The organism is Paenibacillus sp. J22R160 (assembly GCF_059692135.1).
In genome coordinates this window covers 1-54,994 of sequence record NZ_JCAUAU010000030.1, presented here as the reverse complement: position 1 = coordinate 54,994, position 54,994 = coordinate 1, and the positions used below count along the sequence as shown (strand labels likewise).

At 44.2% G+C, this 54,994-nt stretch carries 72 protein-coding genes, 1 rRNA gene and 1 other annotated feature; of the genes, 70 read left to right on the top strand and 3 right to left on the bottom strand.

Going from position 1 to position 54,994, the window contains the following annotated elements:
• The first annotated feature begins 14 nt into the window (after positions 1-14).
• From radA to pssA, 3 genes are all read left to right on the top strand, one after another.
• A complete protein-coding gene (radA, locus tag AC58UW_RS31480; protein WP_497424453.1) occupies positions 15-1,382 on the top strand; it encodes a DNA repair protein RadA in 1,368 nt (455 codons plus the stop codon).
• A gap of 40 nt (positions 1,383-1,422) precedes the next feature.
• Positions 1,423-2,502, top strand: coding sequence for a DNA integrity scanning diadenylate cyclase DisA (disA, locus tag AC58UW_RS31475; RefSeq protein WP_497424452.1), 1,080 nt, complete (start codon positions 1,423-1,425; stop codon positions 2,500-2,502).
• Positions 2,503-2,588: 86 nt separating this feature from the next.
• Positions 2,589-3,338, top strand: a complete 750-nt coding sequence (pssA, locus tag AC58UW_RS31470; RefSeq protein WP_497424451.1) for a CDP-diacylglycerol--serine O-phosphatidyltransferase — start codon at positions 2,589-2,591, stop codon at positions 3,336-3,338.
• 81 nt (positions 3,339-3,419) lie between these two features.
• Here the strand turns inward: pssA and AC58UW_RS31465 are convergent, their stop codons facing one another.
• Positions 3,420-3,815, bottom strand: a complete 396-nt coding sequence (locus AC58UW_RS31465) for a DUF1573 domain-containing protein (RefSeq protein ID WP_497424458.1) — start codon at positions 3,813-3,815, stop codon at positions 3,420-3,422.
• 156 nt (positions 3,816-3,971) lie between these two features.
• Here AC58UW_RS31465 and AC58UW_RS31460 point away from each other — a divergent pair, with 156 nt between their 5' ends.
• From AC58UW_RS31460 to salA, 63 genes are all read left to right on the top strand, one after another.
• On the top strand, positions 3,972-5,039 hold the full coding sequence (locus AC58UW_RS31460; RefSeq protein ID WP_497424450.1) for a PIN/TRAM domain-containing protein: 1,068 nt from the start codon (positions 3,972-3,974) through the stop codon (positions 5,037-5,039).
• 195 nt (positions 5,040-5,234) lie between these two features.
• Positions 5,235-5,939 (top strand): 2-C-methyl-D-erythritol 4-phosphate cytidylyltransferase, encoded by a 705-nt coding sequence (gene ispD / locus AC58UW_RS31455; protein WP_497424449.1) that lies wholly within the window; start codon positions 5,235-5,237, stop codon positions 5,937-5,939.
• On the top strand, positions 5,936-6,421 hold the full coding sequence (gene ispF, locus AC58UW_RS31450) for a 2-C-methyl-D-erythritol 2,4-cyclodiphosphate synthase (RefSeq protein ID WP_497424448.1): 486 nt from the start codon (positions 5,936-5,938) through the stop codon (positions 6,419-6,421). The genes ispD and ispF overlap by 4 nt, the downstream gene beginning before the upstream one ends.
• 30 nt (positions 6,422-6,451) lie before the next feature.
• Complete coding sequence (gltX, locus tag AC58UW_RS31445) at positions 6,452-7,906, top strand: glutamate--tRNA ligase (protein ID WP_497424447.1); 1,455 nt, start codon at positions 6,452-6,454, stop codon at positions 7,904-7,906.
• A gap of 316 nt (positions 7,907-8,222) precedes the next feature.
• Positions 8,223-8,921 carry a serine O-acetyltransferase gene (gene cysE, locus AC58UW_RS31440; protein WP_497424457.1) on the top strand — a complete coding sequence of 233 codons (699 nt, stop codon included), beginning with the start codon at positions 8,223-8,225 and terminating at the stop codon, positions 8,919-8,921.
• On the top strand, positions 8,902-10,302 hold the full coding sequence (cysS, locus tag AC58UW_RS31435) for a cysteine--tRNA ligase (protein WP_497424446.1): 1,401 nt from the start codon (positions 8,902-8,904) through the stop codon (positions 10,300-10,302). Before cysE ends, cysS begins: the two co-directional genes overlap by 20 nt.
• The gene (locus tag AC58UW_RS31430) at positions 10,299-10,730 is read left to right on the top strand and encodes a Mini-ribonuclease 3 (RefSeq protein WP_497424445.1); all 432 of its coding nucleotides are present in this window, start codon (positions 10,299-10,301) and stop codon (positions 10,728-10,730) included. Before cysS ends, AC58UW_RS31430 begins: the two co-directional genes overlap by 4 nt.
• A 52-nt stretch (positions 10,731-10,782) precedes the next feature.
• On the top strand, positions 10,783-11,523 hold the full coding sequence (rlmB, locus tag AC58UW_RS31425; RefSeq protein WP_497424444.1) for a 23S rRNA (guanosine(2251)-2'-O)-methyltransferase RlmB: 741 nt from the start codon (positions 10,783-10,785) through the stop codon (positions 11,521-11,523).
• Positions 11,524-11,528: 5 nt separating this feature from the next.
• A complete protein-coding gene (locus AC58UW_RS31420) occupies positions 11,529-12,041 on the top strand; it encodes an NYN domain-containing protein (protein ID WP_497424443.1) in 513 nt (170 codons plus the stop codon).
• Positions 12,042-12,159: 118 nt separating this feature from the next.
• Positions 12,160-12,804: an RNA polymerase sporulation sigma factor SigH gene (sigH, locus tag AC58UW_RS31415; RefSeq protein ID WP_028557511.1), complete on the top strand. Its 645-nt coding sequence runs from the start codon at positions 12,160-12,162 to the stop codon at positions 12,802-12,804.
• 232 nt (positions 12,805-13,036) lie between these two features.
• Positions 13,037-13,186 (top strand): 50S ribosomal protein L33, encoded by a 150-nt coding sequence (rpmG, locus tag AC58UW_RS31410; RefSeq protein WP_079418041.1) that lies wholly within the window; start codon positions 13,037-13,039, stop codon positions 13,184-13,186.
• A gap of 19 nt (positions 13,187-13,205) precedes the next feature.
• A complete protein-coding gene (gene secE / locus AC58UW_RS31405; RefSeq protein ID WP_167067728.1) occupies positions 13,206-13,418 on the top strand; it encodes a preprotein translocase subunit SecE in 213 nt (70 codons plus the stop codon).
• Between the two features lie 24 nt (positions 13,419-13,442).
• On the top strand, positions 13,443-13,976 hold the full coding sequence (gene nusG / locus AC58UW_RS31400; protein WP_126144113.1) for a transcription termination/antitermination protein NusG: 534 nt from the start codon (positions 13,443-13,445) through the stop codon (positions 13,974-13,976).
• A gap of 89 nt (positions 13,977-14,065) precedes the next feature.
• On the top strand, positions 14,066-14,491 hold the full coding sequence (gene rplK, locus AC58UW_RS31395; protein WP_028557508.1) for a 50S ribosomal protein L11: 426 nt from the start codon (positions 14,066-14,068) through the stop codon (positions 14,489-14,491).
• Between the two features lie 115 nt (positions 14,492-14,606).
• Positions 14,607-15,299, top strand: coding sequence for a 50S ribosomal protein L1 (rplA, locus tag AC58UW_RS31390; protein ID WP_497424442.1), 693 nt, complete (start codon positions 14,607-14,609; stop codon positions 15,297-15,299).
• Positions 15,300-15,353: 54 nt separating this feature from the next.
• Positions 15,354-15,507: a sequence feature (ribosomal protein L10 leader region), on the top strand.
• A 65-nt stretch (positions 15,508-15,572) separates the two neighbouring features.
• Positions 15,573-16,082, top strand: coding sequence for a 50S ribosomal protein L10 (rplJ, locus tag AC58UW_RS31385; protein ID WP_047683208.1), 510 nt, complete (start codon positions 15,573-15,575; stop codon positions 16,080-16,082).
• Between the two features lie 63 nt (positions 16,083-16,145).
• Positions 16,146-16,511: a 50S ribosomal protein L7/L12 gene (gene rplL / locus AC58UW_RS31380; RefSeq protein ID WP_497424441.1), complete on the top strand. Its 366-nt coding sequence runs from the start codon at positions 16,146-16,148 to the stop codon at positions 16,509-16,511.
• 134 nt (positions 16,512-16,645) lie between these two features.
• A complete protein-coding gene (locus AC58UW_RS31375) occupies positions 16,646-17,242 on the top strand; it encodes a class I SAM-dependent methyltransferase (protein WP_497424440.1) in 597 nt (198 codons plus the stop codon).
• A 379-nt stretch (positions 17,243-17,621) separates the two neighbouring features.
• Entirely contained in the window at positions 17,622-21,161 is a 3,540-nt protein-coding gene (rpoB, locus tag AC58UW_RS31370; RefSeq protein ID WP_497424439.1) for a DNA-directed RNA polymerase subunit beta, read from the top strand.
• A 69-nt stretch (positions 21,162-21,230) separates the two neighbouring features.
• Positions 21,231-24,851, top strand: a complete 3,621-nt coding sequence (rpoC, locus tag AC58UW_RS31365) for a DNA-directed RNA polymerase subunit beta' (protein ID WP_497424438.1) — start codon at positions 21,231-21,233, stop codon at positions 24,849-24,851.
• A 174-nt stretch (positions 24,852-25,025) separates the two neighbouring features.
• Positions 25,026-25,277: a ribosomal L7Ae/L30e/S12e/Gadd45 family protein gene (locus tag AC58UW_RS31360; RefSeq protein WP_145669483.1), complete on the top strand. Its 252-nt coding sequence runs from the start codon at positions 25,026-25,028 to the stop codon at positions 25,275-25,277.
• Positions 25,278-25,438: 161 nt separating this feature from the next.
• A complete protein-coding gene (rpsL, locus tag AC58UW_RS31355; protein WP_028557500.1) occupies positions 25,439-25,858 on the top strand; it encodes a 30S ribosomal protein S12 in 420 nt (139 codons plus the stop codon).
• Between the two features lie 44 nt (positions 25,859-25,902).
• A complete protein-coding gene (gene rpsG, locus AC58UW_RS31350) occupies positions 25,903-26,373 on the top strand; it encodes a 30S ribosomal protein S7 (RefSeq protein ID WP_127457544.1) in 471 nt (156 codons plus the stop codon).
• A gap of 39 nt (positions 26,374-26,412) precedes the next feature.
• Positions 26,413-28,488 (top strand): elongation factor G, encoded by a 2,076-nt coding sequence (gene fusA, locus AC58UW_RS31345; protein WP_497424437.1) that lies wholly within the window; start codon positions 26,413-26,415, stop codon positions 28,486-28,488.
• Between the two features lie 39 nt (positions 28,489-28,527).
• Entirely contained in the window at positions 28,528-29,718 is a 1,191-nt protein-coding gene (gene tuf / locus AC58UW_RS31340) for an elongation factor Tu (RefSeq protein ID WP_145669490.1), read from the top strand.
• Between the two features lie 239 nt (positions 29,719-29,957).
• Entirely contained in the window at positions 29,958-30,266 is a 309-nt protein-coding gene (gene rpsJ, locus AC58UW_RS31335) for a 30S ribosomal protein S10 (RefSeq protein WP_028557496.1), read from the top strand.
• 46 nt (positions 30,267-30,312) lie between these two features.
• Complete coding sequence (rplC, locus tag AC58UW_RS31330; protein WP_029196463.1) at positions 30,313-30,936, top strand: 50S ribosomal protein L3; 624 nt, start codon at positions 30,313-30,315, stop codon at positions 30,934-30,936.
• Positions 30,937-30,952: 16 nt separating this feature from the next.
• On the top strand, positions 30,953-31,579 hold the full coding sequence (gene rplD / locus AC58UW_RS31325; RefSeq protein WP_497424436.1) for a 50S ribosomal protein L4: 627 nt from the start codon (positions 30,953-30,955) through the stop codon (positions 31,577-31,579).
• Positions 31,576-31,866: a 50S ribosomal protein L23 gene (rplW, locus tag AC58UW_RS31320; RefSeq protein ID WP_127457540.1), complete on the top strand. Its 291-nt coding sequence runs from the start codon at positions 31,576-31,578 to the stop codon at positions 31,864-31,866. Before rplD ends, rplW begins: the two co-directional genes overlap by 4 nt.
• 30 nt (positions 31,867-31,896) lie before the next feature.
• On the top strand, positions 31,897-32,727 hold the full coding sequence (gene rplB / locus AC58UW_RS31315) for a 50S ribosomal protein L2 (protein WP_315955991.1): 831 nt from the start codon (positions 31,897-31,899) through the stop codon (positions 32,725-32,727).
• A gap of 48 nt (positions 32,728-32,775) precedes the next feature.
• Complete coding sequence (gene rpsS / locus AC58UW_RS31310; protein WP_029196461.1) at positions 32,776-33,054, top strand: 30S ribosomal protein S19; 279 nt, start codon at positions 32,776-32,778, stop codon at positions 33,052-33,054.
• Between the two features lie 31 nt (positions 33,055-33,085).
• Positions 33,086-33,418, top strand: a complete 333-nt coding sequence (gene rplV / locus AC58UW_RS31305) for a 50S ribosomal protein L22 (RefSeq protein ID WP_145669494.1) — start codon at positions 33,086-33,088, stop codon at positions 33,416-33,418.
• A gap of 13 nt (positions 33,419-33,431) precedes the next feature.
• Positions 33,432-34,094, top strand: a complete 663-nt coding sequence (gene rpsC, locus AC58UW_RS31300) for a 30S ribosomal protein S3 (RefSeq protein WP_167067701.1) — start codon at positions 33,432-33,434, stop codon at positions 34,092-34,094.
• A 3-nt stretch (positions 34,095-34,097) separates the two neighbouring features.
• Positions 34,098-34,532: a 50S ribosomal protein L16 gene (gene rplP, locus AC58UW_RS31295; RefSeq protein WP_157326751.1), complete on the top strand. Its 435-nt coding sequence runs from the start codon at positions 34,098-34,100 to the stop codon at positions 34,530-34,532.
• On the top strand, positions 34,522-34,719 hold the full coding sequence (gene rpmC, locus AC58UW_RS31290; RefSeq protein WP_028557487.1) for a 50S ribosomal protein L29: 198 nt from the start codon (positions 34,522-34,524) through the stop codon (positions 34,717-34,719). Before rplP ends, rpmC begins: the two co-directional genes overlap by 11 nt.
• 27 nt (positions 34,720-34,746) lie before the next feature.
• The gene (gene rpsQ / locus AC58UW_RS31285) at positions 34,747-35,010 is read left to right on the top strand and encodes a 30S ribosomal protein S17 (RefSeq protein ID WP_157326750.1); all 264 of its coding nucleotides are present in this window, start codon (positions 34,747-34,749) and stop codon (positions 35,008-35,010) included.
• A 35-nt stretch (positions 35,011-35,045) separates the two neighbouring features.
• Positions 35,046-35,414, top strand: coding sequence for a 50S ribosomal protein L14 (gene rplN / locus AC58UW_RS31280; protein WP_028557485.1), 369 nt, complete (start codon positions 35,046-35,048; stop codon positions 35,412-35,414).
• A gap of 51 nt (positions 35,415-35,465) precedes the next feature.
• Positions 35,466-35,819 (top strand): 50S ribosomal protein L24, encoded by a 354-nt coding sequence (gene rplX / locus AC58UW_RS31275; protein WP_209856245.1) that lies wholly within the window; start codon positions 35,466-35,468, stop codon positions 35,817-35,819.
• Positions 35,820-35,852: 33 nt separating this feature from the next.
• On the top strand, positions 35,853-36,395 hold the full coding sequence (gene rplE, locus AC58UW_RS31270; RefSeq protein ID WP_157326749.1) for a 50S ribosomal protein L5: 543 nt from the start codon (positions 35,853-35,855) through the stop codon (positions 36,393-36,395).
• A 36-nt stretch (positions 36,396-36,431) separates the two neighbouring features.
• Positions 36,432-36,617, top strand: coding sequence for a type Z 30S ribosomal protein S14 (locus AC58UW_RS31265; protein ID WP_029196455.1), 186 nt, complete (start codon positions 36,432-36,434; stop codon positions 36,615-36,617).
• Between the two features lie 32 nt (positions 36,618-36,649).
• The gene (gene rpsH / locus AC58UW_RS31260; RefSeq protein ID WP_029196454.1) at positions 36,650-37,048 is read left to right on the top strand and encodes a 30S ribosomal protein S8; all 399 of its coding nucleotides are present in this window, start codon (positions 36,650-36,652) and stop codon (positions 37,046-37,048) included.
• A gap of 29 nt (positions 37,049-37,077) precedes the next feature.
• The gene (rplF, locus tag AC58UW_RS31255) at positions 37,078-37,620 is read left to right on the top strand and encodes a 50S ribosomal protein L6 (protein WP_145669501.1); all 543 of its coding nucleotides are present in this window, start codon (positions 37,078-37,080) and stop codon (positions 37,618-37,620) included.
• 100 nt (positions 37,621-37,720) lie between these two features.
• Positions 37,721-38,089, top strand: a complete 369-nt coding sequence (gene rplR, locus AC58UW_RS31250) for a 50S ribosomal protein L18 (protein WP_497424435.1) — start codon at positions 37,721-37,723, stop codon at positions 38,087-38,089.
• A 28-nt stretch (positions 38,090-38,117) separates the two neighbouring features.
• Positions 38,118-38,615: a 30S ribosomal protein S5 gene (gene rpsE, locus AC58UW_RS31245; RefSeq protein WP_056618277.1), complete on the top strand. Its 498-nt coding sequence runs from the start codon at positions 38,118-38,120 to the stop codon at positions 38,613-38,615.
• An 11-nt stretch (positions 38,616-38,626) separates the two neighbouring features.
• The gene (gene rpmD, locus AC58UW_RS31240; protein WP_497424434.1) at positions 38,627-38,815 is read left to right on the top strand and encodes a 50S ribosomal protein L30; all 189 of its coding nucleotides are present in this window, start codon (positions 38,627-38,629) and stop codon (positions 38,813-38,815) included.
• A gap of 36 nt (positions 38,816-38,851) precedes the next feature.
• Complete coding sequence (gene rplO / locus AC58UW_RS31235) at positions 38,852-39,292, top strand: 50S ribosomal protein L15 (RefSeq protein WP_314799750.1); 441 nt, start codon at positions 38,852-38,854, stop codon at positions 39,290-39,292.
• On the top strand, positions 39,292-40,596 hold the full coding sequence (gene secY, locus AC58UW_RS31230) for a preprotein translocase subunit SecY (RefSeq protein WP_497424433.1): 1,305 nt from the start codon (positions 39,292-39,294) through the stop codon (positions 40,594-40,596). The genes rplO and secY overlap by 1 nt, the downstream gene beginning before the upstream one ends.
• An 85-nt stretch (positions 40,597-40,681) precedes the next feature.
• Positions 40,682-41,332, top strand: coding sequence for an adenylate kinase (locus tag AC58UW_RS31225; protein WP_497424432.1), 651 nt, complete (start codon positions 40,682-40,684; stop codon positions 41,330-41,332).
• Entirely contained in the window at positions 41,332-42,084 is a 753-nt protein-coding gene (gene map, locus AC58UW_RS31220; protein WP_497424431.1) for a type I methionyl aminopeptidase, read from the top strand. The genes AC58UW_RS31225 and map overlap by 1 nt, the downstream gene beginning before the upstream one ends.
• A gap of 10 nt (positions 42,085-42,094) precedes the next feature.
• Positions 42,095-42,400, top strand: coding sequence for a hypothetical protein (locus AC58UW_RS31215; protein ID WP_497424430.1), 306 nt, complete (start codon positions 42,095-42,097; stop codon positions 42,398-42,400).
• A gap of 2 nt (positions 42,401-42,402) precedes the next feature.
• The gene (gene infA, locus AC58UW_RS31210; protein WP_009676800.1) at positions 42,403-42,621 is read left to right on the top strand and encodes a translation initiation factor IF-1; all 219 of its coding nucleotides are present in this window, start codon (positions 42,403-42,405) and stop codon (positions 42,619-42,621) included.
• Positions 42,622-42,728: 107 nt separating this feature from the next.
• A complete protein-coding gene (gene rpmJ, locus AC58UW_RS31205) occupies positions 42,729-42,842 on the top strand; it encodes a 50S ribosomal protein L36 (RefSeq protein ID WP_145669517.1) in 114 nt (37 codons plus the stop codon).
• A gap of 19 nt (positions 42,843-42,861) precedes the next feature.
• Complete coding sequence (rpsM, locus tag AC58UW_RS31200; protein WP_145669519.1) at positions 42,862-43,230, top strand: 30S ribosomal protein S13; 369 nt, start codon at positions 42,862-42,864, stop codon at positions 43,228-43,230.
• A gap of 18 nt (positions 43,231-43,248) precedes the next feature.
• The gene (gene rpsK, locus AC58UW_RS31195) at positions 43,249-43,644 is read left to right on the top strand and encodes a 30S ribosomal protein S11 (protein ID WP_028557470.1); all 396 of its coding nucleotides are present in this window, start codon (positions 43,249-43,251) and stop codon (positions 43,642-43,644) included.
• Between the two features lie 126 nt (positions 43,645-43,770).
• Positions 43,771-44,715, top strand: coding sequence for a DNA-directed RNA polymerase subunit alpha (locus AC58UW_RS31190; protein WP_029196443.1), 945 nt, complete (start codon positions 43,771-43,773; stop codon positions 44,713-44,715).
• 24 nt (positions 44,716-44,739) lie between these two features.
• A complete protein-coding gene (rplQ, locus tag AC58UW_RS31185) occupies positions 44,740-45,105 on the top strand; it encodes a 50S ribosomal protein L17 (RefSeq protein WP_163953683.1) in 366 nt (121 codons plus the stop codon).
• Positions 45,106-45,214: 109 nt separating this feature from the next.
• Positions 45,215-45,976 (top strand): tRNA pseudouridine(38-40) synthase TruA, encoded by a 762-nt coding sequence (gene truA / locus AC58UW_RS31180; protein ID WP_497424456.1) that lies wholly within the window; start codon positions 45,215-45,217, stop codon positions 45,974-45,976.
• A 172-nt stretch (positions 45,977-46,148) separates the two neighbouring features.
• A complete protein-coding gene (rplM, locus tag AC58UW_RS31175; protein ID WP_315955985.1) occupies positions 46,149-46,586 on the top strand; it encodes a 50S ribosomal protein L13 in 438 nt (145 codons plus the stop codon).
• A gap of 18 nt (positions 46,587-46,604) precedes the next feature.
• Positions 46,605-46,997, top strand: coding sequence for a 30S ribosomal protein S9 (gene rpsI, locus AC58UW_RS31170; protein ID WP_090826682.1), 393 nt, complete (start codon positions 46,605-46,607; stop codon positions 46,995-46,997).
• Between the two features lie 262 nt (positions 46,998-47,259).
• Positions 47,260-47,952: a phosphoadenylyl-sulfate reductase gene (locus AC58UW_RS31165; protein ID WP_497424429.1), complete on the top strand. Its 693-nt coding sequence runs from the start codon at positions 47,260-47,262 to the stop codon at positions 47,950-47,952.
• 30 nt (positions 47,953-47,982) lie between these two features.
• Positions 47,983-49,155, top strand: a complete 1,173-nt coding sequence (sat, locus tag AC58UW_RS31160; protein ID WP_497424428.1) for a sulfate adenylyltransferase — start codon at positions 47,983-47,985, stop codon at positions 49,153-49,155.
• Between the two features lie 71 nt (positions 49,156-49,226).
• Positions 49,227-49,988 (top strand): N-acetylmuramoyl-L-alanine amidase CwlD, encoded by a 762-nt coding sequence (gene cwlD, locus AC58UW_RS31155; protein WP_497424427.1) that lies wholly within the window; start codon positions 49,227-49,229, stop codon positions 49,986-49,988.
• A 57-nt stretch (positions 49,989-50,045) separates the two neighbouring features.
• Positions 50,046-51,152, top strand: a complete 1,107-nt coding sequence (gene salA, locus AC58UW_RS31150; RefSeq protein WP_497424426.1) for an iron-sulfur carrier protein/transcriptional regulator SalA — start codon at positions 50,046-50,048, stop codon at positions 51,150-51,152.
• 47 nt (positions 51,153-51,199) lie between these two features.
• Here the strand turns inward: salA and gerD are convergent, their stop codons facing one another.
• On the bottom strand, positions 51,200-51,973 hold the full coding sequence (gerD, locus tag AC58UW_RS31145; RefSeq protein ID WP_497424425.1) for a spore germination lipoprotein GerD: 774 nt from the start codon (positions 51,971-51,973) through the stop codon (positions 51,200-51,202).
• Positions 51,974-52,108: 135 nt separating this feature from the next.
• Between gerD and AC58UW_RS31140 the strand changes: the two genes are divergently transcribed.
• Positions 52,109-52,708 carry a KinB-signaling pathway activation protein gene (locus tag AC58UW_RS31140; protein WP_497424424.1) on the top strand — a complete coding sequence of 200 codons (600 nt, stop codon included), beginning with the start codon at positions 52,109-52,111 and terminating at the stop codon, positions 52,706-52,708.
• Positions 52,709-52,730: 22 nt separating this feature from the next.
• On the opposite strand, the gene pdaB is transcribed toward AC58UW_RS31140, so the two are convergent.
• On the bottom strand, positions 52,731-53,513 hold the full coding sequence (gene pdaB / locus AC58UW_RS31135; RefSeq protein WP_497424423.1) for a polysaccharide deacetylase family sporulation protein PdaB: 783 nt from the start codon (positions 53,511-53,513) through the stop codon (positions 52,731-52,733).
• A 113-nt stretch (positions 53,514-53,626) separates the two neighbouring features.
• Here pdaB and AC58UW_RS31130 point away from each other — a divergent pair, with 113 nt between their 5' ends.
• The 3 genes from AC58UW_RS31130 to AC58UW_RS31120 all read left to right on the top strand — a co-directional run.
• Positions 53,627-54,238, top strand: a complete 612-nt coding sequence (locus AC58UW_RS31130) for a stage II sporulation protein M (RefSeq protein WP_497424422.1) — start codon at positions 53,627-53,629, stop codon at positions 54,236-54,238.
• Between the two features lie 156 nt (positions 54,239-54,394).
• Positions 54,395-54,625 (top strand): hypothetical protein, encoded by a 231-nt coding sequence (locus AC58UW_RS31125; RefSeq protein ID WP_090826664.1) that lies wholly within the window; start codon positions 54,395-54,397, stop codon positions 54,623-54,625.
• A 298-nt stretch (positions 54,626-54,923) separates the two neighbouring features.
• Positions 54,924-54,994, top strand: a 16S ribosomal RNA gene (locus AC58UW_RS31120); the annotation flags it as partial.

The window sequence follows — 54,994 nt, the reverse complement described above, 5'->3', positions numbered from 1 at the left end:
GGGTCACTTACGTCATGAGTAAACAGAAAACAAAGTTTTGCTGTCAAGAATGCGGTTATGAATCGCCAAAATGGATGGGCAAATGCCCAGGTTGTCAATCTTGGAATACGATGATGGAAGAAATCGAAACGGTCGTGCGTACAAAGGGTATGAATTCTTCTGCCCCTCGTACGAAAGAAAAACCGACCCCCATCATACATATAGAAAGTAGCCCAGAGCCTAGGGTCGTGACCAGCAATAAGGAATTGAATCGCGTCTTAGGCGGAGGTATTGTGCCTGGATCTTTGATTCTCGTAGGTGGAGATCCGGGAATCGGGAAATCAACGTTACTGCTCCAAACTTCTTTCGAGCTAACGCAAGCACATCAGAAAGTGCTTTATATATCGGGGGAAGAATCGGTTAAACAGACGAAACTTCGTGCGGACCGCTTGAATGCATCATCTCCGCTGCTCTATGTGCTTTGTGAAACGAACTTGGAACTTATTGAGGAAGCCATTCAAGAAATTGAACCGGATTTCTTAGTGATTGACTCCATTCAGACCGTCTACCATCCTGCCATTACATCGGCCCCAGGAACCGTTTCGCAAGTTCGGGAATGCACCGGTCACTTTATGAGAATAGCTAAGGGGAAAGGTATTGCAACGGTCCTTGTCGGCCACGTGACGAAGGAAGGCGCCATTGCGGGACCCAGGATGCTGGAACACATGGTCGATTGTGTCCTTTACTTCGAAGGGGAGCGGCATCATTCCTACCGCGTGCTCCGCGCAGTCAAGAATCGATTCGGGTCGACGAATGAAATCGGGATTTTTGAGATGCAAGAAGCAGGACTTGTCGAAGTAAGCAACCCTTCCGAATTGTTCCTGTCCGAGAGGCCGCTCGGTGTTGCCGGCTCTACCGTGGTTGCCAGTATGGAGGGAACGCGTCCGGTACTGGTAGAGATTCAAGCGTTGGTTTCTTCGACGAATTTCCCGTCTCCCAGAAGGATGGCGACTGGTGTCGATCATAACCGACTTTCTTTGATTATTGCCGTTCTGGAGAAACGCATGGGCATGTTTCTTCAGAATCAGGATGCTTACCTGAACGTCGCTGGTGGAGTCAAGCTTGATGAGCCTGCCGTTGATTTAGCCATTGCGATTAGTATCGCATCCAGCTTCCGGGATCATGCAACGAGACCTTTCGACGTCGTGTTCGGTGAGATCGGGTTGACTGGTGAAGTCCGCGGTGTGTCCCGGATTGATCAACGGGTGAAGGAAGCGGAGAAGTTAGGATTCCGCAGAGTCATTATGCCAGAGAAAAGTTTGAAGGGGTGGACGCATCCGCCCGGTATGGAGATTATTGGGGTCAACACGGTGTCGGAAGCTTTGAAAGCGGCACTGGATTAGCTCTTGAATCATTCAACCTGCAAGCCTTCAGGAGGAAAATATGAGTAAAGATGAGATAAAGCGAGACGTCATGAGCCAATTGCTGCAAATGGTAGCCCCTGGCACATCGTTCCGTGACGGTTTGGAGAATGTTTTACGCGCCAAAACGGGCGGACTTATTGTAGTTGGATATAGCGCGGAAGTAAGAGAAATCGTCGATGGCGGCTTCTCGATCGATTGTGATTTTTCACCCAATTATTTATATGAGCTTGCCAAAATGGATGGAGCGATCATCCTCAGCGAGGATATCAAACGTATTCTTTATGCAAATACGCAATTAATCCCGGATTCTTCGATTTCCTCGTCGGAAACCGGAATCCGCCATCGGACAGCTGAACGTGTTGCGAAGCAAACGAATAAGCTGGTTGTTTCGATTTCCCAACGACGCAATGTTATCACCCTTTATCAAGGCAATTTGCGCTATGCGCTCAAAGATATAGGCGTCATCCTAACGAAGGCCAATCAAGCCATCCAAACTTTGGAGCGGTACAAAGTTGTCTTGGATCAGTCGCTCACGAACCTGAGTGCATCGGAGTTTGAGGAGCTAGTTACGCTGCACGATGTCACTAATGTCATTGCTCGTTTTGAAATGGTGCTGCGCATCAAGACAGAAATCAACCGCTATATTAACGAGTTAGGGAATGAAGGCCGATTAATTAGCATGCAATTGGAAGAACTTGTTGGCAATGCGGAACTTGAAGCGCGCTTGCTCGTAAAAGATTATGTAAGGGAATTATCCGAAGATCGTGTCAAAGAAATGCAGGCTGGCTTGAAGCGATTATCTTCGGATGAATTGCTGGAACCGCACCAAATCATTCGATTACTCGGCTATCCGCATACGAATTCAATTGTTGAAGAGCCAGTTTCCCCGCGTGGATTCAGGGTTCTTGGGAAAATACCGCGGCTTCCCTCGATTATTATTGCGAATCTTGTAGAGAAGTTTGGCTACCTGCCGCACATGATGATGGCAACCATTGAAGAATTGGATGAAGTTGATGGAATCGGAGAAGTGAGGGCGCGAGCGATTAAAGAAGGCCTCAAAAGAATTCAAGAACAAGTGTTCATTGACAGACATATTTAAAGTGGATACAATCATAAAGTATCTATTGTTGAGGTTTTATAAAGTCAAGTTTAGGGCATAGTAAATCCAGAGGTGGACAAAAAAATATGTTAACGAAATCAATTCCCAGTCTTTTTACAGTAGGGAACTTATTCCTAGGTGTTCTGTCGATCATTCTCGCTTTCAGTGGTGAGCATGGTATCGCAGCTGTACTTGTCATTGTTGCCATGTTGCTTGATGGTCTTGATGGCCGTGTAGCAAGGGCATTGAATGCACAAAGTGAATTTGGTAAAGAGCTAGACTCGCTGTCTGACGTAATTTCTTTCGGGGTAGCACCTGCTTTTATCATGTATGTAGTCGCTTTTAATAATCCGAGTGTGATTAGTCCGGCATTTGCTTGGATCGTCACGGCGATCTTCCCGATTTGTGGAGCACTTCGTTTGGCTCGCTTCAATGTTGTTGCTGGTACACCTGGCTATTTCATCGGTTTGCCGATTCCAGCTGCAGGTGGTGTGCTTTGTACATTAGCGTTGTTTGTGAACGAAATTAACGTCTATGTGCTTTTGGTAAGTACAATTATGTTGTCTTACTTGATGGTAAGTACAGTGAAGTACCCGAACTTCAAGAAAGCGGGTATTCCCAAAGCAGCAATTTGGATTACACCGGTTATCGTTGCTGTAGCAGTCTTTATTGCAATTAAATGGCCCGAGTCCATTTCCAAAATGATCTTCGTACCGCTTCTATTGTACGCGCTTTATGGCTTAAAAAAAAACGTTGATGGGTTTTTCATCCGAATCCGCAGAAAGAACAAAAGACGCGGTGTAGAGGATTCAAATTCCGTGAAGTCCGACGTGTAAACAGCAGTTTTCAAAAATAAAAAGCATTTATTTTCTTCTGATCTTGTCAGAGAAAATAAATGCTTTTTTGTTTGTTCATCTTCATGACATGTTGAAGAGTCCTAGTGTTGTGCATTTCTTGGATTCGTTCTCAACGACTTGTTCCAGGTTAACATCAAGAATGTTGCTGAGTGCGGACATATAGAACAAATTCCTGCCCAGTTCACTACTGACAACCTCGATGCATTGTTCACATAGGTGACCGGATACATGAGTGCCCAGCACATTCTTAGCCTCATTCAAAGTCATTTCTGGATGGTACTCTTGCTTCGCTGCGTTGACCTGAATACATCCACATTCTGTAATGGATTTCACTACGGAACGATTAGCAGCTGCGCCTGACTGTTGAAATTTGGATAAGACGTCAAGCAGGCTTCGGTGACGGAGCAACAATTCGGATACTTGATCTTGAAACTGCTTTAAAGTCAAGGAGCTCATTCCATCCACCTCGGGTGTGTTGGTAACTTCCAATTTCATTATAATGGAAGCCCCTTAATATTTCAATTTTACATCTGAAGAAGTGATTAACGATGGATAAATTGGAACATAATTGTAATGAAGCTTTATCAATATGTTGATGCAGGGGGTGAATCTATGATGAGGAAATGGGTACAGTTCATTTTGGCCATCATGGGTGGTAGTTTAGGTTTTGGATGGAGTGAAGCCATCCTTCGAACGACAGGTTTCATGAAAGAGTCAGGAAATGCAATAGCCATCAATAGTTTATGCGCGGTAGTTATGTTCATTCTTTCAGCATGGGTTGCAGGCAAGGGGATGAAACTGCTTGTCAAAGGAGAAAGAAACGTCGCGGACATTCCTGTGTCCGATCTCCTCTCAGGTACATTAGGACTAGTAATTGGACTGCTTATATCGGTATTGGTGTTCCCTGTGCTCGATCAGGTGGAGTGGGCAAGCCCTATTTTACCCTTCGTCGTCTCGGGTGTTCTAGCAGTTATGGGGTTTCGTATCGGTTACAGCAAGAGGGAAGAGCTGGTTCAGATTATTATGATGAGTCGGGTAGTCGCTCCAGAGAAGCAGACACACCGTCCATACGAGGAACATAAGATTCTCGATACAAGTGTTATTATTGACGGGCGTATTGCGGATATTTGCAAAACAGGGTTTATCGAAGGTACTCTCGTTATACCGGAGTTTGTTCTGGAAGAGTTGCAGCATATTGCGGACTCATCGGACTTGCTCAAGCGGAATCGCGGGCGGCGCGGACTTGATATTTTGAACAAAATACAAAAGGAACTTGAAGTGAAAGTGCTGATTTATGAAGGCGATTTCGAAGAGATATCCGAGGTAGACAGCAAGTTGGTCCGTTTGGCGAAGGTGCTGCAAGGGAAAGTGATTACGAACGATTTTAACCTGAATAAAGTCTGTGAATTGCAAGGTGTTTCAGTTTTAAATATTAATGATTTGGCAAATGCCGTGAAGCCTGTTGTACTGCCGGGTGAAGAAATTATTGTTCAAGTCATTAAAGATGGCAAAGAGCATGGACAAGGTGTCGCTTATCTTGACGATGGTACAATGATTGTCGTGGAAGGCGGGCGTGAATTCATTGGAATGACGCTTGAAGTGATGGTGACGAGTGTACTGCAGACTTCGGCTGGGCGGATGATTTTCGCGAAACCGAAATTATTGGAAAAAGCGCAGTAAAACCAGTATGATAGGGAGATGTAACATAGCACTTACTAGTTGATAGGAAAGTATAAGTTTTATACTTTGCTTTGCATCAACCTTGACAAACCGCTCGTCTTAATGGACAACGGAGTTGTTTATCCTTGGGTCTATGCTTACGCAGAAAGCTTTCGAATAGAGAGCGCTCAGTTGGAGTTGGAGGACTTAGGACTTATGGGGAAGCTAGGGGTTATCATCGTGGCAGCGGGCAAGGGCTCGCGCATGGGAACGGCGGAAAGCAAACAATATTTACAACTGGGACAGAAGCCTATTCTGGTACATACGTTGCAATTATTTCAAAACATACATGAAGTGAATGAAATCATTCTGGTTGTTGGCGGAAATGACGTAGAGCGCTGTACGGGCTATGTGCAGAGCTATGCGCTTTCCAAGGTCACTCATGTGCTGGCAGGCGGGGCGGAGCGTCAGGATTCCGTCAGACGGGGCCTTGAAGCCTTAGAAGAGGGTACCGCTTGGGTACTCGTTCATGACGGAGTTCGTCCTTTCGTCACGAGAGAACATGTGTTCGGTTGTCTGTCAAAGGCAAAAGATCAGAACGCGGCCGTCCTGGCTGTTCCCGTGAAGGATACGATCAAAGTCGTAGATTCCGAAAAGCGAATACAATCTACACCGGATAGACGAAGCTTGTGGGCCATCCAAACCCCGCAAGCTTTTCGGCTTTCTCTTTTGCAGGAGGCGCATCAGCGTGCACTTCAGGAAGATTTCCTGGGGACAGACGACGCTATGTTGGTAGAGCGGATAGGAACAACGGTGCATGTTGTTGAAGGTGACTATTATAATATTAAGATAACTACACCGGAAGATTTACCATGGGCAGAATGGATACTACAGAATGTAAGGGGAGAGGGACAACAATGATTCGCGTAGGACAAGGATTTGATGTTCATCAGTTAGTGGAAGGCCGCAAGTGCATTATTGGAGGCGTGACTATTCCTTATGAAAAGGGGCTGCTCGGCCACTCCGATGCGGATGTGCTGCTGCATGCAGTTAGCGATGCGATTCTAGGCGCTTTGGGCCTAGGCGATATCGGGAAGCACTTCCCGGATACGGCTGCGGAATTCAAGGATGCGGACAGCTTGGTCCTTTTGAAACACGTCTGGCAGCTTGCAAAAGATAAGGGATATCGTCTGGGGAATATAGATTCCACGATTATTGCCCAGAAGCCTAAGATGGCGCCGTACATCCCACAGATGGTTGAAATTATTGCCGATGCCTTAGAAGCGAAGCCGGACCAAGTCAATGTGAAAGCTACAACGACCGAGCAGCTAGGTTTCACGGGCCGAGGCGAAGGAATTGCAGCGCAATCGGTTGTTTGTTTAATTCGAGATGTGCTAGAATAGCAGGTATTATTGGGGAGAGAGGGTACAGTCATGAACCAACCTTTACGCGTGCGCTATGCACCAAGTCCAACGGGACATTTACATATAGGCGGTGCTCGTACAGCACTTTTTGATTATTTATTGGCGCGTCGCCATGGCGGAGCATTCGTTGTGCGCTTTGAAGATACGGATCAAACCCGTCATAAAGAGTCCGGCATTGAGGATCAATTGAATGGCTTAAGATGGCTGGGATTAGAGTGGGATGAGAGCGTAGATATCGGAGGTCCGTACGGTCCTTATCGTCAGATGGAAAGACTCGATATTTATCAGACTCACCTCAATCAGCTTCTTCAGAGCGGTCATGCATACCCTTGCTACTGTTCGGAAGCAGATTTAGAGCAGGAGCGGGCAGAGCAGGAAGCACGCGGTGAGATGGGCGGATACTCCGGGAAGTGCCGTCACTTGACGCCTGAGCAAATTGCCGCTTTTGAAGCGGAGGGCCGTAAGCCTTCAACTCGCTTCCTTGTGCCGGCGGACCGGATCATTGGCTTCGAAGATAAGGTTCGTGAGCACGTTGAGTTCGAGTCTAATGGAATCGGCGACTTTATTATCGCGCGCCCTGACGGGATTCCTACGTATAACTTTGCTGTTATCGTAGATGACCACATGATGAAAATCAATTTGGTTATTCGCGGGGAAGAGCATCTGTCCAACACGCCTAGACAAATTCTGATGTACGAAGCTCTCGGTATGCCTGTTCCCGAATTCGCACACTTGGCGCTTATTCTCAATCAGGACCGGAAGAAGATGAGTAAGCGGGATGAGTCTATAATCCAGTTCATCGAGCAGTACCGGGAGTTAGGTTATTTACCGGAAGCTGTTGTGAACTTTATTGCTCTACTCGGATGGTCTCCTGGCGGCGAAGAAGAGATGTTTACGAAGGAAGAATTGATCGCCCAGTTTGACCTCGATCGTGTATCGAAGAGTCCAGCTGTGTTTGATATGGATAAATTGAACTGGATGAACAACGCTTATTTGAAAAAAGCTCCGCTCTCACGCGTTGTCGATCTTTGTGTGCCTCATCTGCAAAAAGCCGGATACATCGAACCGCAGTTGGATGAAGCGGGTCAGGCGTGGGTGGCGGCTCTGATAGGTCTGAATCAAGAGAGAATGCGCTTTGCGGCGGAAATTGTCGAGTTGTCGAGCATCTTCTTCAAAGAAGAGCTTGTTATCGACGAGGAAGCTGCGGCAATTTTGAAAGAAGAGCATGTACCAGTCGTATTGTCCAGCTTCTTGGAGCAAGTGGAGCAAGCAGAGTCTTTCACGGTAGAGGCTATCCCTGCTTTGTTGAAGCAAGTTCAGAAGGATACGGGTTATAAAGGGAAGCAATTATTTATGTCGATCCGTTCTGCACTGACAGGACAAGTGCATGGACCTGACCTAAATGTGTCGCTTTACCTGCTTGGAAAAGAAAAAGTCGCTTCACGCCTGCGGAACTTATTGTAATACAGGGTTCTTTTCGCTATACTAAGTTCAATAAGGAACGCAATGATCAGGAGAGTACGTTTATTTAGGGATTTATCAGAGAGGATAATCGGAGCCGACAGGCTTCGGCTGTGAGTTATCCATTCCCTTTAACCGGAAATGCACCTGGGAGCTGCCGCGCCGAATACTCGGATTCAGAGTAGGGTAGGCGCAGCCGAAACGCCCACGTTACGGGTTTGAGTTGGGAGACTTCCGAGTCACCAAGCAGAGTGGAACCGCGATTAATCACGCCTCTGCAGCCATATGGCTGCGGGGGCTTTTTATTATACGCAGGCGTATGATTTCCTACAAAGAAGGTGAGAGCATGTGGCAAACGATCAGATCTGATATTTCAGCCGTATTCGACAACGACCCTGCTGCGCGCAGCTGGTTTGAAGTTGTGTTTACGTACTCTGGCCTTCACGCGATATGGGCACATCGAATTGGTCATTGGTTTTATAAAAGAAAAATGTTCACTGTTGCCCGTGTTGTTTCCCAGTGGAGCCGTTTCATGACAGGCATCGAGATTCATCCAGGTGCAACGATCGGCAAAAGATTGTTTATTGACCATGGGATGGGTGTCGTCATTGGGGAAACCTGCGAAATTGGTGACGATGTTATTTTGTATCAAGGGGTAACTTTGGGGGGGACAGGGAAAGAAAAAGGTAAGAGACATCCAACTATTGGCAATAATGTAGTTATTGGTTCGGGTGCTAAGATCTTGGGCTCCTTCCTTGTTGGCGAGAATTCACGGATTGGTTCCAATGCGGTGGTCATACACGAAGTTCCTTCGAACAGCACTGTTGTAACTATGCCTGCTAAGCTTGTGAAGCGGGATGGCGTGCGAGTGAATCGGTTAGACCACGGTAATTTGCCGGATCCCATTGTTGATATATTCCAGGAAATGCAGCAGCAAATTAATGAGCTACGAAGACAGCTAGAACTAGAACGGGTTAAGAATGGAGGAGCGAGAGAACATGACGCTCAGAATGTATAATACGCTAACACGCAAGAAGGAAGATTTTGTACCCCTTGAACCGGGAAAAGTGAAGATGTATGTGTGCGGCCCAACCGTATATAACTATATCCATATTGGGAATGGCAGACCGGTGATTTTTTTCGATGTCGTTCGACGCTTTTTAGAATCTCAGCATTATGAAGTGATTTATATTACAAATTTTACAGATGTGGATGACAAAATGATTCGTAAAGCCGAGGAAATGGCTGTAACCGTTCCGGAGCTGGCTGAGACTTTTATTGCCGCCTTTTTGGAGGATATCCAAGCACTTGGGGTGCATGAAGCTACTTTGAATCCCCGCGTTACTGAAAATATTCAGGAAATCGTCGATTTTATCGCTGCTTTAGTTGACAAAGACTACGCTTATGAAGCTCGCGGCGACGTCTATTACCGGACAACCAAATTCGCCGAATACGGCAAGCTTTCTCATCAAAATCTAGAAGAACTCCAATACGGAATTCGCATTGAAGTGGATGACCGCAAAGAGAATCCGCAGGATTTTGTTCTTTGGAAAGCCGCTAAACCAGGCGAGATTTATTGGGATAGTCCTTGGGGCCAAGGCCGCCCGGGCTGGCATATCGAGTGCTCCGCCATGGTGCGCAAATATCTGGGCGAAACGATTGATATTCATGGCGGCGGTCAAGATTTGACGTTCCCGCATCATGAGTGCGAGATCGCACAAACCGAGGCGGTGACTGGCCATCCAATGGCCAATTACTGGTTGCACAATGCTTTCCTTAACATTGATAATGAAAAAATGTCCAAATCTTTGGGTAATGGGATTCTCATCCGCGATCTTGTGAAGCAAATCAAACCGGAAGTATTCCGTTTTTTCATGTTATCCGCTCACTACCGCAATCCGCTGAACTTCAGCGATGAGAGCCTTAAGCAAGCGGCTAATGCTTTGGAGCGCATACAAAATGCGAATGACAACCTGAAGCACCGTATAGCCACAGCCTCAGTAACAGGAGAGATCGAGGCAGCTCTTACGGAACGTATAGCGGTAATTGCTAATCAGTTCGTCGAGAAGATGAACGACGACTTTAATACCCCGGATGCGATCACGGCTGTATTCGACCTAGTAGCAGAAGCGAACCTGTACCTGCAGCAGGAGCGGGTGAATGCTGCCGCCTTGCAAATGTTCCTAGATCAGCTGCAAGTTTTTGATCAGACGTTGGGGATTTTGTCGAAGCAAGCTGACGAATTGTTGGATGAAGAGATTGAGCAGTTAATTGTCGATCGGACGGAAGCGAGGAAGTCGAAGAACTGGGCACGTGCAGACGAAATCCGTGATCTGCTCACAGAGAAAGGGATATTCCTTGAGGATACACCGCAAGGAATTCGTTGGCGCCGCAAATGAGTGAAACTATTACTGATACCGCGAATTTGTTCGTATTTCCGCCGTCCAAGAGCCCTCATTTGCTGAACCCGCTCGTACTTGCCTATATTGGCGATGCGGTTTACGAGGTCTATATTCGGCAATATGTGATTTCTGGCGGAAACCATCGGCCCAATCATTTGCACAAAGCATCCACCGGCTATGTATCGGCTAAGGCGCAATCCAAGCTGTTGGATGCGTTGATGCCGATGCTGACGGAAGAAGAGATTGACATGGTCAAGCGTGGACGCAATGCCAAATCAGGAACGACAGCCAAAAACGCGGATGTGCTTGAATATCGGCATAGCACCGCGTTTGAGTGCCTAATCGGATATTTGTATTACAAGCAATCTTTTGAACGATTGAAAGAAATATTGGATTTTGTTCTTGCTCACAAGAATAAATCTTAACCTAAAGCAGATGTAAGTTATGTTAAACGAGGAATTTTTAGGAGGAAGCAAGATGGAAGAGGAATATATTGGCGGGAAACACTCCGTAGTGGAGGCGCTCCGTGCCGGTCGAACGATTAATAAAATTTGGATTGCTGAGAATGCGCAGAAGCAATTCGCGGGCCCGATTGTAGCGGAAGCCAAAAATTTAGGGATTCTTGTACAATTTACGGACAAGCGCAAGCTTGATCAAATGGTAGAAGGACTTCAGCACCAAGGGGTTATAGCGCAAGTGGCAGCCTACGAGTATGTTGAAGTGGAGGATATCCTTGCTAAAGCTAAAGCGCTGGGGCAGGATCCTTTTATCCTCATTCTTGATGAAATTGAAGATCCGCATAACCTGGGCTCGATCCTGCGAACAGCGGATTGTACGGGAGTTCACGGTGTTATTATCCCCAAAAGGCGCTCCGTAGGGCTAACAGCAACGGTTTCCAAGACATCAGCAGGAGCGGTAGAGTATGTTCCTGTTGCTCGAGTGACGAATATCTCGCAGACCATTGAACTGCTCAAAGAGCAAGGGGTTTGGGTTGCGGGGACAGATGTGACTGCAGCGCAAGATGTCTATAAAGCGAATTTTAGCATGCCTATAGCTCTTGTCATTGGCAATGAGGGCAAAGGTGTTGGAAGGTTAATTAAAGAGAGATGTGACTTCTTAGTTAAACTGCCGATGGCCGGACATGTGAATTCTTTAAATGCTTCCGTTGCCGCGGGTGTCTTGATGTATGAAGTGGTTCGCCAACGAAATAAGAGTTAAAGCAGATGGAAGAGTTTCTAATCGTAGACGGCTACAATATCATAGGGGCATGGCCTGAGCTGAGTAAGCTGAAGGATACCGATTTGGAAGGTGCTCGCGATAAGTTAATTCATATGTTAGCTGAGTATCAATCGTTCTCGGGCATGAAGGTATACCTGGTTTTTGACGCTTATATGGTACCTGGACTTGGGAAGAAGTATGTACAAAGTAAGTTGAACGTCCTCTACACCAAAGAGAAGGAAACCGCGGATGAACGGATCGAACGATTGGTTACGAATCTGATAGGAAGACGTAAACAAATCTATGTGGCCACCTCCGATATGATTGAGCAGCATGTTATTTTCGGTAAAGGAGCTCTTCGATTGCCGGCTGGTGAACTTCTCATCAAAATCAAACAGAATCGCAAAGAGGTTCGAGATCGCATCCAGCCAGAAACGACAGCGAAGCGTAATCCGTTTGAAGGCAAATTGAGCAATGAGTTGAAGGCACAGTTCGAACGATGGCGAAGAGGGGAATAATCCTCCAAATGCTAGAAATGGTGGGGTTCCCCGTTGACGGTGTGAGTTTTCATCATGTATACTTAACCTAAACTTTTAATGTGAATCTGGGTAGTCCTGCAGGCCGGAGGGATTGTTGGTGAGTGTCGACCTCAAAGAACTGAGAATGTATGATTATGACCTCAAGCCAGATGAAGACATTGTCGAGGCAGTCCGTGAAGGCAGTAGCGAAGCGTTGGAATATCTTATCAACAAATATAAGAATTTCGTGCGTGCCAAAGCACGTTCTTATTTTTTGATAGGTGCAGACCGAGAAGATATTGTGCAGGAAGGAATGATAGGTTTATATAAATCTATTCGCGACTTCCGAGGAGACAAGCTTGCTTCTTTCAAAGCCTTTGCTGAACTGTGCATTACCCGACAGATCATCACGGCGATTAAGACAGCAACACGTCAGAAACACATTCCTCTTAATTCCTACGTGTCACTGGACAAGCCTATCTATGATGAAGATTCTGATCGTACGCTGCTTGACGTCATCAGCGGTTCCAGGGTCACTGATCCTGAGGAGCTTGTGATTAATCAAGAAGAATTTACGGGACTTGAAGATAAAATGGGAGAGATATTGAGCGACTTGGAGCGTAGGGTTCTTATGCTCTATCTTGATGGGAGATCCTACCAAGAAATAGCGGTGGATCTTGATCGTCACGTCAAGTCTATTGATAATGCTCTTCAACGTGTGAAACGTAAGCTTGAACGCTATTTAGAAGTCAGAGATTTGTAGAATATGCCCGCGCTGCCTTGTTTGGTCTTGGCTGCGCGGGCCTTTTCTTTGTATGAGGTTTATTATAATGCCGGAGCGTCTATACTGATATTACTCTTGCAATTGTGAGACTTCTGCCTTGACACTCTGTGACGGGTTGTGATAAAGTATTTCAGGTAGCCCTAAAAGTCGCTTTCTTTTTGACGCGCTTCGAAGGGCTTTAATTAGAACGTGTCTGTAGGAGGTGTACATCATGCGGGTCATCATCACATTAGCGTGCACAAATTGCAAACAAAGAAACTATGCATCCACTAAAAATAAGCGCAACAATCCCGACCGTATTGAGTTGAAGAAATATTGCAAATTTTGCAATGAACATACTGCTCATCGCGAGACTAGGTAGTTCTTTGGAGGTGTAGTTTGTGGGATTCTTGGCTAGAATGAGACAAAGCTTCGGATCCACTTTTTCCTTCTTCACCGACAGTTGGACAGAACTCAAAAAGGTCAAGTGGCCAAGTCGCAAAGAGATGACTACCTATACGCTTGTTGTATTGGGTACTGTAGCTTTTGTTGCTATTTATTTTTTTGTGCTGGATCTTGGAATTTCTGAGTTGCTGCGCCTTGTTTTTAAATAAACAGGACTATAGGTGAATTTATTCATGGAAAAAAGATGGTACGTCGTACATACCTATTCAGGGTATGAGAACAAAGTGAAAGCCAACCTGGAGAAACGCGTTGAATCCATGGAGATGACGGACAAGATCTTCCGTGTGCTTGTGCCTATGGAAGAGGAACTGGTGAACAAAGACGGCAAGAAGAAAGTCGTCATGCGTAAAGTTTATCCAGGATATGTCCTCGTCGAAATGATTCAAACAGACGACTCTTGGTACGTAGTGCGTAATACGCCAGGTGTAACTGGATTCGTAGGCTCTACGGGATCCGGCTCTAAACCGACTGCATTATTACCTGAGGAAGTTGAATCTATTTTGAAGCATATGGGAATGGAAGAGCCGAAGGCCAAAATCGACTTCGAACTCAAAGAGACCGTACGCGTCAAGGTGGGACCTTTCGCAAACTTTGTCGGATCTGTTGAAGAAATTGTGGCTGACAAGGGTAAACTTAAGGTGCATGTCAACATGTTTGGTAGGGAAACCCCGCTTGAGCTCGATTTCGACCAAGTGGAAAAGCTATAACACAAGACAACCAAGGGTTTCTACCAGGTCTATTCCTCGGGATAGACCTTCGTTAGTGGGATCTATATTATAAACAGGAGGTGTCTATCATGGCAAAAAAGGTTATTAAAATCGTGAAGCTTCAAGTTCAAGCTGCGAAAGCAAATCCAGCACCACCGATCGGTCCAGCATTGGGTCAAGCGGGTGTGAACATCATGGCTTTCTGTAAAGAGTTTAACGCTCGTACTGCTGATCAAGTAGGTCTTATCATTCCGGTTGAAATCACAGTATTCGAGGATCGTTCCTTTACATTCATCACTAAAACGCCTCCGGCTGCAGTTCTTCTTCGCGTCGTTGCTGGTATCGAAAAAGGATCCGGTGAACCAAACAAAAAGAAAGTTGCAACTGTGAAACGTGCAAAAGTTCGTGAAATCGCAGAACAAAAAATGCCTGACCTGAATGCTGCATCCGTTGAGGCTGCAATGCGTATGGTTGAAGGTACAGCTCGCAGCATGGGAATCGTCATCGAAGATTAATTCCGTAAGGAATGCGACTGTGTAAACAACGGTTTGCGTAGAAGTTTTCTTGGAAAACTTTGAGGTCGCTCGGTGGGAGGATTATCCGCTAATACCACTAAGGAGGATTTAGATTATGCCTAAACACGGTAAGAAATACCGCGAAGTATCTCAGCTTGTTAATGCTGAAACTTTGTACGATCCGTCAGAAGCAATCGAGCTTGTTAAGAAAACAGCTCCTGCAAAATTTGATGAAACTGTAGATGTTGCAGTTCGTCTGGGTGTAGACCCAAGAAAACAAGATCAGGCTGTTCGTGGGGTAGTAGTACTTCCACACGGTACTGGTAAAACGAAACGTGTACTTGTATTTGCTAAAGGCGAGAAAGCGAAAGAAGCTGAAGCAGCTGGTGCAGATTTTGTTGGTGATGCTGACATGATCAACAAAATTCAACAAGGTTGGTTCGAGTTCGACGTTTGCGTAGCTACTCCAGACATGATGAGCGAAGTTGGTAAACTGGGTCGTATCCTCGGGGGTAAAGGTTTAATGCCAAACCCTAAAGCAGGAACAGTTACTTTCGACGTAACAAAAGCTGTTCAGGAGATCAAAGCTGGTAAAATCGAGTACCGTCTTGACAAAGCAGGACAAATCCATGCTCCACTTGGTAAAGTATCTTTCGATGCAGACAAGTTGAACGAAAACTTCAAAGCATTGGTTGATGCGCTTGTAAGAGCGAAACCAGCAGCTGCTAAAGGTGTTTACCTGAAAAACATTGCTGTATCCTCAACAATGGGACCAAGTGTACGAGTGAACGTAAGCACCTTCAGATAAGTAATAGCTTCCAGTTGACTTCGGTTGCTGGTCGTGATACTCTATCAAAGGTCATTAAAATGAATATGCAAACCGTAGACAGTAGGTGCCACGTGCTTAATTTCCTACCGAGGTGTTATGATATATATAGCGATTTCTTTGTACATCAGGGAAAAAGTGAACACATCATGCCTTCGTAGCGTCTACGAAGGCATTTCTTATTGTTATAAGGAATGCTGATGCTCCTACTGTTTGTGATATTGAAACATAAATGCATAAGAAGTGAGGTGTACTATGGCAAACGCGAAAATTCTTGCAGAAAAAGAACAAGCGGTAGCTGAAGTAACTGAAAAGTTCAAAGCTAGTGCTTCTACAATCATCGCTGACTACCGCGGTTTGAACGTAGCTCAAGTAACACAGCTGCGTAAAACTTTACGCGAAGCTGGTATTGAATTCGTAGTTCTCAAGAACTCGTTGGCTAGACGCGCATCGGCAAATGCTGAACTAAGCGCATTGGATGAGTACCTAACAGGTCCAACTGCTATTGCTTTCAGCAAAGACGATCTAGTTGCTCCAGCGAAAATCTTGACTGAATTTGCGAAAAAGAATGATCAATTGAGCGTAAAAGGTGGCGTGGTCGAAGGCCGCGTAGTTGGATACGATCAAATCAAAGCACTTGCTGAACTTCCATCCAGAGATGGTCTACTCTCCATGTTGCTTAGCGTTCTTCAAGCTCCTGTTCGTAACTTTGCACTTGCTGTTAAAGCAGTTGCTGAGAAAAAAGAAGCTGAAGGTCAAGCTTAATTTCAATGTACGAAACGTTTTACAACAAAAAACTAATTTATTAACGATAATGGAGGTTTAACCATGAGCACAAATGCAACGATCCTAGAAGCAATCAAAGGCATGACAATCTTGGAATTGAACGACCTGGTTAAAGCAATTGAAGAAGAGTTTGGCGTAACAGCAGCAGCTCCAGTAGCAGCTGGCGGTGGCGCAGCAGTAGCAGTTGAAGAAGCTCAAACTGAGTTTGATGTTATCTTGACTGGCGCTGGTGCTTCCAAAATCAACGTAATTAAAGTAGTTCGCGAAATCACAGGTCTTGGCCTGAAAGAAGCGAAAGACCTAGTTGACGGCGCTCCAAAACCAGTAAAAGAAAAAGTTAGCGCAGAAGAAGCAGAAGCTGTTAAAGCTAAGCTTACTGAAGCTGGCGCTTCTGTAGAAGTTAAGTAATTTCATTTCAGGAAACCTCTTGAAGCTTGCCTTCAAGAGGTTTTTTTACCTAAGCTTTTACCCTTAGGAAAGCCTTAGGAACGCTCGCAGTTATTTGATTTTCCTAATGGTAAAAATGAGGAGGGAATCTTAACGTGTCAGAGCATTATTATACGCAGCGTCCAACAGTTAAGCATGATGTTAATGTGGCACAGGAGGAACTGCGCGGCAAAAAGTACACATTCTTGACGGATGCTGGCGTCTTTTCGAAAAAAGGTGTGGATTATGGAAGCAAGCACTTGATTGAAACGATGCAGCTGAAAGAGGATGCCAAGGTGCTTGATGTCGGTTGTGGCTATGGTCCGATTGGCCTATCGGCAGCGGTGATGTGTCCGAAAGGGCATGTGACAATGGTCGACATTAATGAACGGGCTATTGAGTTAAGTGCTGAAAATGCGCGGCGCAATGGGGTTACCAATGTATCGATTATACAGAGCGATCTTTTGGAGCAGGTGAAAGAGCAGCGTTTTGACGTAGTGCTTACTAATCCTCCAATTCGTGCCGGTAAGGAAGTCGTTCATCGTATTTTTACAGATGCCTATGATTGTTTGGTTGATGGCGGTTCAATCTGGGTTGTCATTCAGAAGAAACAAGGTGCGCCTTCAGCGATGAAGAAACTTGAGTCTCTCTACAGTGAAGTTATTGAGGTATCCAAGGATAAAGGGTATAAAATACTTAAGGCAACGAAGTAGAGCTTGAAGGCATTGCAAGTGGAAAGCTTATCTGCCAATCGTGGAAATTAGTTTGACTTGACTTTTCATATGTGATATTATTAAAAAATGTCAGTATTAAGATGGGACACATGTCTTTAGTTAACAAAAATGTCAAGTCTTTTTTTCCTCCAGGATGAATAAAATTTGAACTTATAACGTATAATGTTTGAATTTTAGGAAACTCTAACAGGATGGAAAGAAATATTTGGAAAGTCTTATTGATTACAGGGAAAAATCTTCATCCATACAGTCGCTTAATTCGGACGGGCTCCAATAACGGAGGCGTCCTGAGTGTACGTCGGTCGAAGTTTTTCTTCTTCTTTTTATTTATTGAGTAGAGTTGAGGGGTGAATGAAAGTTGGCGGGACATCTTGTTCAATTTGGACGACGTAAACGCAGGACTTATGCACGAATTAATGAGGTGCTGGGCATTCCAAACCTGATTGAAATCCAGCAAAAATCGTATGAGTGGTTTTTGGAAGAGGGATTACGTGAGATGTTTCAGGATATCTCTCCGATTCAAGATTTCACAGGTAACCTAGTACTGGAATTTATTGACTATAGCTTAGGCGATCCTAAGTATTCGGTTGATGAATCCAAAGAACGCGACGTAACCTATGCGGCGCCGTTAAGAGTCAAAGTCCGTTTGATTAATAAGGAAACCGGAGAGGTCAAGGAACAAGAAGTGTTCATGGGGGATTTCCCTATTATGACCGATACGGGAACGTTCATTATTAACGGTGCGGAGCGTGTAATCGTCTCCCAGCTCGTTCGTTCCCCCAGTGTTTATTATAGCACGAAAGTGGATAAAAACGGCAAAAAAACTTACACGGCAACGGTCATTCCGAACCGTGGGGCTTGGTTGGAACTTGAAACGGATGCGAAGGATATTATCTATGTTCGTATCGATCGCACACGCAAAATTCCAGTTACGGTATTGCTTCGTTCTTTAGGATTTGGCACGGATGCAGAGATTTTGGATTTGCTCGGTGATAATGAATATATCCGCAATACGCTCGATAAAGATAACACGGATTCTACGGAAAAAGCGTTAATCGAAATCTATGAGCGTCTTCGTCCGGGTGAGCCACCTACACTTGATAATGCAAGAAGCTTGATCGTTGCTCGTTTCTTTGATCCGAAGCGTTATGATTTGGCTAACGTAGGTCGTTACAAAATCAACAAGAAATTACACATTAAAAATAGATTGTTCAATCAGCGTCTAGCTGAAACTTTGGTAGATTCCGAAACGGGAGAAATCATCGCCGAAGCAGGACAATTGCTGGATCGTCGTGTGTTAGACGAAATCCTTCCTTTTATCGAAAAAGGAGCAGGCTACAAAGAGTTTACCATTCCAAAAGGTGTAACTGGCGCGGATACAATTCCTGTTCAGTGCATTAATGTTTACTCTCCAACAGAAGAAGGCAAGGTTGTTAAAGTAATCTCTAACGGGGTTATCGACAAACAAGTTAAAAACATCACGCCTGCCGATATCATTTCATCCATTAACTATTTCATCAACTTGCTGCATGGCATCGGGAATACGGATGATATTGACCACTTAGGTAACCGTAGACTTCGTTCTGTTGGTGAATTGCTGCAAAACCAATTCCGTATCGGTTTATCACGTATGGAACGTGTTGTTCGTGAACGTATGTCCATTCAAGACGCGAATGTCATCACGCCTCAAGCTTTGATCAACATTCGACCAGTTATTGCGTCGATCAAAGAGTTCTTCGGTAGTTCCCAGCTTTCTCAGTTTATGGACCAAACGAACCCGCTTGCTGAATTGACGCACAAAAGACGTCTATCTGCACTCGGACCCGGCGGTTTGACGAGAGAGCGCGCGGGGATGGAAGTTCGTGACGTGCATCACTCTCACTATGGCCGTATGTGTCCAATTGAGACCCCAGAGGGACCGAACATTGGTTTGATTAACTCCCTGTCTACTTTTGCCCGTATTAATGAGTATGGCTTCATTGAAGCTCCTTACCGTTGGGTAGATCCGAAGACGGGAACGATTACTGACCAAATCGCTTACCTGACTGCGGATGAAGAAGATAATTATGTTATCGCGCAAGCAAACGCCGAATTGACGGAAGACAGCAAATTTGTTGATTCAGCGATTATCGTACGTTACAAAGATGATAACTTAACGCTGCCGGTTGAACGTGTCGACTATATGGACGTTTCTCCGAAGCAAGTTGTTTCCGTTGCGACTGCGTTAATTCCGTTCCTTGAAAACGATGACTCCAACCGCGCGTTGATGGGATCCAACATGCAGCGTCAAGCGGTACCTCTTTTGATTCCCAAAGCACCTCTTGTAGGTACAGGTATGGAGCACAAGGTTGCTAAGGACTCGGGAGTATGTATTGTCTCCAAATTTGATGGAATTATTGAGAAAGCTGCTGCGAATGAAATTTGGCTGCGCCGCCAAGAAATGGTAGACGGCAAATTGGTCAGCGGTAATATCGTCAAATATAAGCTTCACAAATTTATGCGTTCCAACCAAGGTACGTGCATTAATCAACGCCCTATCGTGAAAAAGGGCCAAGTGATTAAAGCTGGAGATATTCTTGCTGATGGACCATCGACGGAGCAAGGCGAATTGGCTCTGGGTCGTAACGTTGTCGTAGCCTTCATGACTTGGGAAGGGTACAACTACGAGGATGCGATCTTGTTAAGCCAGAAGCTTGTGAAAGAAGATGTCTACACATCCATTCACATCGAGGAATATGAGTCAGAAGCACGTGACACGAAGCTTGGACCTGAAGAAATTACACGCGATATCCCGAACGTTGGGGAAGACGCATTGAAAAATCTTGACGAGCGCGGAATCATCCGTGTCGGTGCCGAGATCGGCGCAGGCGATATCCTTGTTGGTAAAGTAACGCCAAAAGGTGTGACTGAACTTACTGCGGAAGAAAGATTGCTGCATGCGATCTTCGGAGAGAAAGCTCGTGAAGTTCGTGATACATCCCTTCGCGTACCGCATGGTACAGATGGTATTGTTGTTGATGTTAAAGTCTTTACTCGTGAGAACGGCGATGAGCTGCCTCCAGGTGTGAACCAACTCGTACGTGTCTATATTGCGCAAAAGCGGAAAATTTCCGAAGGCGACAAAATGGCGGGACGTCATGGTAACAAAGGGGTAGTAGCACGCATTCTCCCTGAAGAAGATATGCCTTTCCTTCCGGATGGTACGCCTGTCGAAGTTGTACTGAATCCACTAGGGGTTCCTTCACGGATGAACATCGGTCAAGTGCTTGAAGTTCACTTAGGTATGGCTTCCAAGTACCTTGGTATCCACGCAGCTACGCCTGTATTCGATGGAGCGCGTGAGTATGACGTATTTGATGCCATGGAAGAAGCCGGCATGCAGCGTAGCGGTAAAACGATTCTGTACGATGGTCGTACAGGTGAATCGTTCGAACGCGAAGTTACGGTTGGCGTCATGTACATGATCAAATTGGCACACATGGTTGATGACAAAATCCATGCCCGTTCCACAGGACCTTACTCCCTTGTTACTCAGCAGCCGCTGGGTGGTAAAGCACAGTTTGGTGGACAACGTTTCGGGGAGATGGAGGTTTGGGCGCTTGAGGCTTACGGTGCTGCCTATACACTGCAAGAAATCCTTACTGTGAAGTCCGATGACGTCGTAGGACGTGTGAAAACATACGAGTCCATCGTTAAAGGTGAGAATGTTCCAGAACCGGGTGTTCCGGAGTCATTCAAAGTTTTGATCAAAGAGCTTCAAAGCTTAGGTATGGATGTCAAGATCCTTTCTGGCGACGAAGAAGAGATCGAAATGCGAGAAGCCGATGATGACGACGAAGTCACTAGCGATAAATTAAACCTAAATTTAGAGGGCTCTGAATTAGGAGTCAACGAATAAAGAACGCCACAATAGATCGAGATCGATTCACTGCATAGTGGGTTTAAATTCTTAAAGGAGGGTTGCTCCTTGATGGACGTTAACAACTTCGAGTTTATGAAAATCGGTTTGGCATCACCCGATAAAATTCGCTCTTGGTCCCGTGGGGAAGTAAAGAAGCCGGAAACCATTAACTACAGAACTTTAAAGCCTGAGAAAGAAGGTCTTTTCTGCGAAAAGATCTTCGGGCCAACCAAAGATTGGGAATGTCATTGCGGTAAATACAAACGCGTCCGTTACAAGGGCGTCGTTTGTGACCGCTGTGGGGTTGAAGTAACTCGCCAAAAAGTACGTCGTGAGCGTATGGGTCACATTGAGCTTGCTGCTCCTGTATCCCATATCTGGTACTTTAAAGGCATCCCAAGCCGCATGGGCCTTGCATTAGATATGTCCCCAAGATCATTGGAGGAGATCATCTACTTCGCTTCCTATGTTGTAACGGATCCAGGGGATACACCTTTGGAGAAAAAGCAACTGCTTTCCGAAAAAGAATACCGTAGCTACCGCGAGAAGTATGGCTATGCGTTCCAAGCCGGTATGGGTGCTGAAGCTGTTAAAAAGCTTCTGATCGATATCGATATCGAACGTGAAGTTGATACGCTCAAAGAAGAATTGAAAACAGCGCAAGGTCAACGTCGTAATCGTGCGATCAAGCGTTTGGAAGTTATGGAAGCTTTCCGTAACTCGAAGAACCTTCCAGGTTGGATGATCCTAGATGTACTTCCTGTCATCCCGCCGGAGCTTCGTCCGATGGTACAGCTTGACGGTGGACGCTTCGCGACTTCCGACTTGAATGATCTCTATCGCCGAGTTATCAACCGTAACAACCGTCTCAAAAGATTGCTCGACCTAGGGGCACCGGACATCATCGTTCAAAATGAGAAGCGCATGCTGCAAGAAGCGGTAGATGCTCTTATCGACAACGGTCGCCGCGGCCGTCCTGTAACAGGTCCTGGTAACCGTCCATTGAAATCCCTCAGCCACATGCTGAAAGGTAAACAAGGGCGTTTCCGTCAAAACTTGCTGGGTAAACGTGTTGACTACTCTGGTCGTTCCGTTATCGTAGTCGGTCCTAACCTGAAGATGTACCAATGTGGTCTTCCGAAGGAAATGGCGCTTGAACTGTTCAAGCCTTTCGTTATGAAAGAGCTTGTGAATAAAGGTTTGGCCCATAACATTAAGAGTGCGAAACGTAAAGTCGAGCGCGTAAGTCCAGATGTATGGGATGTTCTTGAAGAAGTAATTAAGGAGCACCCGGTTCTTCTGAACCGTGCCCCCACGTTGCACAGACTCGGGATTCAGGCGTTCGAGCCGATTCTCGTTGAAGGTCGTGCCATCAAGTTGCATCCGCTCGTATGTACAGCGTACAACGCTGACTTCGACGGTGACCAAATGGCGGTCCACGTACCATTGTCATCTGAAGCTCAAGCAGAAGCTCGTTTGTTGATGCTGGCGTCAGGTAACATTTTGAACCCGAAAGACGGTAAACCGGTTGTTACACCTTCACAGGATATGGTTCTTGGAAGTTTCTACTTAACAACGGATAACAAATTTGCTAAAGGTGCAGGTTCTATCATTAGAACTGTACATGAAGCAGTATCGTCCTACCAATCGGGTAAAATGGCTTTGCATGCACGGGTTGCTATTCCGGCCAAAGCGTTGAACAAAACTAGCTTTACCGAGAAACAACAAAATGCAATGTTGATTACAACAATCGGTAAAATCATTATGAACGAAATCTATCCAAGTGATTTCCCATTCATCAATGAGCCTACCAAAACGAATTTGCTGAATGGTATTCCGGATGCTCACTTTGTCTTTGACAAAGGTGCTGATCTAAGAGCTATCATGCTTGAACGTCCTGAGAATAAAGCGGTAGGTAAAGAATACCTTGGTTCTATCATTGCTGAGTGTTTCCGTAAATACCACACGACTCAAACGTCGATGATCCTTGATAAAATTAAAGAGCTTGGATTCACGTACTCCACTAAAGCGGGTATTACCGTAGCTGTCTCTGACGTTGTTGTTCCGACTGAAAAAGCAGGAATCCTCAAAGAGTGCGAAGAGAAAGTTCGCGTTGTTACGAACCAATACCGCCGTGGTTTGATTACGGATGAAGAGCGTTATGACCGTGTTATTGCGATCTGGAGTAAAGCGAAGGATGAAATCACAGAAATTCTCATGAAATCCCTTGATAAGTACAACTCCATTTCTATGATGGTTGAGTCCAAAGCACGGGGTAACAAATCTCAGATTACACAGCTTGGCGGTATGCGTGGTTTGATGGCGAATCCATCCGGTAAAATTATGGAGTTGCCGATTAAATCGAACTTCCGTGAAGGCTTGACAATCTTGGAGTACTTTATTTCCACGCACGGTGCGCGTAAAGGTCTTGCCGATACAGCGCTTCGTACAGCTGACTCCGGTTACTTGACTCGTCGTCTCGTAGACGTAGCACAAGATGTTATCGTTCGTGAGGACGATTGCGGAACAGATAAAGGTTTCATGGTCAGCAAAATCCAAGACGGTAAAGAGGTTATTGAAGATCTCTATGACCGTATTGAAGGACGTTATGCTTATGAAACACTTCGTCATCCAAAAACAGGTGAAGTCATTGTTCAACGCAATGAACTCATCGAATCTGGAATTGCAGACGCGATTATTGAAGCAGGCATCGAAAGACTACAAATCCGTTCCGTGCTAAGTTGCCGCACGGATCATGGCGTATGTAAGAAATGTTATGGTCGTAACTTGGCGACTGGTCAATTCGTTGAGATTGGAGAGGCTGTTGGTATTATTGCTGCTCAATCCATCGGTGAGCCAGGAACACAGTTGACGATGCGTACATTCCATACCGGTGGTGTTGCCGGAGACGATATTACGCAAGGTTTGCCGCGTATTCAAGAGCTTTTCGAAGCTCGGAATCCGAAAGGTCAGGCGATCATTTCTGAGATCGACGGTGTCGTCAAAGAAATTCGTGAAGCCAAAGATCGTCGTGAAATCGAAGTCCAAGGTGAAGCGGAATCTAAAGTGTATGCAGTTCCTTACGGTTCCCGCGTACGTGTATCCCTGAACCAACAAGTAGAGGCCGGAGATGAGCTGACAGACGGGTCTATCGATCCGAAAGAAATGCTTCGCATCAAAGGTATCCGCGGCGTGCAGAACTATATTCTGCAAGAGGTTCAACGTGTTTACCGTAACCAAGGGGTAGAAATTAACGATAAGCATATTGAAGTTATGGTTCGTCAAATGTTGCGGAAAATCCGTATCGTTGATGCTGGAGACACAACTCTGCTTCCAGGTTCCTTCGTAGACATTCATGAATATGAAGCAGCTAACAAAGTAGCATTGTTCGCCGGCAATGAACCAGCCGTTGCAAGACCTATCTTGCTCGGTATCACCAAAGCGTCTCTAGAGACTGATTCCTTCTTGTCTGCGGCGTCCTTCCAAGAAACAACGCGTGTCTTGACGGATGCAGCAATCAAAGGTAAAGTCGACCAATTGCTTGGTCTGAAAGAGAACGTTATTATCGGTAAACTCATTCCTGCAGGAACGGGTATGCCTCGTTACCGGAACATCCGTATTACGGACCCTAACGAAGTGCTCGTGCAAGATGAGGATCTCGAAAAAGAAACGGTAGCCGTTGAATAACGACTATTCATCTAAGGGGGATGGCCATATGTGCTGTCCCTCTTGGTTTTTTGTTGCGAATCTATGATTATGTCGAAAGATAAGAAGTTCTTCCTTGACACTGGAACACCGAAATGCTAATATATCGTAGTGTGCCTAAGTTGATATTCTTTCCTTTCTTTGGAGGGGTGCCCAATGTCTTATGATAAAGTCAAACAGGCGAAGAATATAAGTGTAGGGACGAAGAAAGTCACTAAGACGGTCGAGCAAGACAGGGCTGTTGAAGTTTTTGTTTCTAAAGATGCAGATCCGCGATTGACGATAAAGCTGGTAGCTCTCTGTAATCAAAAGGGTGTGCCAATAACCTATGTAGATTCTATGAAGATGCTAGGTAAAGCATGTGGAATTGAAGTTGGAGCTGCGGTAGCAGCTGTTGTAAATGAATAAACGCTCAAGACGTTTTTGTTAGTGGGATGGCGTACATAAGTTTTCGTGACTTTTGCTGCTGCCCTTGGCAAAGACTTTCTCTTTGCTCATTTATGACTCGCCTGGATCTGTGGGCTTGCAAGAAGTTTATCATGTTATGAATGTAGGGAGGAGGTGGCGATATGCCAACAATTAACCAACTAGTACGTAAAGGTCGTCAAGCGAAGGTGGATAAGTCTAAATCACCAGCTTTGCAAAAAGGTTTTAACGCTTTGAAAAGAGAAGCAACGGATTTGAGTGCACCTCAAAAACGTGGTGTCTGCACGCGTGTAGGTACTATGACTCCTAAGAAGCCTAACTCCGCACTTCGTAAATATGCTCGTGTTCGTTTAACGAACCGTGTAGAGGTGACAGCATACATTCCAGGTATCGGTCACAACCTGCAAGAGCACAGTGTTGTATTGATCCGTGGAGGTAGAATTAAAGATCTTCCAGGGGTACGTTATCACATCGTGCGTGGCGCGCTGGATACTTCCGGTGTTAACAACCGTAAGCAATCCCGTTCCAAATACGGTACTAAACGTCCAAAAGTTAAAAAATAAGAAATAATAATCAGGGATGATTCTTATAAGAAAGGGGGATAACTATGCCTCGTAAAGGTCCAGTTACTCGCAGAGATGTATTGCCAGATCCGATTTATAATAGCAAACTAGTTACTCGTCTAATCAATCGTATTATGATCGACGGAAAAAGAGGGGTAGCACAGTCCATTTTATATAACGCTTTTAACCTCGTGAAAGATCGTACAGGTAAAGAGCCAATGGAAGTGTTCGAAGCTGCTATTAAAAACATTATGCCAGTTCTTGAAGTTAAAGCTCGCCGTGTAGGTGGAGCGAACTATCAAGTGCCAATCGAAGTTAAACCAGAGCGTCGTACGACACTTGGTTTGCGTTGGTTGGTCAACTATTCCCGTCTTCGCGGTGAGAAGACGATGGAAGAAAGATTGGCTTATGAAATTATTGATGCTAGCAATAGCACAGGTTCTTCCGTTAAGAAACGTGAAGATACACACAAGATGGCTGAAGCTAACAAAGCGTTCGCTCACTATCGTTGGTAGAATAATAAATTAGATTATAGAAAGGAGACATAACGACCTATGGCTAGAGAGTTCTCCTTAAAAAACACACGTAATATCGGGATCATGGCTCATATCGATGCTGGTAAAACGACTACTACAGAGCGCATTCTGTACTACACTGGTAAAGTTCACAAAATCGGAGAGGTGCACGAAGGTGCTGCTACGATGGACTGGATGGAGCAAGAGCAAGAGCGCGGAATCACGATTACTTCCGCCGCTACAACTGCGCAATGGGAAGGTCACCGCATCAATATCATTGATACCCCGGGGCACGTTGACTTTACCGTTGAGGTAGAGCGTTCCCTTCGTGTGTTGGATGGAGCAGTTGGTGTATTTAGTGCGAAAGAGGGCGTTGAGCCTCAATCCGAAACAGTTTGGAGACAAGCTGACAAATACAACGTTCCCCGTATTGCTTACGTAAACAAAATGGATATCATCGGTGCAGACTTCCTGCAAGTAGTTGAATCCATGCGTCAAAAACTTGGTGCAAATGCTGTTGCTATTCAACTTCCAATCGGTGCTGAGAATGAGTTCAAAGGTATTATCGATTTGGTTGAAGAAGTGGCGTATATGTACAAAGACGATCTTGGCAAGGATATCGAGAAAGTTGAGATTCCTGCTGAGTTCAAAGATCAAGTTGCTGAACTTCGTTTGGAACTGATCGAGAAAGTTGCTGAGCTTGATGAAGAGCTTACAATGAAATATCTCGAAGGTGAAGAACTTACTATCGACGAGATCAAAGGAGCTCTACGTAAAGGTGTCTGCGAAGTGAAAATCTTCCCAGTTATCGTAGGTTCTTCTTACAGAAACAAAGGTGTTCAATTGATGTTGGACGCAGTTATTAACTACCTGCCATCCCCACTTGATGTACCTGACATTAAAGGTGTACTTGACGATGGTACTGAAGTGGTTCGTAAGTCTGCTGATGATCAACCGTTCTCAGCGCTTGCATTCAAAATCATGACAGATCCTTTCGTTGGTCGTCTTACGTTCTTCCGTGTTTACTCTGGTACCTTGAACTCCGGTTCCTATGTTGTTAACGCGACAAAAGGCAAGCGTGAGCGCGTTGGTCGTATCCTGCAAATGCATGCGAACAGCCGTCAAGAAATCAGCATTGTATACGCTGGTGACATCGCCGCGGCCGTTGGATTGAAAGATACAACGACTGGTGATACACTTTGTGATGAGAAAAACCCAGTTATCCTTGAGAAAATGGTCTTCCCTGAACCGGTTATTCAGCTTGCTGTTGAACCGAAGACGAAAGCCGATCAAGACAAAATGGGTATCGCATTGCAAAAGCTTGCTGAAGAAGATCCTACTTTCCGTGCTTCCACAGACGAAGAAACAGGACAAACGATCATCGCAGGTATGGGTGAGCTTCACCTTGAGATCCTCGTTGACCGTATGCTTCGTGAGTTCAAAGTAGAAACCAATGTAGGTAAACCACAAGTTGCTTACCGTGAAACATTCCGTGCTGCAGCTAAAGTTGAAGGTAAATTCGTTCGTCAATCCGGTGGTCGTGGTCAATACGGACATTGTTGGGTTGAGTTCGAACCTCAAGAAGCAGGCACAGGTTTCATTTTCGAAAGCAAAGTAGTGGGCGGATCTATTCCAAGAGAATATATCGCACCTATTCAAGCTGGTATCGAAGAGTCCATGAAAAACGGTGTAATCGCAGGATTCCCGCTTGTGGATATCAAAGCTACAGTTGTTGATGGATCTTACCATGATGTTGACTCCAATGAAATGGCGTTCAAAATTGCGGGTTCCATGGCACTTAAAGCTGCGAAGGAAAAATGTAAGCCGGTTCTTCTTGAACCAATCATGAAGGTTGAAGTTACTGTGCCAGAAGAGTACATGGGCGATGTTATGGGTGACCTTAACTCCCGTCGTGGACGTATCGAAGGTATGGATAACCGTCATGGCGCTCAAATCATCCGTGCTAAGGTACCTCTTTCCGAAATGTTTGGATACTCCACAACACTTCGTTCGAGAACACAAGGCCGTGGTGTTTACTCCATGGAACTTTCACATTATGAAGAAGTACCTAAGTCCATTGCAGAAGAAATTATTGCAAAAGGCAAAGGCGCTTAATATAAAACTAATAGTTACTCTAAGGAGGAATCGTTTGAAATGGCAAAGGCTAAATTTGAACGTAATAAACCGCATGTTAACATCGGTACTATCGGTCACGTTGACCATGGTAAAACAACTTTGACAGCTGCTATCACAACTGTATTGTCCAAAAGATACGGTGGAGCTGCAGTAGCATTCGACCAAATCGATAAAGCACCAGAAGAGCGTGAGCGCGGTATCACAATCTCCACAGCTCACGTTGAGTACGAAACTCCTAACCGTCACTACGCACACGTTGACTGCCCAGGACATGCTGACTATGTTAAAAACATGATCACTGGTGCTGCTCAAATGGACGGAGCGATCCTGGTTGTATCCGCAGCTGACGGCCCTATGCCGCAAACTCGTGAGCACATCCTTCTTTCCCGTCAAGTAGGCGTACCTTACATCGTAGTATTCCTTAACAAATGTGATATGGTTGAAGACGAAGAGTTGCTTGAATTGGTTGAGATGGAAGTTCGCGACCTTCTTAACGAATACGAGTTCCCAGGCGATGATACTCCAATCATCCGCGGAGCTGCTCGTGAAGCTCTTCAAAACCCAGATGGCGCATGGGCTGATAAAATTGTTGAGTTGTTTGAACAAGTCGACACTTATATCCCAACTCCTGAGCGTCAAACTGACAAACCGTTCCTTATGCCTGTTGAGGATGTATTCTCCATCACTGGTCGTGGAACAGTTGCTACAGGTCGTGTTGAGCGTGGAACTGTTAAAGTTCAAGAAGAAGTTGAAATCGTTGGTATCGCTGAAGAAACTCGCAAATGCGTAGTAACAGGCGTAGAGATGTTCCGCAAATTGCTTGACTCCGCTCAAGCTGGTGACAACATCGGTGCCCTTCTTCGTGGTGTTGACCGTAAAGATATCGAGCGTGGACAAGTACTTGCGAAACCAGGTTCTGTTAAACCACACACGAACTTCACAGCTCAAATCTACGTACTAACTAAAGAAGAGGGTGGCCGTCATAAGCCTTTCTTCACTGGTTACCGTCCACAGTTCTACTTCCGTACAACTGACGTAACAGGTATCATCAACCTTCCAGAAGGTACTGAAATGGTTATGCCAGGTGATAACATCACAGTTACAGTTGAACTTATCAACCCAATCGCAATCGAAGAAGGAACACGCTTCGCGATTCGTGAAGGCGGACGTACTGTTGGTGCGGGCGCGGTTGCTACAATTCAAAAGTAATCCCTTTAAATAGAAGAAACACTCATCGTTTAGGCGGTGGGTGTTTTTTTATGCGAATGCCTAAAATTTCGCTTGCATTTAGTTTTTAAATTTTATATAATATTAAACGTTGGTCTGTGACGTTGCGATGATGTGAAAGGTTGCCGACACACCTGGCCCCTTTGCCATGGGGATGGATGTCGGAGAATTTTCACGGAGTATGTCCGATACTAAATTGGGCGATAGAAGGAGGGACTTATATGGCAAAGCAAAAAATTCGTATCCGTTTGAAAGCTTATGATCACAGAATCATTGATCAATCAGCTGAGAAAATCGTGGAAACTGCCAAGCGTTCCGGTGCAGGTGTATCCGGTCCGATTCCGCTTCCGACAGAGAAGCAAATCATCACGATTCTTCGTGCGGTGCACAAGTACAAGGATTCGCGTGAGCAATTCGAAATGCGTACGCATAAGCGTCTAATCGATATTGTGAATCCAACACCACAAACAGTTGATGCTCTGATGCGTCTAGACTTACCGTCTGGCGTTGACATCGAGATCAAACTGTAAAACTACTATAGAATTGAACGTTTAGGAAGGAAATGAGGTGTCAACGATGAAAGGTATCTTAGGAAAAAAACTAGGGATGACTCAGTTGTTTACTCCGGAGGGTAATGTTGTTCCGGTAACTGTCATTCAAGCGGGACCATGTGTGGTTCTACAAAAGAAAGATGTGGATAACGACGGATATGAGTCAATCCAAATCGGTTTTGATGATGTAAAAGCTAGCCGTATCATTAAACCAGAGCTTGGCCATGCGAAAAAAGCAGGGGCAACACCTAAGCGCTACGTTAAAGAAATTCGTGGCATTCAGTTGGGTGACTATGAAGTTGGTCAAGAACTGAAAGCAGATCTGTTTACAGAGGGCGAATTCGTTGATGTAACGGGTACTTCCAAAGGTAAAGGTTTCCAAGGTAATATCAAAAGACATAACCAGTCAACAGGCCCTATGGCTCACGGCTCCCGTTATCACCGCGGACCAGGTTCGATGGGTTCCATTCAAGCGAACCGCGTTCCAAAAGGTAAAAAGTTGCCAGGACACATGGGTAACGAGACTGTAACTTTACAGAATCTTCAAATCATCAAAGTAGATGCTGAGCGTAATGTATTGCTTGTAAAAGGTTCCATTCCGGGCCCGAAAAACAGCTACGTTAGCGTGAAGTCTGCTGTTAAAAAGTAAGAAAGGAGGAAGACAGATGCCAAAAGTAGCTTTATATAATGTAACAGGTGCTCAGGTAGGAGAAGTTGAACTGTCTGACGTTGTTTTCGGAATTGAGCCTCACGTTCATGCGATTCATGAAGCTGTTCTTTTACAACAAGCAGCTGTACGTCAAGGAACTCACAAAACTAAAGGTCGTTCGGAAGTTCGCGGCGGTGGTCGTAAACCTTGGAAACAAAAAGGAACAGGCCGTGCTCGTCAAGGTAGTATTCGTGCTCCACAGTGGAAAGGCGGCGGTACCGTATTCGGACCAACTCCTCGTAGCTATGGTTTCAAATTGCCAAGAAAAGTTCGTCGTTTAGCGATTAAATCCGCTTTGTCCTCGAAAGTTCTTGATAACAACTTGATCGTATTGGATCAACTTCAATTGAATGCTCCTAAAACGAAAGAATTCGTAGCAATCTTGAACAACCTGAAAGTTGATCGCAAAGTATTGGTTGTAGGCGTAGATAACGACTCCAACGTTGCTTTGTCTGCTCGTAACATCCCAGGTGTGAAATTCGTTGCTGCTGATGGCGTAAATGTTCGCGATGTCATGTTATATGACAAAATGATCATTACGCAAGAAGCTGTACAGAAAGTTGAGGAGGTGCTTGCACAATGAAAAATCCACGCGACATTATCAAGCGCCCGATCATCACTGAGCGTACAAGCGACCTAATGGCTAACAAAAAGTATGTTTTTGAAGTGGATCTTCGCGCTAACAAAACAGAAATTAAACAAGCCATCGAAGCAATCTTCAAAGTGAAAGTTACAAATGTAAACACACTCAGAATGCCAGCTAAGCCAAAACGTTATGGTCGTCACTCTGGTTACACTTCCATCTGGAAGAAAGCTATCGTGTCCCTAAGCGCAGAAAGCAAAGAATTGGAATTCTTTGAATCGGTATAAACCATTTCTTAAAGTAAGGAGGAAATCAGAGTGCCAATTAAAAAATATAAACCAACCTCACCAGCTCGTCGTGCGATGTCGGTTTCTACTTTTGAAGAAATCACAACATCAACACCGGAGAAATCTTTGCTTGCTCCTTTGTTCAAGCATGCTGGTCGTAATAACCAAGGTAAAATTACAGTTCGTCACCATGGCGGCGGACACAAACGTAAATACCGTATTATCGATTTCAAACGCACTAAAGATGGAATACCAGGACGCGTTGCTACAATTGAGTACGATCCTAACCGTTCCGCAAACATCGCATTGATTCATTATGCTGATGGTGAGAAAAGATACATCATCGCTCCTAAAGGTCTTAAAGTGGACGATCGCATCGTATCTGGACCACAATCCGATATCAAAATAGGTAACGCACTTCCTTTGGAAAACATTCCAGTAGGTACAGTTATCCACAACATTGAGTTGAAACCTGGTAAAGGTGCACAACTAGTGCGCGCTGCTGGTACGGAAGCTCAACTTCTTGGTAAAGAAGAAACTTATGTAACAATTCGCCTATCCTCTGGTGAAGTTCGTAAAGTTCTAAAAGTTTGCCGCGCAACTGTAGGTTCTGTTGGTAACGAAGATCACGAACTCGTGAAAATCGGTAAAGCAGGACGTAATCGTTGGAAAGGCAATCGTCCTCAAGTTCGTGGGGTTGTAATGAACCCGAATGATCACCCACACGGTGGTGGTGAAGGACGCGCACCAATCGGACGTAAATCACCTATGTCTCCATGGGGTAAACCGACGCTTGGTTTCAAAACTCGTAAAAAAGGTAAAGCATCCGATAAATACATTGTACGTCGTCGTACGAAGTAATCTAGGATATATGAATTTTCTTGAGGTTCAAGGAAGGGAGGAACACCCATGGGTCGCAGCTTAAAGAAAGGTCCATTTATTGATGGATACTTACTGAAAAAAGTAGAAGACTTGAACACATCCAGCAAAAAACTGGTTATCAAAACGTGGTCCCGTCGTTCTACGATTTACCCGCAATTCGTTGGTCACACTTTCGGAGTGTACGATGGAAGAAAACACGTGCCTGTATACGTAACAGAAGATATGGTTGGACATAAGCTTGGTGAATTTGCTCCAACACGTACTTACAAAGGTCACGATGACGATAAGAAAACCGGTAAACGTTAATTTCAATTTTTAACCGAGAGGAGGTACTACCATGCAAGCTAAAGCAATATTGAACCACGCTCGGATTGCTCCTCGTAAAGCAAAGCTAGTTGTTGACTTGATTCGGGGAAAAGCGGTAGGTGAAGCGATCGCGATTCTGCGTCATACGCCTAAAGCAGCTTCTCCAATTCTGGAGAAACTTCTAAACTCCGCAATTGCCAATGCAGAGCATAACTACTCATTAGATCCTAATAACCTAGTGGTTTCTGAGACGTTTGTTAACCAAGGACCAACAATGAAAAGGTTCCAACAACGTGCAATGGGCCGCGCTAGCGCGATCAAAAAACGTACCAGCCACATTACAATCGTGGTATCTGAGAAATAAGGAGGGATAACGTGTGGGTCAGAAAGTCAACCCGGTAGGCCTAAGAATTGGTATTATTCGTGATTGGGAGTCCAAATGGTTTGCAGAGAAAGATTTCGGAACTCTGTTGCTTGAAGACGTCAAAATCCGCGAATACTTAAAAAATAAACTTAAAGATTCTGCAGTTTCCCATATCGACATCGAGCGCGCGGCTAACCGTGTGAACGTAACGATTCATACTGCAAAACCAGGAATGGTTATTGGTAAAGGCGGAGCTGAAGTAGAAGTTATTCGCAACTACATCGCTGGCTTGTCCAATAAAAAAGTTCACATCAACATTTCTGAAATCAAAAGCCCTGACCTTGATGCTATCCTAGTAGCTGAAGCAGTTGCACTTCAATTAGAGCGTCGTGTTTCTTTCCGTCGTGCAATGAAACAAGCTATGCAAAGAACAATGAGATCCGGAGCAAAAGGTATCAAAGTAGCAACTAGCGGACGTCTTGGCGGCGCTGAGATCGCTCGTACGGAAGGATATAGCGAAGGAACTGTTCCACTTCATACGCTTCGTGCTGATATCGACTACGGTACTGCAGAAGCGCACACTACTTACGGACGTATTGGTGTAAAAGTATGGATCTATCGTGGAGAAGTGCTTCCGACAGCTAAGAAAAAGGCTCAGCCGGAAGGAGGAAATTAAATCATGTTAGTACCTAAACGTGTAAAACACCGTAAAGAACACCGCGGTAGCATGAAAGGTCGCGCTAAAGGCGGAACGGAAGTAGCTTTTGGCGAATATGGTCTGCAAGCAGTTGAACCGGCTTGGGTAACCAACCGTCAAATCGAAGCAGCTCGTATTGCCATGACACGTTATATCAAACGTGGCGGTAAAGTTTGGATTAAAATTTTCCCAGCTAAACCAGTTACACAAAAACCGCTTGAAGTTCGTATGGGTAGCGGTAAAGGTAACGTGGAGAAATGGGTTTCCGTAGTAAAACCGGGCAAAATTTTGTTTGAACTTGCTGGTGTTAGTGAAGAGGTCGCTCGCGAAGCGATGCGTCTTGCTGCTCACAAGCTTCCAATCAAAACGAAGTTCGTGAAAAGAGAAGAAGTAGGCGGTGAAGCAAATGAAGGGTAGTGAATTCCGGAACTTAACCACTGCTGAAATCGAGCAAAAAGTTAATGGTTTTAAAGAAGAACTCTTTAACCTCCGTTTTCAACTAGCTACTGGTCAATTGGACAATCCGACTCAAATTCGTGATTTGCGTAAAGAGATCGCTCGTGCCAAGACTATTTTGCGTGAAAGAGAATTGGGTATTGGGTAACCAAATCTAGAAGGGAGGCTTCCTTAGATGGCTGAACGTAACGATCGTAAAGTTCTGATCGGTAAAGTTGTCAGTGATAAAATGGATAAAACCATTGTTGTTGCTGTTGAAACTTACAAAAAACATGATCTCTATCACAAGAGAATCAAATATACGAAGAAATTCAAAGCTCATGATGAAAACAATCAAGCTAAAATCGGTGACACTGTAAAAATTTCCGAAACTAGACCTTTGTCCAAAGATAAATCTTGGAGACTTGTTGAAGTTCTTGAAGTTGCAGTTGTTATCTAATAATCTAGATATGAACCCCGAAAGGAGGGAATACGATGATTCAACCATTTACTCGTTTGGCTGTTGCTGACAACTCCGGTGCTAAGCAATTGATGTGTATCCGTGTTTTGGGTGGTACTGGTCGTCGCGTTGGTCACATTGGTGATTTGATCGTATGTTCAGTAAAAGAAGCAACACCTGGTGGCGTTGTCAAAAAAGGTGACGTTGTTAAAGCAGTTATCGTTCGCACTAAGAGCGGTGCTCGCCGTAAAGACGGATCATATATCTCATTTGATGAGAATGCGGCTGTTATCGTGAAAGAAGATAAAAGTCCACGTGGTACACGTATCTTTGGACCAGTTGCACGCGAACTTCGTGACAGAGACTTCATGAAGATCGTATCCTTGGCTCCAGAAGTTATCTAAGAACAGTTAGTCTGTTTTCCTTACGGGAAACCTCAGGAGGTGTAGAAGCTAATGCCAAGAACTAAAAAGAGATTAGAATCTCATAACAATAAACTGCACGTGAAAAAAGACGATACGGTTTTTGTAATCACTGGTAAAGACAAAGGTAAGAAGGGCCGTGTAATCGCTGCTTATCCTCGTCAAAACCGTGTATTGGTTGAAGGTGTAAACATGGTTAAGAAACATGCGAAACCATCCCAACAAAACCCGCAAGGCGGTATCTTGAATCAAGAAGCTGCAATCCACGTTTCTAACGTGATGCTGATTGATCCTAAGAGCGGCAAACCTACTCGCGTAGGATACAAAGTATTGGATAACGGAACGAAAGTTCGTATCGCGAAAAAATCCGGCGAAGTTATCGACTAATACAAACAAGCATGGAAAGGAGGCAATTGAGTCATGGCAGTAAGAATGAAAGATCGTTATTTGAACGAAATTACTCCAGCGTTAATTCAAAAGTTTAACTACTCAACAGTAATGCAAGTTCCTAAAATCGAGAAAATCGTTATCAACATGGGTGTTGGTGAGGCTGTATCGAATTCCAAAGTGCTTGATACTGCAGTAGAAGATCTTCAAAAAATCGCTGGTCAAAAACCAGTTGTAACTAAATCCAAAAAAGCAATCGCGGGTTTCAAACTTCGTGAGAACATGCCAATCGGTGTGAAGGTTACACTTCGCGGCGAACGCATGTATCATTTCTTGGATAAACTTTTCAACGTATCACTTCCACGTGTACGTGACTTCCGCGGTATTTCCAACAAGGCTTTTGATGGCCGTGGAAACTACACGCTTGGTTTGAAAGAACAACTCATTTTCCCTGAAATTGAGTATGATAAGGTTGATAAAGTTCGTGGTATGGATATCGTTATCGTAACAACGGCTAAGTCCGACGAGGAAGCTCGCGAGCTTTTAACACAACTCGGAGCGCCTTTCGTAAAATAGGTTCCAGGTCGTACCTATCAGGAGGTGTTATATTAAGTGGCAAAAACTTCGATGAAAGTCAAACAACAACGTACCCCGAAGTTTAAAGTGCAAGCATACACACGTTGTGAGCGCTGCGGACGTCCGCATTCAGTGCTTCGCAAGTTCAAAATTTGTCGGATTTGTTTCCGCGAATTAGCACACAAAGGTCAGATTCCAGGCGTGAAAAAAGCAAGCTGGTAATCACCCTATTTTCGGGAAGGAGGTTTACACAAATGGTCATGTCAGATCCAATTGCAGATATGCTAACTCGCATTCGTAATGCGAATATCGTACGTCATGAAACAGTTGAAATCCCTGCATCAAAAGTGAAAAGGGAAATCGCTGAAATCCTCAAAAAAGAAGGATTTATCCGTGATGCTGAGTACGTTGAAGATAGCAAACAAGGTATCATTCGTTTGTTCCTGAAATATGGTTCAAACAATGAGCGTGTTATCTCCGGTTTGAAGAGAATCTCCAAACCAGGACTACGCGTTTACACTAAATCACAAGAAATCCCTCGAGTATTGGGCGGATTAGGGATTGCCATCATCTCCACATCTAAAGGAGTTATGACGGATAAAGATGCTCGTCAATCCAAAGCTGGCGGAGAGGTTATCTGCTACGTTTGGTAATACAATTGTAATTGAATGGAGGTGCAAACATGTCTCGTATTGGTCGCAAACCAATCACCATTCCAAGTGGTGTAAATGTAACACTAGAGAATACTCAAATCACGGTTAAAGGTCCTAAAGGTTCTTTGTCCCGTGAACTTCATAAAGATATGAAAGTAAGTGTTCTAGAAAACGAGATTTCCGTTGAGCGTCCTTCCGACAACAAGCTCCACCGTGCTTTGCATGGTACAACACGTAGTGTTGTTGCCAACATGGTAAGTGGTGTTACGGAAGGCTTTGCGAAATCTTTGGATCTAGTAGGCGTAGGTTACCGTGCTAACAAAAGCGGTGACAAATTGGTTCTCAACGTTGGGTACTCCCATCCAGTTGAAATCACTCCAGAGAGCGGTATTGAGTTCGAAGTTCCTTCGAACACAAAAATTATCGTTCGCGGAATTGATAAAGAACGCGTTGGCGCTATGGCAGCTAAAGTTCGTTCCGTACGTGAGCCTGAGCCGTATAAAGGTAAAGGTATCAAGTATGAAGGCGAGCGCATTCTTCGTAAAGAAGGTAAAGCTGGTAAGAAGAAATAAGATCGTTAGATCGCGGGTAATAGCTAAGAGCTTTCGTGAGAAAGCTTGCTATCTAAGCATAAGCCTCGCATCATAAGTGATGAAAGGAGTGTAAGTATAGATGATTACTAAAGGCGATAAAAACAAAGCACGTTTGAAAAGACACCTTCGCGTTCGTAAGAAAATTGAAGGTACAACTGCTCGCCCACGTTTGAACATTTTCCGTTCTTCCAAACACATGTATGCTCAACTGATTGATGACACTACTGGTGTTACAATTGCTTCTGCATCTACACAAGATAAAGATCTGAAAAGTGATATCGGTAACGGCGGTAACGTTGAAGCTGCTCGTAAAGTTGGCGCATTGATCGCAGAGCGTGCAAAAGAGAAAGGTGTAAACCAAGTGGTATTTGACCGCGGTGGATACCTCTATCATGGACGTGTGCAAGCATTGGCTGACGCAGCTCGTGAAGCTGGACTAGAATTCTAGGAAAAACATATATAAGGAGGTAAAAGACTTGCGTGTAGATCCTAATACTTTAGAGCTAACAGAAAAAGTCGTTAATATTAATCGCGTAGCTAAAGTAGTAAAAGGCGGACGTCGTTTCAGCTTCAGCGCACTTGTTGTCGTTGGCGATGGCAATGGCTGGGTTGGCGCAGGAATCGGTAAAGCTTCCGAAGTTCCTGATGCAATCCGTAAAGGTATTGAAGATGCGAAAAAGAACTTGATTCATGTTCCAATCGTAGGCACTTCGATTCCTCACCTTGTAACTGGTAAGTTTGGAGCAGGACGCGTTCTGCTTAAGCCAGCTTCCCAAGGTACAGGAGTTATCGCAGGCGGACCAGTTCGTGCAGTACTTGAACTTGCTGGTGTCGGCGATATTTTGACAAAATCCCTTGGTTCATCGAACTCTATGAACATGGTTAATGCTACGCTTGAAGGCTTGAGCCGCTTGAAAAAAGCGGAAGAAGTTGCTAAGCTTCGTGGTAAAACTGTTCAAGAGTTACTAGGTTAGGAGGGGTAAACATGGCGAAACAATTAGCAATTACCCTAAAACGCAGCCTGATTGGCCGCCCTGAAACGCAACGTGTTACAGTGAAAACTCTTGGTCTGCGCAAGCTGCACCAAACTGTTCTTCACCAAGACAACGCAGCAATCAGAGGTATGGTTAATCAAGTAAGTCATTTGGTAGAAGTTAAAGAAATCGAAGCATAATTGCACGATATAAAGATCTAGAGGAGGTGTACAACGATGAAGTTACATGAACTAAGTTCTGCTACTGGATCTCGTCAAACTCGCAAACGTGTTGGACGTGGAACAAGTAGTGGTATGGGTAAAACATCAACTCGCGGACACAAAGGTCAAAACGCACGTTCCGGTGGTGGCGTTCGTCCTGGATTCGAGGGTGGACAAAACCCGTTATACCGTCGTTTACCTAAACGTGGTTTCACGAACCGTTTCCGTACGGAGTACGCAATCGTGAACCTTGAAGATTTGAACAATTTCGCAGCTGGTACCGAAGTTACTCCGGAAGTTTTGATGGAGTCTGGTATTGTTAAAGCTCCTAAAGACGGTATCAAGATTTTAGGAAACGGTGAAATCACAGTAAAATTAACCGTTAAAGCGAATAAGTTCTCTCAATCAGCGATTGAGAAAATCCAAGCTGCCGGCGGTCAAACCGAGGTGATTTAATGTTCAGTACCATAGCCAACATCTTCAAGGTAGAGGATTTACGTAGAAGGATAGTATTCACACTCATCTTGTTAATCGTCTACCGCTTAGGCGCCTTCATTCCGGTACCTAACATAAATACAGATGTTCTTAAACTTCAAGACCAAGCGAATCAGAGCGATGTCTTTGGTTTGCTTAACACGTTTTCCGGCGGTGCGCTCTTCCAATTCTCCATCTTCGCGATGGGAATTATGCCTTACATCACAGCTTCTATCATCGTTCAGCTTTTGTCCATGGATGTAGTGCCGCGCTTTGCGCAATGGGCGAAAGAAGGGGATGTCGGAAGAAAGAAGATGACGCAAGTTACTCGGTACGGTACGATTGTTTTAGGAATTGTTCAAGCTTTTGGTCTCTCAATCGGGTTCAACCGCTTATATAGTGGACTCGTAATTGATCCAGGCTTTGCAACATTTGCTTTGATCGCTATCGTTCTGACAGCTGGTACAGCTTTCTTGATGTGGCTTGGAGAGCAAATCACTGAATTTGGGATTGGCAACGGTATTTCCATTATCATCTTTGCAGGTATCGTCGCGGCGATTCCTACAAGCATTCAACAAATTTACAAATCACTATTTGCAACCGATGCGGCTTTGTTCCTGAGTATCGTGAAGCTGATTATTATTGCTATCGTTGTTGTGCTGATTATTGCTGGTGTCATCTTTGTACAACAAGGGGTTCGTAAGATTCCTGTACAATATGCTAAGCGTGTAGTTGGTCGTAAAATGTATGGTGGTCAAACTACGCACATTCCACTTAAAGTGAATGCTGCTGGTGTAATCCCAGTTATCTTTGCACTTTCGTTATTAATGTTCCCTCCAACCATCGCAAGTTATTGGAGAGGTAATGTCGTTGCAGAATGGATTATTAACAACTTGAGTATTAACCAGACTGCTCCGCTAGCGATTGTCTTGTATGTACTGTTGATTATCGGATTCACATACTTCTATACCTTCGTACAAATTAATCCGGTTCAAATGGCTGATCAGATGAAGAAAAATGGCGGCTACATACCGGGGATCAGACCTGGTAAAACAACTTCTGTTTATCTGACTCGTGTAATGACTAGAATTACTCTTTCTGGAGCTCTGTTTCTTTCAGCAATCTCGATTCTCCCAATGCTTTTTGGAGGTCTTGCAGGCTTGCCAAGTTCGGTTCGGATTGGTGGTACATCTTTACTTATCGTAGTAGGCGTTGGTCTTGAAACGATGAAACAAATCGAGAGCCAATTGATTAAACGGCATTACAAAGGGTTCATCAATAAATAGCAAATAGGTTCTGATGGGGCAAGTTTTGCGACATCGGCACCTATTGTGCTGTTCGTAATGCCGAGTGCGATGGGAGGTTTTAAAGTTGAACGTAATTTTTATGGGGCCTCCTGGTGCAGGCAAAGGTACGCAAGCTGAAAAGATCGTAAGTGAATTTCAAATCCCTCATATTTCAACTGGAGATGCATTTCGCTTGGCGATGAGCCAAGGAACACCACTTGGTGTTGAAGCCAAAGGATATGTAGATAAGGGGCTTCTTGTTCCTGATGAAATCACGAACGGTATTGTGAGAGAACGTCTTGCTCAACCGGACTGCGATAAAGGTTTCCTGCTTGACGGGTTCCCGAGAACTGTCGCTCAAGCAGATGCTTTGTCTGAAATTGTAGATTCCTTAGGCAAGAAGATTGATGTAGTTATCAATCTTTCCGTTGATCGCAGCTTTTTGCTCGCACGACTAACCGGCCGAAGAATTTGTAAATCCTGTGGCGCTACGTATCATGTAATCTTCAACCCACCAAAGCAAGAAGGCGTATGCGATAAATGTTCAGGTGAGTTGTACCAACGATCTGATGATACGGAAGAGAAAGTCGGAACGCGTTTAGATGAGTACATCAACAAAACCGCTCCGCTGCTGGATTACTACCAAAAGAGGGAATTATTGCGTGAGGTTAACGGGGAACAAGACATTCATGCGGTAACCGAACAAATTAGTTCACTGCTACGAGGTCTAGCGTAATGATCATTTGTAAGTCCGAGGTTGAACTAGACCTAATGCGAGAAGCTGGTCGTATCGTAGCCGAAACGCACCGCTTATTGGCAAGGGCAATTCGTCCGAACATTACAACGAAAGAACTTGATCAGATCGCAGAGGAATACATTCGCAGTCAGGGAGCGATTCCATCTTTCAAAGGCTATAACGGTTTTCCTGGAAGCATATGTGCTTCAGTCAACGAAGAATTAGTTCATGGTATTCCTGGTCCAAGAAAGCTGGTTGAGGGTGATATCATATCTATCGATATCGGCGCTCAGTATAAAGGTTATCATGGAGATTCTGCTTGGACTTATCCTGTCGGCGAAATTTCGGAAACAGCCAGACGTCTGTTAGCTGTGACGGAACAATCGCTGTATCGAGGCATAGCAGAAGCTAAACCGGATGCTAGACTCTACACGTTGTCGCATGCAATCCAAACTTGTATTGAAGACGCAGGCTTCTCCGTGGTTATAGAGTATGTCGGTCACGGTATCGGAACGGATCTTCACGAAGAACCACAAATTCCGAATTACGGTGTTCCTGACAAAGGTCCTCGTCTCAAACCAGGCATGGTCCTAGCCATTGAACCCATGGTGGTCGTTGGCGAGAGATTTGTCCAAACACTCGAAGACGATTGGACTGTCGTCACTGCGGATCGTACATTATGCGCTCATTTTGAACATACGGTTGCTATTACGGCAGCTGGTTATGAAATATTAACCTTGCCTAGATCGTAGGTGATGATGAGTGGATAGGTTGATACCGAAGGTGGGTCAAATCGTAAAGGTGCTTCGCGGCAGAGATCCCGGAGAATATGCGGTCGTGATTGGAATTGTTGATGATCGCTTTGTCTGGCTTGCAGACGGTGTAAATCGTAAATTCGATCAGCCGAAGAAGAAGAACCTGAATCATCTTCAATTACAAGAAACGATTAGTAGTGAAGTGGAGTCAAGCATTAGGGAAACAGGTCGTGTTACTAATGGAAAGTTGCGCTTCGCAATTGCCAAATTCGTTGAACTTATGCAAGATGAAGCACAAGAGAAAGGAGAATGACTGTGGCCAAAGAAGATGTAATTGAAGTAGAAGGTACAGTGATTGAACCTCTTCCGAATGCAATGTTTAAGGTTGAATTGGAAAATGGTCATAAAATCCTAGCCCATGTATCCGGTAAAATCAGAATGCACTTTATCCGCATTTTACCTGGTGACAAGGTTACCGTAGAATTATCGCCTTACGATTTAACGAGAGGCCGTATAACCTACCGTTTTAAATAAATGTTTGGCTTACATGTAAGTTACTCTCTCAAGGCGTATGCTTACGAAGCAAGTTTTCTAACAGAAAACGCAACATGGTTGCTTACGATGATAAGGAGGGCTTAAAAATGAAAGTTAGACCATCGGTTAAACCGATTTGCGAGAAATGCAAAGTTATCCGCCGCAAAGGTAACGTTATGGTAATTTGTGAAACACCTAAGCACAAACAAAAACAAGGTTAAAAGGAGGTGCAATCTGTAGATGGCACGTTTAGCTGGAGTTGACTTACCTCGTGACAAACGAGTAGTAATCGCGTTGACTTACATTTTCGGTATCGGCACTACAACTGCTCAGAAAATCATCGCTTCAACAGGTATTGACGGCAGTACTCGCGTTCGCGACCTGACAGAAGATGAAGTGAGCAAAATCCGTGATGTAATTGACAAAACCCTTAAAGTAGAAGGCGACCTTCGCCGTGAGATTTCCCTAAACATCAAACGTCTAATCGAAATCGGATCCTACCGTGGTCTTCGTCACCGCCGTGGTCTTCCTGTTCGTGGTCAACGTACTAAAACTAACGCTCGTACACGTAAAGGTCCTCGTCGTACAGTAGCTAATAAGAAGAAATAATAAAGGGGGTTAGAGCTAATGGCAAAACCTAAAAAAGTAGTCCGTACGAAACGTCGTGACCGTAAAAATATTGAGTCCGGAGTAGCACACATCCGTTCAACATTTAACAATACGATCGTAACGATCACGGATCCTCATGGCAACGCAATTTCCTGGGCATCTTCAGGAAACCTTGGATTCAAAGGTTCCCGTAAAAGTACTCCTTTTGCGGCACAAATGGCAGCTGAAAAAGCAGCTAAAGCAGCTATGGAGCACGGCTTGAAAACTGTTGAAGTTATGGTTAAAGGTCCAGGCGCTGGCCGCGAAGCAGCAATTCGCTCTTTGCAAGCAGCAGGTCTTGAAGTAAACCTGATTAAAGACGTGACTCCGGTTCCTCACAATGGCTGCCGTCCTCCAAAACGTCGTCGCGTATAATTCAGGATTACTTTGTAGTATAATTATCTTAAAAACGTGAATAATGGTTTGAAGGATAGGCATACTATGAAATTTTGAAGCGAAGTATCCAGAGGGAAACGACGTATTGAATGGAGGGTACATTTCATGATCGAAATCGAAAAGCCAAAAATAGAAACTGTAGCTTTAAGTGAAGACGGCGCTTATGGAAGATTTATCATAGAGCCTTTGGAGCGTGGCTATGGTACAACATTAGGTAACTCACTACGTCGTATCTTACTGTCCTCTTTACCCGGGGCTGCAGTAACCTCTGTCCAAATCGATGGCGTTTTGCATGAGTTTTCAACGATTCCTGGCGTGCTTGAGGATGTAACGGAAATTATCCTTAACCTTAAAGGACTTTCGTTGAAAATTCACTCCGATGAGGAGAAAGTGCTTGAAATTGATGCAGAAGGAGAAGGTAACATTACTGCGGCAGATATTCGCGGTGATAGCGATGTGGAGATTCTTAACCCGGATCTGCATATTGCGACCTTATCTCCGGATGCGCGTCTTCACATGAGGATTCATGCGGGCAGAGGACGCGGTTACGTCCAATCGGACAAAAATAAGCATGAAGAGCAACCAATTGGTGTGATTCCAATTGATTCGATCTACACGCCTATTACCCGAGTAAATTACAGTATCGAGAATACTCGCGTCGGCCAAGTGACGAACTATGATAAGTTGACCCTCGAAGTGTGGACCGATGGAAGTATTCGACCAGAAGAAGCAGTAAGCTTGGGCGCCAAAATCTTAACTGAACATCTGAACTTATTCGTCGGTTTGACGGATGAAGCCAAAGATGCTGAGATTATGGTGGAGAAAGAAGAAGATAAGAAAGAGAAAGTTCTTGAGATGACTATCGAAGAGCTTGATCTATCTGTTCGTTCTTACAACTGCCTCAAGCGTGCAGGGATTAACACCGTACAAGAGCTTATTACCAAAACAGAAGAAGACATGATGAAGGTTCGGAACTTAGGTCGCAAATCGCTTGAAGAAGTTCAAGAAAAGCTCGAAGAGCTTGGTTTGGGTCTTCGTACCGAGGAATAGTCTTGTCAGAAGGAGGTTAATTCAATGAACTACAGGAAGTTGAACCGCGATTCCAGTAATCGTAAAGCATTATTCCGTGATCTGGTTACAGATTTGTTCATACATGAACGCATTCAAACTACAGAAGCAAAAGCAAAAGAAATTCGTTCCATCGCTGAGAAGTTAATCACTCTTGCGAAACGCGGAGATCTTCATGCACGCCGTCAGGTTGCTGCTTTTGTTCGTAGAGAGGCTGCAAACGAAAACCAAGATGCGATTCAAAAACTTTTCTCCGAATTGGCTACTCGTTACTCCGAGCGTCCAGGTGGATACACACGTATCCTTAAACTGGGACCTCGCCGCGGTGACGCAGCACCAATGGTATACCTAGAGCTAGTAGATCGCGCATAAGACGGATGGGAAAGGGTGGACGGAATCATAGATTCTGGTGAAGCCCTTTTTTTGCAGTCTTTTACCTGACCTATAGAAGTAGGAAGGATGACTCATGGACGAACATGCCTTGAGAAATCTACGGTTTACTATAAGTTATGATGGCACAGCATATTCAGGCTTTCAGATTCAACCCAATGCGGATACAATCCAGCAACGGTTAGAACAAGCTGTATATCTGTTGACTGGCGAGCAAGTGAAAGTGGCCTCTTCGGGGCGCACTGACGCGGGTGTTCACGCTAAAGCACAAGTTATTAATTTTACCACGAACTCCAAGATACCTGTGGAACGTTGGTGTTTAGCCCTAAACGCTAGACTACCCAAGGACATCGTCGCCCATACGGCGGAGGAGGTCCCCCCTTCTTTTCACTCCCGCAAAGCCGCGAAGCGCAAGACATACTGTTATACGATTCGTTCGGTGCGCTTCCCTGATGTCTTTCACCGCAATTATGAATACCATCACCCTACGCATTTAAATGTGGAAGCCATGAGAGAGGCGCTCCCTTGTTTGCTAGGAGAGCATGATTTCACTTCGTTTTGCACGGTGAGAACGGATAAGGAAGTGAAGGTGAGAACACTCTACGAGGCTCGTATGGTTCTTGAAACTGATGAACTGACCGGCGAGGGACAGGTTGAGAGGATTCGGATCATTGTGACGGGGAATGGCTTCCTGTACAACATGGTTAGGATCATTGTAGGGACGCTAATTCAAATTGGTGAAGGTAAGAGACCTAGCAGCGATATGCAGCGCATTCTTGAAGCCAGAAACCGTGCTGAAGCAGGCCCTACTGCTGAAGCGATGGGGTTAATGTTGTGGAAAGTTGAGTATTAAAAAACTTTAAACATGACTTGCTTCTTCACTAGGTTTCGTGTAGAATATAACTTGGCGTTTCGTGATCGGCTACCCCACAGCCCCTGATCCGTAACTGCCACAACCATCCATCGATTATGTAAGTTAACTATAATAATTATGTATTTGAGATATATTTTTAGGAGGATTCAGCATGCGCACGACATATATGGCGAAGCCAAATGAAGTAGAGCGTAAATGGTACATCGTTGACGCTGCAGGCCAAACACTTGGCCGTCTTGCAAGTGAAGTTGCTAGCATTATCCGTGGTAAGCACAAACCGGAGTTTACTCCACACGTAGATACTGGTGATTTCGTAGTTGTTATCAATGCTTCCCAAATTAAGCTTACTGGTAAAAAAATGCAAAACAAAATGTACTACCGTCACTCTTTGTACCAAGGTGGTTTGAAAGTGACTTCCGCTCAGGACTTGCTTAACAGCAAACCTGATCGTATGATCGAATTTGCCGTACATGGTATGCTTCCAAAGAACCGTCTTGGCGACAGCATGAAAACAAAGCTTAAAGTATACGGTGGAGCAGAACACCCACATCTAGCACAACAACCAGAAGTTTGGAATCTTCGCGGTTAATATAAGGAGGAACGTTTCGTGGCACAAGTTCAATATTATGGAACGGGTCGTCGTAAACATTCGGTAGCGCGTGTGCGCCTAGTACCGGGTGAAGGACGCATCATTATCAATAAACGTGATCTAGATGAGTATTTCGGTCTAGAAACTTTGAAACTTATCGTTAAACAACCTTTGGCTCTAACAGAAACTGTCGGTAAATACGATGTTTTGGTTCTTGCTAATGGTGGTGGAATCAGCGGACAAGCTGGAGCAATCCGTCACGGTATCTCCCGCGCTTTGTTGAAAGCTGATCCTGAATACCGTGGATCCTTGAAAAAAGCTGGATTCCTAACACGTGATTCCCGTATGAAAGAGCGTAAAAAATATGGATTGAAAGCCGCTCGTCGCGCTCCTCAATTCTCCAAACGTTAAGATCTTGCGCCTTGGCGCTCCAAAGAAACCTTTCTGGCAGTATGCTGGAGAGGTTTTTTTATCTATATATGGGTTTTATCTTTTTCGCTGAAAAGTATTCTCATTTATCTTCAGATTCCAATATGATTTTCGTTTAATCGTACAAATTAAGGAAAGTTAATACCAAAATGATAAAAAGTCATTGACAGGGAAAATAACTCAGCTATAATTGAGTATAAATCATACAATAACACTCGGAATTAATGATGGAGGTAAACTACTGATGAATCTTTTCGAAAAAGAAGCCTTTGTAACAAAAGCTGCTGAAGAATTTGAGAATCAGCCCGCTGAGGCCGTTTTGAAACTAGCTGTTGAAGCTTTCCCAAGGTTAACGCTTGCATGTAGTTTCGGTGCTGAAGATGTTGTACTTGTTGATATGCTTCAAAAGATTAATCCGAATGTAGATATTTTCTATTTGGATACGAATGTTCATTTTCCAGAAACTTATGAAACTAGAGACCGATTAGAGCAGCATTACGGCACAAAATTTGTTCAAGTACTGCCGAAACTTACACTGGAAGAACAAGCTGAGAAGTTTGGTGATGAGCTTTGGAAAAGCGATGCAAATCATTGCTGCAACATTCGTAAAGTTGATCCGCTCACAGATATTCTTAGAAACTACGACGCATGGATTACCGGAATCCGCCGCGATCAAGCCCCAACTCGTGCTAATGCTAAAAAAGTAGAATATGACGTGAAATTTGGTCTTATTAAGTTCAATCCACTGGCAAATTGGACGTCTGAAGATGTCTGGAATTACATTCGTGAGAATAATGTAATATATAATCCGCTACATGACCGTAATTACCCTAGCATCGGCTGCACGCATTGCACACGCCAAGTAGCAGAAGGAGAAGATCCACGCGCAGGTCGTTGGGCAAGTATCGAGAAAACGGAATGCGGACTCCACAAATAAGAATAGCGAAATGATGGGGGGACTGCGTCAATGACGAGGATCAAACCACATGGTGGCGAATTAATTAACCGCTTGGTACCGGCAGAGCAAAGAGAAGAGCTGCTCAAACATGCTGCATCCTTGAAACAAATTCGTGTAAACTCATGGACCATTTCTGACCTTGATCTTATTGCAGTAGGTGCATTTTCCCCTCTATCCGGTTTTCTTGATGAAGCAAATTACAATTCTGTTGTAGAAACTATGCGTTTAGTAGACGGGACGGTTTGGAGTATTCCAATTACATTATCCATCGCTCCTGAAGTTGCAGCCTCCATTACAGTTGGTGATCAAGTTGCGCTTGTTGGCGAAGAAGATGGCGAACCTTATGCCATTATAGACACGACTAGCATCTACAAAGTTGACCAAGTAAATGAAGCTGTTAAAGTTTTTAAAACTGACGATATGGCGCACCCAGGCGTAGATAAGCTGTTCTCGCGATCATCTACTAATATCGGTGGACCGATTCAGTTGCTGAGTAGACCTAAACGGAAGAAATTCGAAGAGTTCTACTTTGACCCTTCAGAAACGCGTCGTATTTTTGCAGAGAAGGGCTGGCGTACGGTTGTTGGTTTCCAAACACGCAATCCGGTTCATCGTGCGCATGAATACATTCAGAAGTCAGCAATGGAGATTGTGGATGCGCTATTTCTCAACCCGCTTGTTGGCGAAACAAAGTCCGATGACATTTCTGCTGATGTTCGTATGAGAAGTTATCTCGTACTGCTTGAGAACTACTATCCGAAGGATCGTACGTTCCTTGGCGTTTACCCGGCTGCTATGCGTTATGCAGGGCCCCGTGAGGCGATTCTACATGCAATAGTGCGTAGAAACTATGGTTGCACTCATTTTATCGTTGGACGCGACCACGCGGGCGTAGGTGACTACTATGGTACTTATGAAGCACAAGAGATTTTCAATAACTTTACGGCGGATGAAATGGGAATCACACCTTTATTCTTTGAGCACAGCTTCTTCTGCACCAAATGTGGTAACATGGCATCTAGTAAAACTTGTCCACATGACAAGTCACACCACCTGCACCTCTCGGGTACAAAGGTACGCGGCCTTCTCAGAGATGGTCAGTGTCCACCTCCAGAGTTTACTCGTTCAGAGGTTGCGCAAGTTTTAATTGAAGGTCTTCGAGACCCTGATTATCACGTGTAGGTAAGGTATATTTGTCCACCCTGTCCCATATAGATGATACAGAGTCTATGGGGAACAGAGGTGGATTTTTTATGCGTAAAAGGAAGAAGCGGTTGGTCATCTGGCTGACTTTTCACAGTAGCCTCAAACTAGCACTTTCGACTTTACTGGTAGCACTCGTGGTTTTTATCTATGCCTATGAGCTTCCGGCGACGAAAACATGGTCAGATTGGACTTTGCCGCTATCGGGTAAAACCATTGCTTTGGATGCGGGTCACGGTGGTCCAGACGGCGGTGCTTCGAGTAAAGAGGGTGTCATTGAGAAAGATATCAATTTAGCCATTACCTTGCAATTGCGTGACTACTTACAGCAAGCAGGGGCGCTCGTTGTAATGACAAGGGAAACAGATACCGATCTTGCCGATCCAGGTACGAAAGGGTACAGCAAGAGAAAAACAGAAGATCTCCACAATCGAGCGGATATGATAAATGAGAAAAATGCAGACATGTTTCTAAGCGTTCATTTGAACAGTATACCTTCTCCCAAGTGGAAAGGCGCACAAACGTTCTACTACACGAACAATCCTAACAACTCCAATCTTGCTACACTAATTCAACTTGAATTAAAGAGAAATTTGGAGAATACGGATCGTATCGCAAAACCTGCTGACAAAACAGTTTACCTATTAAAGACATTAAAGATTCCTAGTGCACTTATAGAAGTAGGTTTCCTTTCTAATCCGGATGAAGCAAGACTACTAGCTGATGAGAAATATCAGAAAATGGTAGCAGCAGCCATTTATCAGGGTGTTCTTAGATTTTATGCTGGTGAGAAAGTGGGATCTGAATCATAATGTGTTATAATAAAGGCCACTAATATAATTACGATCTCTTAAAAAAGGTGAGTGGCTATGATAAATAAAGAGCAGCTATTAGAAGCTTTAAAACCTCTGCAAGAGCCTCGATATAACAAAAGTGTTGTCGAGCTGAACTTAGTTCGGGATATTTTAATAAAAGAAGAGAGTGTCTCGCTAAGTTTGATTGTTGCATCAGAAGATGAAGCCTACAGAGAAACAGCGAAGACCTTTGTTCGTGAAGCTATAGAAAAGCTAGGAGCAGCACAAGTTCATATTCGCTTTAGAATGATGACAGACTATGAGCGAAATCAGATTGAAGAGCTGTATAAACCAACCTCCAGTGCCTCTGAAGCACCCAAGGAGCCTAAACCCGTACAACCTCCTATTGATCAACCCATATTGGGTGAAGCATCCAAGGTGCAATTTATCGCGGTAGCAAGTGGTAAAGGTGGTGTAGGTAAGTCGACAGTGACCGTTAATTTAGCTGTTGCCTTGGCCCGCCAAGGGAAAATGGTAGGTATCATCGATGCAGATATTTACGGCTTCAGCATCCCAGATATGATGGGCATTGAAGAACAGCCTAAGATTGTCGATAATGTCATCATGCCGGTAGAGAAATTCGGTGTCAAAGTTATTTCTATGGGGTTCTTTGTTCAAGATAATGCACCAGTTATTTGGCGTGGGCCGATGCTTGGGAAGATGCTGCGTAACTTCTTTAACGAAGTGAACTGGGGAGATGTAGAATATATCCTTCTTGATCTTCCTCCTGGTACAGGAGACGTTGCGCTTGATGTGCATCAGCTAATTCCTCAAAGTAAAGAAGTAATCGTTACTACACCACATGCGACAGCTGCTTTTGTAGCGGCTAGAGCGGGCGCAATGGCGATTCAAACAAACCATGAGGTACTTGGGGTTGTTGAGAATATGTCCTACTATGAGTGCAAAGATTGCGGCAGCAAGGATTTCGTATTTGGAAAAGGTGGAGGGGCTAGACTGGCAGATGATCTGCACAGTGAATTGTTAGCTCAGATTCCTCTAGGAGCTCCTGATAATCACATCTCAGAAATTGATTATTCACCATCGGTTTATAAACAAGACTCTAAGACTGGTCAGATCTATCTGGATATGGCCGCGAATATCATTGCAAAATTAGAAAAGTAATAAAAAGGGCTTGCGGAGAATTTCCTCCGTTAGCCCTTTTTCGTATCCTACTGCGAATCGGATGAACCGGAATCCTTTTTCTTCTTATCCGAATCTTCAGAATCGCTCTTCTCATCTTTTTGTTTCTCGTCTCCACTACCCTTATCCTTACCGCCTCCGCCACTGTCATCTTTCTTTTTAGCTTCTTTTGCCGTAGGCATCTCATCAGGTTTGCTCTGTTGAGCAATAGCAGATTTAAGCAAATCAACCATATGTGCACGGAATAGAGGGCTCTGAATCGATTCTTCCATCACGGTCATCATTTGCTGGCGATAGGCTGCCGTTTTCATGATATCGAGAGTCATTTTCTCGTAGTCAGGATTTTTCATCACATCGACAAGTGATGTTTGATATTCTGGATCTTTTAGCAGCTCTTTAAACATTTGTTTCGTATCTTTTTGAATAGCTTTTGCAAAATCTCCTGCAAATTTCGGATCTTTCATCATATCTGTGAGAAACATGTTATTCTCTTTTGCGGTAAGTACATCTTTGACAGCCATTTGCAATTGTAAGGATTCGTTGGCTGAGAGCAGCTTGATTTGAGACTGACCGGCTATGCCTGTCGTGCCTACATCACCATTCATTATACTGCGATTGGCCGCACTAATTGCTTTTTTACCGTCTTCTGACTTTAGAATATCAAGGATCATTGTCTTTTGTTCTTTATACGTACCTGCTTGTGATTGACCCTGCGATGATTTATCAGACCCACACGAAGAAAGAAGTAAAGCGATAGTAATGAGCGGCAGGACCATCATCGGGCTTAACCTTCTTATTATCATGAGAAAAAGCTCCCTTCCCTAGCTAAGTAATGTTAGTATGCGTGGTTAAGGATAGATTATAAGGGCAAATCATTGGCTTTTTATCTCAATCGTTGGTACAATTAACAATTAGAGTCTATGATGGAGGGAATGCACGTGACGCTTCGCAAATGGTTTCATTTATTTTGGACAACACTATTATTAGGAATGATTGTATCTATAGGAATCGGGCTAATTCTACAATTTTCCGATAAAGAATTTTCTGTGATGGGGTTGTCAGCCGTAGGCTTTAATGTGGTAAATATGCTGCTTGGGGGAGCGACGATTAGTGTCTTAAGTCAAATGGGATTTTTCGCCTATTTGATTGTCAGATTTATTGCCGCCGGGATTATTAAATCCAAGACAGTGTGGGATCTTTTACAACTAACGATAGTCATTGTTGTGTTGATCGACCTTGTATATCTCAGAATGACGAATTTTGAAGGAAATGGTTCCGTATTAAGTTACTCCGTTTTGCCCTTGATCATACTGATTATTTCGTTGGGAGTTGCTTACTGGAAAGTTAAGATGACGAATCGGAACGCCTTTATTCCAACTTTATTCTTTATGTGCGCTGTATCAGTCCTTGAAGCTGTTCCCGCGCTAAAATTAGACAATGCTGCTTCGAGCTTTTTTATGTTAGCTCCACTAATGGTTTGTAATGCATGGCAAATTCTGATTTTACATAAAATATTAGATACAAAAAGAGCTAATTAAATTAGCTCTTTTTTAGTAGGGGTTAATTGAGTTGTTTCATCGTTCTGTCTTCGACAGGGGTTGTTTGTACTTCGGTTTGCTTTATTAGTCCGCTAACCGTGACGAATTCATAACCTTTGGCTCGCAATTGATCAATAATAACGGGTAGGGCCTCGTGAGTTTGTTGGGATGAATCACTGGCATGCAGTAAAACAATATCTCCGGGATGCGCCTTTGTTATAACACGATTTATAATCGTATCCACACCCTTGTTGAGCCAATCCTGGGAATCTGTATCCCATTGAATAACGGAATAACCTAAGTCATTGGCGATTCGGAGCACGCGTTTGTCGAAATCCCCGTTAGGCATGCGGATCAGATTGGGCTCTTTTCCGATTAATTCCGTCAATATACCATGCGCTGTCGTAATTTGTTTACGTATTTCTTCATCGCTAAGTGTGCTGTAATTATCGTGTTTATTACCGTGACTACCAATTTCGAAGCCATCTTTTTTGATTTGCTCAACGATCTCAGGATGACTTTTACTCCAAGGCGAAGAGAGGAAGAAAGTTGCGTCTTTTATCCCTTTATCCTTAAGAATGTTCAGAATAGGCTCTGCTCGCTTCTCTCCCCAGGAAATATCGAAGGTTAGCGCAATAACCTTTTTCTCTGTCTGCACACTGTAAATCGCTGAAGGCTCAGCATTAGAAAAAACAGAGATGTTGCTTTGCTCCGAATAGACAATAGCTGCTGCGAATACGATGGCAAGAGCAATAAATACATATTGTTTAAATTTCTTAGCATTTAGTACGAAAAAATAGTTCATTTACAGCCTGTACCTCCTTATGCCTTACAAACGGTAAGGCTTGTATACTCTTTGATAAATAATGTATGCTCGTACACAGTACTTATGCTTCCGAAATTGGAGGAAAATCAGAAATGACATTTAAACCATTGTTGCAGCATTTTAAAGAAATGAAGCACTATTTTATCGTCGTAGTTTTAGTGTTTGGCGTTAGTTTTTACTTGGGGTGGGCAAACTCTGATCAATTTTCATTCTTTTTAAAAGGTCAGTTAGAAGGGCTTAAGTCGATAAGTCAATCCCTCAGTAATAAAGATAATCCACAAATGTGGTTTTTCTTTATCATATTCCTGAATAATGCCATAAAATCTGTGGCCATTATTTTTCTTGGGCTTCCATTAGGTGTGCTGCCGCTCTTCATGTTAGTTGCAAATGGAATGATTCTAGGCTATGTACTCTCTCTTCAAACGCATGAAAGCACCTTGTCTATTGTACTCAAAGGTATTCTTCCGCATGGAATCATCGAAATACCGGTTATTCTGTTAGCCTGCGCTTATGGGCTTAAGTTAGGTATGTTAGTTTGGAAAAGTGCAGCGCAAATTTTTGTGCCTGTTCCAAATAGAACAGCAAGTTCAGAACTTAAAAAAGTACTAACCTTAACCAAACCTCTTATTGTTGCAATTGTTGTACTTTTGTTACTCGCGGCAATCATTGAGAGCACGCTCACCTACTGGTTGGTGCATTTGTAAAAATTTTTCAGAAACCTTGTCATAAAAATGGCAAAATCTGAGCATAACAGTAAAGCAGTAGGGTGGCGGGCAAACGAAGGTTTTAGGTGGCTGCTTCTTTCGATTCTACTGTTAGTGCCATTAATCTCTACAGTCGAGAGGGGTTTGGATGGATGTATGCTCGGATTCTTGTTCAATGATCGGGAATGCAGAGAATTAGATTATGTACTGCGTAAAGAGTTAGATGAAATGCTGTTTGATTTGAATGACAAAAGAATCGATCAAGAAATTAAAGGGGCAATAGAATCCAGATATAAAGTTATCTTCAGGATGTATGCTCGCTTAGCGACTCCCAAAGAAATTTCGAAATATGCAAGAAACCGCAACTACCAAGCTCAAAAAAAATAGGGGGTACGTTCTTGACTTACCCTCTCCTTATGTGTTATTTTATAACTCGCCCCTTGAAAACAAGGACAAGCAAGTCGGCCTGAAAATGACTCGAAATGTTATTGAAAAAAAGACTTGCAATGTTTTGGGCGAATGTGGTATATTTAAAAAGTCGCCGCTAAACAGAGGGCGAAGATAAAAGGAAGAAATTGATCTTTGAAAACTGAACAACGAGTGAGTAAGCACGAACGAGAAATCGTTCAAAAATAGAGATTATTTTAATCTCGCTAGCAAGTCAATGAGTACAATTAAGCTTTCTACTATGGAGAGTTTGATCCTGGCTCAGGACGAACGCTGGCGGCGTGCCTAATACATGCAAGTCGAGCGGAG

What these genes read in the sequence shown, in the direction of transcription:
- rplA (WP_497424442.1), top strand. Translation starts at nt 14,607, where the DNA reads ATGCCTAAACACGGTAAGAAATACCGCGAAGTATCTCAGCTTGTTAAT.
- rplF (WP_145669501.1), top strand. Translation starts at nt 37,078, where the DNA reads ATGTCTCGTATTGGTCGCAAACCAATCACCATTCCAAGTGGTGTAAAT.
- AC58UW_RS31165 (WP_497424429.1), top strand. Translation starts at nt 47,260, where the DNA reads ATGAATCTTTTCGAAAAAGAAGCCTTTGTAACAAAAGCTGCTGAAGAA.
- rplN (WP_028557485.1), top strand. Translation starts at nt 35,046, where the DNA reads ATGATTCAACCATTTACTCGTTTGGCTGTTGCTGACAACTCCGGTGCT.
- rpsQ (WP_157326750.1), top strand. Translation starts at nt 34,747, where the DNA reads ATGGCTGAACGTAACGATCGTAAAGTTCTGATCGGTAAAGTTGTCAGT.
- rplX (WP_209856245.1), top strand. Translation starts at nt 35,466, where the DNA reads ATGCCAAGAACTAAAAAGAGATTAGAATCTCATAACAATAAACTGCAC.
- ispF (WP_497424448.1), top strand. Translation starts at nt 5,936, where the DNA reads ATGATTCGCGTAGGACAAGGATTTGATGTTCATCAGTTAGTGGAAGGC.
- tuf (WP_145669490.1), top strand. Translation starts at nt 28,528, where the DNA reads ATGGCAAAGGCTAAATTTGAACGTAATAAACCGCATGTTAACATCGGT.
- rplE (WP_157326749.1), top strand. Translation starts at nt 35,853, where the DNA reads ATGGCAGTAAGAATGAAAGATCGTTATTTGAACGAAATTACTCCAGCG.
- rplO (WP_314799750.1), top strand. Translation starts at nt 38,852, where the DNA reads ATGAAGTTACATGAACTAAGTTCTGCTACTGGATCTCGTCAAACTCGC.
- AC58UW_RS31465 (WP_497424458.1), bottom strand. Translation starts at nt 3,815, where the DNA reads ATGAGCTCCTTGACTTTAAAGCAGTTTCAAGATCAAGTATCCGAATTG.
- rpmC (WP_028557487.1), top strand. Translation starts at nt 34,522, where the DNA reads ATGAAGGGTAGTGAATTCCGGAACTTAACCACTGCTGAAATCGAGCAA.
- AC58UW_RS31460 (WP_497424450.1), top strand. Translation starts at nt 3,972, where the DNA reads ATGATGAGGAAATGGGTACAGTTCATTTTGGCCATCATGGGTGGTAGT.
- rplW (WP_127457540.1), top strand. Translation starts at nt 31,576, where the DNA reads ATGAAAAATCCACGCGACATTATCAAGCGCCCGATCATCACTGAGCGT.
- rlmB (WP_497424444.1), top strand. Translation starts at nt 10,783, where the DNA reads ATGGAAGAGGAATATATTGGCGGGAAACACTCCGTAGTGGAGGCGCTC.
- cysE (WP_497424457.1), top strand. Translation starts at nt 8,223, where the DNA reads ATGATTTCCTACAAAGAAGGTGAGAGCATGTGGCAAACGATCAGATCT.
- pssA (WP_497424451.1), top strand. Translation starts at nt 2,589, where the DNA reads ATGTTAACGAAATCAATTCCCAGTCTTTTTACAGTAGGGAACTTATTC.
- rpmG (WP_079418041.1), top strand. Translation starts at nt 13,037, where the DNA reads ATGCGGGTCATCATCACATTAGCGTGCACAAATTGCAAACAAAGAAAC.
- salA (WP_497424426.1), top strand. Translation starts at nt 50,046, where the DNA reads ATGATAAATAAAGAGCAGCTATTAGAAGCTTTAAAACCTCTGCAAGAG.
- rpsG (WP_127457544.1), top strand. Translation starts at nt 25,903, where the DNA reads ATGCCTCGTAAAGGTCCAGTTACTCGCAGAGATGTATTGCCAGATCCG.
- rpsH (WP_029196454.1), top strand. Translation starts at nt 36,650, where the DNA reads ATGGTCATGTCAGATCCAATTGCAGATATGCTAACTCGCATTCGTAAT.
- rplP (WP_157326751.1), top strand. Translation starts at nt 34,098, where the DNA reads ATGTTAGTACCTAAACGTGTAAAACACCGTAAAGAACACCGCGGTAGC.
- radA (WP_497424453.1), top strand. Translation starts at nt 15, where the DNA reads ATGAGTAAACAGAAAACAAAGTTTTGCTGTCAAGAATGCGGTTATGAA.
- rpmJ (WP_145669517.1), top strand. Translation starts at nt 42,729, where the DNA reads ATGAAAGTTAGACCATCGGTTAAACCGATTTGCGAGAAATGCAAAGTT.
- AC58UW_RS31125 (WP_090826664.1), top strand. Translation starts at nt 54,395, where the DNA reads ATGCTCGGATTCTTGTTCAATGATCGGGAATGCAGAGAATTAGATTAT.
- secY (WP_497424433.1), top strand. Translation starts at nt 39,292, where the DNA reads ATGTTCAGTACCATAGCCAACATCTTCAAGGTAGAGGATTTACGTAGA.
- gerD (WP_497424425.1), bottom strand. Translation starts at nt 51,973, where the DNA reads ATGATAATAAGAAGGTTAAGCCCGATGATGGTCCTGCCGCTCATTACT.
- map (WP_497424431.1), top strand. Translation starts at nt 41,332, where the DNA reads ATGATCATTTGTAAGTCCGAGGTTGAACTAGACCTAATGCGAGAAGCT.
- rpsM (WP_145669519.1), top strand. Translation starts at nt 42,862, where the DNA reads ATGGCACGTTTAGCTGGAGTTGACTTACCTCGTGACAAACGAGTAGTA.
- fusA (WP_497424437.1), top strand. Translation starts at nt 26,413, where the DNA reads ATGGCTAGAGAGTTCTCCTTAAAAAACACACGTAATATCGGGATCATG.
- rplM (WP_315955985.1), top strand. Translation starts at nt 46,149, where the DNA reads ATGCGCACGACATATATGGCGAAGCCAAATGAAGTAGAGCGTAAATGG.
- disA (WP_497424452.1), top strand. Translation starts at nt 1,423, where the DNA reads ATGAGTAAAGATGAGATAAAGCGAGACGTCATGAGCCAATTGCTGCAA.
- rpsS (WP_029196461.1), top strand. Translation starts at nt 32,776, where the DNA reads ATGGGTCGCAGCTTAAAGAAAGGTCCATTTATTGATGGATACTTACTG.
- nusG (WP_126144113.1), top strand. Translation starts at nt 13,443, where the DNA reads ATGGAAAAAAGATGGTACGTCGTACATACCTATTCAGGGTATGAGAAC.
- AC58UW_RS31130 (WP_497424422.1), top strand. Translation starts at nt 53,627, where the DNA reads ATGACATTTAAACCATTGTTGCAGCATTTTAAAGAAATGAAGCACTAT.
- ispD (WP_497424449.1), top strand. Translation starts at nt 5,235, where the DNA reads ATGGGGAAGCTAGGGGTTATCATCGTGGCAGCGGGCAAGGGCTCGCGC.
- gltX (WP_497424447.1), top strand. Translation starts at nt 6,452, where the DNA reads ATGAACCAACCTTTACGCGTGCGCTATGCACCAAGTCCAACGGGACAT.
- rplK (WP_028557508.1), top strand. Translation starts at nt 14,066, where the DNA reads ATGGCAAAAAAGGTTATTAAAATCGTGAAGCTTCAAGTTCAAGCTGCG.
- rplR (WP_497424435.1), top strand. Translation starts at nt 37,721, where the DNA reads ATGATTACTAAAGGCGATAAAAACAAAGCACGTTTGAAAAGACACCTT.
- pdaB (WP_497424423.1), bottom strand. Translation starts at nt 53,513, where the DNA reads ATGAACTATTTTTTCGTACTAAATGCTAAGAAATTTAAACAATATGTA.
- cwlD (WP_497424427.1), top strand. Translation starts at nt 49,227, where the DNA reads ATGCGTAAAAGGAAGAAGCGGTTGGTCATCTGGCTGACTTTTCACAGT.
- rpsJ (WP_028557496.1), top strand. Translation starts at nt 29,958, where the DNA reads ATGGCAAAGCAAAAAATTCGTATCCGTTTGAAAGCTTATGATCACAGA.
- rpsL (WP_028557500.1), top strand. Translation starts at nt 25,439, where the DNA reads ATGCCAACAATTAACCAACTAGTACGTAAAGGTCGTCAAGCGAAGGTG.
- rplQ (WP_163953683.1), top strand. Translation starts at nt 44,740, where the DNA reads ATGAACTACAGGAAGTTGAACCGCGATTCCAGTAATCGTAAAGCATTA.
- rplJ (WP_047683208.1), top strand. Translation starts at nt 15,573, where the DNA reads ATGGCAAACGCGAAAATTCTTGCAGAAAAAGAACAAGCGGTAGCTGAA.
- rplL (WP_497424441.1), top strand. Translation starts at nt 16,146, where the DNA reads ATGAGCACAAATGCAACGATCCTAGAAGCAATCAAAGGCATGACAATC.
- rplD (WP_497424436.1), top strand. Translation starts at nt 30,953, where the DNA reads ATGCCAAAAGTAGCTTTATATAATGTAACAGGTGCTCAGGTAGGAGAA.
- AC58UW_RS31430 (WP_497424445.1), top strand. Translation starts at nt 10,299, where the DNA reads ATGAGTGAAACTATTACTGATACCGCGAATTTGTTCGTATTTCCGCCG.
- rplV (WP_145669494.1), top strand. Translation starts at nt 33,086, where the DNA reads ATGCAAGCTAAAGCAATATTGAACCACGCTCGGATTGCTCCTCGTAAA.
- AC58UW_RS31360 (WP_145669483.1), top strand. Translation starts at nt 25,026, where the DNA reads ATGTCTTATGATAAAGTCAAACAGGCGAAGAATATAAGTGTAGGGACG.
- cysS (WP_497424446.1), top strand. Translation starts at nt 8,902, where the DNA reads ATGACGCTCAGAATGTATAATACGCTAACACGCAAGAAGGAAGATTTT.
- rpmD (WP_497424434.1), top strand. Translation starts at nt 38,627, where the DNA reads ATGGCGAAACAATTAGCAATTACCCTAAAACGCAGCCTGATTGGCCGC.
- rpsK (WP_028557470.1), top strand. Translation starts at nt 43,249, where the DNA reads ATGGCAAAACCTAAAAAAGTAGTCCGTACGAAACGTCGTGACCGTAAA.
- rplC (WP_029196463.1), top strand. Translation starts at nt 30,313, where the DNA reads ATGAAAGGTATCTTAGGAAAAAAACTAGGGATGACTCAGTTGTTTACT.
- AC58UW_RS31420 (WP_497424443.1), top strand. Translation starts at nt 11,529, where the DNA reads ATGGAAGAGTTTCTAATCGTAGACGGCTACAATATCATAGGGGCATGG.
- sat (WP_497424428.1), top strand. Translation starts at nt 47,983, where the DNA reads ATGACGAGGATCAAACCACATGGTGGCGAATTAATTAACCGCTTGGTA.
- AC58UW_RS31190 (WP_029196443.1), top strand. Translation starts at nt 43,771, where the DNA reads ATGATCGAAATCGAAAAGCCAAAAATAGAAACTGTAGCTTTAAGTGAA.